Here is a 57671-nt window from a genome sequence, read left to right on the forward strand (position 1 = left end):
TGACTGCCCTCGAACGGCTTTGCATTAAAGGCCCCGGTTGGCCCATAGGTCTTTCGAAAGAACTCGGCGAGTTCGACATGTTCGGCGAGTTCCAACTCGCTTTCCCAGCGCAATTTCCACTGCACGTCAGCGCGCATGCAAGACCTCTTATTTGCTGTCGACTGGAGTTCGGAGATATCGACCTTCGTCAAAGTTTATCGCTCGAGTTTGCCGCAAGCAGCAATCCGAACGCGGCGTACCGGCCACCCAATCTTTTTGAAATTTCCCAGATCCGAGTGATCGGCATTGGTTCTCAATGTGGCTCTCAAGGGGGATATTCGGTAACCGAAGCGCCATATCATGAGGCCAATCAAATCTGAAATGGCATTATTTCATGAATCGATGAACAGAGCTCATAGTGCTCGGTTTCGGGTGGCTCCAGCAGATAAATGGGAACGAATATCTTGCGGATCTTTTTGAATTCCCCGCAAAGCCCGCTCGAACGTCAGCCGCAAACATCGATCATATGTCCATTTTCGGCCATTGGCCGCACTGCCGACCGGAGGATTTTCTTCGTCGGGGTTGAGCCTTCCCGAACCTCCGTCGTAAGCGACCGTTTTCCTCTCGTGAAGGAATGCTGATTTTAATCAGCCATCTCTAATGAATTGACCAGTTGGAGTAAGCAGACATGGCTCTGCAAATGGGAAACGGAATCGCCGCACATGCGCGGGTTTGGTGGCGATTGGCAGCGATCAAGAGGACAATATCGTCGAACGGCGGATCAGAGGCGAGGTCGATAGTGGCGAGGCGCGTCAGCTCTACTTCGGTCTGCAAAGGTGGTGCCCTCACGCTTCGACGGGTTGCTCGTCGGTCGGAACGCGAGAATTCCACTGAGCTGAAGAAGGCCCGCCGCAATTGCACCGAGCATTGGCGCAAATATATAGAGCCAGAGCTGAGCGCGCGCGATCTCTCCCGCGAAGAGTGCCGGCCCGAGTGATCTTGCAGGGTTTACAGAAGCACCCGAAACCGTAATGCCGGCCAGATGGATTGCAATTAAGGTTAAACCGATCGCAAATCCTGCGAGAGTGCCTCCGCTATCCTCTGCCGTGCTTTTGAGAAATACAGTCACGAACAGAAACGAGGAGATGAACTCGAACAGGAACGCAGATTTCATCCCGTAGGCTCCCCAGCCGTTCTGAGCGAAACCTTCTGTGGCGATATCGTAACCGCCGAGCTTGTCCGTAGCGATCAGGTAGAGCGTGCCTGCCGCCGCGATAGCCCCCGCGCTTTGCGCGAAGACATAAGCCACGAAATCCCATAGTCCAAATCGCCGCGAAACGAGAAAACCCAGGCTGACGGCCGGATTGAGATGAGCACCTGAAACTGGGCCAATCGTGTAAGCCATGGCCACCACGGTCAACCCGAAGGCAAGAGCGACACCGAGCATGCCGACCTCCAGACGCATAAAAAGAAGTGTGCCGCAGCCGAAGAAAATGAGCGCAAAAGTTCCGAGGAATTCGCAAAAATATCTATTCATCTTTAACTCCGTTGATTTCATCCCCACGGATACTTCGCTGCCAACTGCGTTTTCGACAGCTTCATCGAGCAGCGTTGGCCAGAACCTTTTGAGACCTACAAAACCAATCGTCTGTGTAATAGGTGCGGAACAACATCAGAGCCTTTGCGCTCGCAGGTTTGTCATAAACCACGCATATTTCGTGCCGAATGAAAAAAATCGTTGCGGAGCAAGGCGATCATTCAGATGGTCGCTCTATTCCATGTTTGAAAGTGTCGCGAATTCGACAATAAATGACATGGCAGACGCGAAAGTCTCCAGGCGTACCCCTTAAGCCGCGGAACGATAATCGAAAGGCACTTTTTTAGAGCGCCCACCCCGCTGGCATGAAGCTTGCTGATCCTCGCCACAAGGCAAACAGCAAGCGTCAAAATTCTCAAAGATCGTCGCTGCGCCTGCCGACATCAACAGGTCACAACCAATGTCAATGAGAAGGAAAATCGCAATGACGAAGATTTCAGAAAGGTCCTTTGAAACCATCGAAAACTCAGCGTCGTCGGCTCCCAAGGTGGTCGATCAGTTCGGCGCGTCCGTAGAAAAGGGAAACAAGCAGTTGACAGAAGCCTTTTTGAAGTTTGCGTCGAGCGCTGAAGAGACGCAGAAAATGCTTACCCCAATCTTGGAAACTACCAATCTGGTTGGCTACGAATTAACGCTGAAGACGGTCGCTGCACTGCAGGCCAATACCGAAGCCGGCTTCTCGCACTTGCAAGCGTTGCTCGGCGCGAATTCGCCGTCGCAATTCTTTGAACTGCAGTCGACCTACCTCCGTAAGCGCGTTGACGCAAGCATCGAGCAGGCCAAGGAATTCCGCGCATTGGCAAACAAGGCGGTGGCGGAGATCTCAAAGCCGATCAAGGGTGCCTTTGACAAAGCTTTGACGGACCTCAAGGCGACCTAAATCAACTCCAGACTAACACACCGCCGATAGGAGTTGTTGGTGCATGCCAATGCCTAATCAGAAACGTCGAGACGAATGGCAGGATTTCACCGATAGACGCATATGATCGAAGCTGCTTTTGACGGAGTTTGGGGATGATTCGAATTTGTCGAAGGGCAATGGGGAATGATTGCTCTATTGCCTTGGCGAGGAAATTGACCGCGGTCGCAGCGGCGGCCTACTCGCCTTTTTCTTCAAACGATCTTCTGGACGACGTGCGGCCGGCAACCTCTATTTGGCCGGAAACCTATACCATGCCGACATTAGCAGCTAACGACGGCGCGCCCATGCTACCGGTCGCGGTAGCAAAATCTCACAATCGCGTCGAATTGTGGCAGGCGGCCATTGCCGTCCGCTTCGCTTGAGGGTTGCTCCGCCAGCTCAATCAACGCGGCTCGGCATCGCGGCGATACTTGAACGTTCGGAAGTTATTCCAATATCTTTCGCAGGATCACAGGTGGCGTGGAAAGGAGGAATCAGATGCCGGTGAATGATGTTTCATGGACTCGTCCGATCACGATCCGACTGCAGAGCGGTCTCGAGCGGACATTTGCAGGCGTTTACGACGCCCTGGATTTTCTCGAAAACGAATGGCCATTGCGCTTTGGCGAACGCCATCAGCGCGCGGTCAAAACCTGTCGCGGTGCCCTCAACGGCACCGTAGCCGCCGTCATCGCGCGAGAGGCATTCATGGATGCTTGCCTCGAAGCCGGCATGACGGCAGGCATGGCCCCGTTGAAGGTTAAGCAGAACACTCACCCGGCGCGAACCGCTCGGCTGGCTCTCATCCGGATCTGACATTTATTGGTCCCGCTTCACTAGATGCGGGACTTGCGCTTTCAAGGCCAATCCAGATCGCCCCTTTTGTCGAGGACCCGATCGAAGGTTGATCCATTGTCCGTTTAGTCGACCTTAGGAATGACGTCGCGTTGATCCTATTGCGAACGAGCAAAGTGTGAATGAGCTCGCTGGTCGAGCAGCTTCACATAGCGCAGACGCATCTCCTTCATGTCGATCTCGCCTTCGATCCACAACTCAACGAGCGCGACGAATTCGGAGTCGTCGTCGATCGGCGTTCCACGAGCACGCGCGCGGGCAATTGCACGTTCCGCAATGGATCGTCGTGACTGGATGATACCATGCCCCCCGGATCGAACTAAGCGCCCCCGCGATAGCAATTCGATCGAGCAGCCGCCACTTGAAAACCGATACGCCAGACCATACTTGCCGATTATCGCCCGCATCGATGGCTTCCTGCTCGATGATCGTTCATTTGGCGTTCGAGGCTGTCCGGGTTGGAAAGAGAGGGCGCTCCCTGAGAAGGTCGAGCGCCCTCTCTTGTTTTGGCCCCACCGATAATTGAAACGACAATGGCTTAACCGTCAGGATCGGCCGCTCCGGCCCCAGCGATCGTATCATGCTAGATGACGAGCTTGAGGTGGCTGGACAAGACCAAGCCAGCTGCCCCTCGCAATGCGGTGTGACCTTCGCCAATACCATTCACCGTGATGGAAATTTCCTGGTTCGGCCGCTTCCTGACCAGGCGCTCGACATGCTGCCTGACGCGCTCGGCTGCGTCTACGCCGCCGCCTGCGATATCGCCGTGCAGGACATAGGAATTGAGCGACAGGGTCTGTTGCAAGTTAAGAATCCCGAACGCCACGTTTCGTGTATAGCGGTCCAGCAGACCGTCCGCAGCCTCCGACCCCTCGGCGGCCCCTTTAACGAGGCGAGCGCAGGTGACAGTCTCGGGATTTTCCATGCCTTGTCGAGCCGCTTCGCGCCGCAACCAGGGCAGAGCGGCGACGGTTTCCCAACATCCGTGCTTGCCGCAATTGCAGAGTTCTCCATCGATCTGGACCACCGTATGGCCAAGTTCGCCTCCGGAGCCAGCAAGCCCCCGATAGACGCGTCCGTCGATGTAGAACGCGCCGCCCAATACTTCGCCGGTATAAATGGCTGCGAATGTCTGCTGGCCTCGTCCCGGCCCGAACCACCGGTCGCCAACGAGCAGCGCGCGCGGATGGTGATCGATGACGACAGGGAGTGAAAAATGCTTCTGCAGGATGTCGACCAGAGGAAGGCCGGTCAGAACGGGCGCGAGATTGACAGCAAGGATCACGCCATTATCGCTGTCGATCATGCCTCCCGAGGCTATGCCAATCCCGAAGGGCGCCTGATGGGCTTGTGCGAGCGTCACGGATAAGGTGTCCTTTATGATGGTCAGGAACATATCCCTGTCCCCATGCGGATCGAATTCCGCCTTTGTCAGCGCTTTGATTTCGCCGCTGAGGGTCACGAGACATGTCTGGATCCGGCCTGGCAGGAGGAGCACGGCGCCGAGCATCGGGGCTTCCGGATTGAAATAGATCGGACGTGCCGGCTTGCCGCCCTTGAAGTCGGAGGGCACCGCATCGCCTTCGACAAGCAGGCCCTCTTCGATCATCGGCTGGACGATGCCGGTAATGGTCGTCCGGTTGACGCCGGCCAAACGGGCGAGCTCCGCACGGCTTTTGGGACCATTGTCGTACAACGCCTGCAGCACCCGGCCGCGATTGATCTCGCCGAGAGTGGACTGGGAAACGAGCGTTACATTGCCACCTTCGCCAGCCAGCGCTTCCTTGGTGGAAGCACTGCGTTGCCCCAGCGAATAGGATGGCTGATTTCCGAACTTCAATTTCTATCTCCGATTTGGCAGCCGTCTTTCTAGCCCCTGAGCGCTTGCTCGGCCAGATGGCGCTTGCCTGCGTCGCACAGAACAACCAGATCGATGGCTGGCCAGGCTAGCTCGAGGAATCCCTGTGACGACTTCTTGACAGTAACATAAGTTTGTGCGAAGTACAAACAAACTGATGATAGCGGCAGATCGAGGGGCAACAATCGAAATCGAGCTCGGCGCCAACAGGCTTCCCGGCATCGAGTGAGGTTGGATTACGAGCAACTGAGGAGGCATACATGACATTCGATATCGGAAATATGTCGCGCCGGAACATGCTGAAGTCAGCATCGGTCGCGGCTCTCTTGGCATCAAGTGCAGGCTCACTTGTCGCGCCGCGGCGTGCGTCTGCCCAAGACGCCAAGACCGTGCGCGTTCTGTCGGTCGAAGATCCGTTCTTCTTCTCGATGAAAGCGATGATCCCGGAATTCGAGAAGGAAACGGGCATCAAGGTTGAACTCGAAAGCCTTTCCTACGACGCGCTGCAGACGCGCCTGGTCTCCGCCTTCGTCGCAAAGACCTCGGATGCCGACGTGATTGCCGTCGACCAGATGTGGCTTGGCCAGTATCTCGACAACGGCTGGATCATTTCTCTCAACGACTACATCGCCAAGGACAGCGACATCGACCTCGCCGACTTCATCCCGGAGGTCCTCTATTCGTCGAACATGTGGCGCGGGCAGATCGCAACGCTGCCGGTGGCGGCTTACGCGCAAGGGGTGATGTACCGCAAGGATATCTTCGAGAGCTTCGGCATCGCCGCACCGCCGACCAAGGCCGCCGAAGACTGGACCTGGACGAAGTATATCGAGACGCTGAAGGCGCTCGAAGGCAAGTCGTTCGACGGCAAGCCGCTCTTCCCGACGGTGATTTGCGGATCGCAGCCGTCGCCGATTACGCACATGTTTACCCAGCTTTCGGCGAGCCACGGCGCGAGCTGGTTCAAGTCCTTCCCCGGCGCGCCCTGGGATTTCTCGCCGCAGCTCACCGGCCCGGCCTGGGCAAAGTCGGTCGATGTCTACCGGCAGCTCTATAAGCTCTCGCCGCCCGAAGCGATCAACTACGTCTGGTTCGATGCCGGCACCCGCTTCGCCAAGGGCGATATCGGCATGTTCTACTGGTGGACGCCGTATTTCTATCTGGTGAAGAATTCCGGCTACATGACGGGCAAGAAATCCGATGTCATCAACAAATACGCGACCGCCGCACTTCCGAAGGCCGAAGGAGTCTCTCAGAAGGTGAGCCTCGGTGGCTGGAGCCTCGGTGTTCCCTCCAGTTCCGACCGGCAGGACAACGGCTATGCCTTCATCAAATGGGCGACGTCGAAGGCGACGCAGAAGAAGATGGCCGAGTGGCCGGACCTCAATTTCCAGTTCTCGGATTTTGCCCGCAAGTCGCTCTACGAGGACGCCGACGTCAAGAAGATCTATCCCTACCTCGATGTCCAGTACGACATGATGAAGCAGGGCAACGGCAAGATCACGCGTCCGCCGGTTCCCGGCTACACCGCCGTCGAAAGTGTGCTCGGCCTCACGCTCAACCAGCTTCTGACCGGCAACGAAGATCCGAAGACGGCGCTCGAGCGCACGAACAGCCTGTTCGAAAGCATCCTCAAGGGCAATCTGATGATCCCGTATCAGAAGGAAAGCTATGCCGACACGCTCGATGGCGCCAAGGCCCTGATCGGCAAGCTCGGCAAGGCGTAATAGAATTCTCCTCGGGCCGGCGCGTGCAAAGGTTCGCGCCGGCTGAGAACCGAGTGAAGAAGAACTGGACTTCGACAATGCACGCTACCACCCTTCGCTCACTGCCAACGCTTGCGCCCGTCCGGCGCGGCTTCGTCCGGCGCCACCTCCCATACTTCCTGATCGCGCCTTCGGTGATCATGCTGCTCGCGCTGATCGCCTATCCGCTGCTCTTTGCGCTGAAGTCGAGCTTCTATTTCTGGAACCTGCAGGTCGGCCCACAGCCACTGGCCTTCGTCGGCTTCGACAATTACGTCCAGGCGCTGAACGCCTTCGATTTTCGCGCGGCCCTGACCAACACGCTGATCCTGTCGATTCTGGGCACGGCAATCGAGTTCGCGCTCGGACTGGCGATTGCGCTCGTCCTGCTCAAAGCGCTGCCCGGCATGAATGTCGTGCGGGCACTTCTGATCCTGCCGACAACGATCGCGCCGATTGTCGTCGGCTTCCTGTTCCGCTATCTCTACGATCCGGGCGGCGGCCTTGTGACCTGGGTGCTGCAGTCGCTCGCGCTGCCGGTGCCGGCAGAGGGTATTCTCGGCTCGCCGTCGACCGCCCTTGCCGCAATCCTCTTCGTTGATATCTGGCAGTGGACGCCCTTCTTTGCCATCGTGCTCTACGCAAGCCTGCTTGCCGTTCCCGACGAGATCATCGAAGCCGCCAGGCTCGATCGGGCGTCGGCCTGGACGATCCTGATGCGCATCAAGCTGCCGCTCATCCGGCGCACCGCGATCATCATCGTCATGCTGCGCTTCATGCAGATCTTCAACACATTCGACACGGTGCTGGTGCTGACCCGTGGCGGGCCGGGGACGTCGACGCGCACGCTCGGTTATTCGCTCTACGAGCAGGGGCTCGTCAATTTCAATGTCGGGCTCGTCAGCGCTCAGACCTGGATCGCGGTGCTGATCGTCAACATCATCGTCGCCCTCTACGTCTTCTTCGCCTTCCGCAATGAGGAGTGGTGACATGAAAAGCCGCACGACTTTTTACACGGCGCTCACCTATGCCGCGGGCCTGTTGTTCCTGGCCATCTTCATCGGCCCGATCCTGTGGTTCCTGGCGCTCGCCATCCGGCCGGCCGAAACGGCCTTTGCGATGCCGCCGCAGCTCACCTTCGAGCCGACGTTCGACGCCTTCCGGCATATCCTCGTCGATCCCGGCACCAATTCACCGCAATTGGTGAACTCGCTGATCGTCGCAATCGGCGCGGTGTTGCTCAATCTGCCCTTCTCGGTGCCGGCGGCCTACGCTCTCTCGCGCTTTAAGATGCGCGGCAAGAAGAACATCATGCTCTGGTATCTCGGGCTGTTGATGGCGCCGCCGATCGCCTTTCTGATCCCGTATTTCGTGCTGATCACGCGGATCGGCCTGCAGGGCTCCTATTTCTCGATGGTGCTGGTTCTCCAGACGCTGACGATCCCGTTCTCTGTCTGGCTGATGAAGAGCTTCATCGACGAGGTGCCGGCTGAACTCGAAGAGGCCGCCCGTGTCGACGGCGCGCGCTGGTATACGATCATGTGGCGCATCACGCTGCCGATCGTTCGCCCCGGCATCATCGTTACCTCGATGTTCGCCTTCGTCTTTGCCTGGAACAACGCAGCCTTCCCGCTGGTGCTGAGTTCGCGTTCCACCGCCACTCTCCCGATCGGGACCCTTGGATATTTCGCGACCAGCGGCGTGACCTGGAACTACATCGCCGCAGCCGCCGTGCTCGCGATGATCCCGCCGATGATCATCTTCCTGGTGTTCGACCGCTACGTCGTCCGGGGCCTGACCTTCGGGTCGGTCAAAGGCTGAGCTTTTCTAAAGTCTGAATGGAGTAAAAAAGAATGAGCAAACTTCGTATCGGCGTTATCGGCGCCGGCCTCTGGGGCAATAATCACGCCCATACTTTCAACGTCCTGCCGGAGACCGAGCTTGTCGGCGTCTGCGACCTGGACGAGGGCAGGGCGCTCAAAATGAAAGAAAGCTTTGGCGCAGCGGAAGCGTTCACCGACTACAATAAGCTGATCGCCAGCGACCGCATCGATGCCGTCTCCGTTGCGACGCCGGACTTTACCCACACGCCGATCATCCTTGCCGCACTCAAAGCCGACAAGCATGTCTTGAGCGAAAAGCCGCTGGCGACGACCGTCAAGGAAGCCGAAGAGATCGCCGAGGCTGCCGCAAAGTCGAAGGGCAAGCTGATGATCGACTTCCACAATCGGGTGAACCCGATCCTTGCGCAGGTCCGCGATATGATCCAGGACGGCCAGATCGGCTTGGCGAAACACGGCATGGCGCGGCTCTCGAACACGACCTTCGTTCCCTTCGAAATGTTGAGCTGGGCCGCGAAGTCCTCCGCGCTCTGGTTCCTGGGCAGCCATCTCGTCGACGTACTGCGCTTCATCCTCGAAGACGAGGTGACCCGCGTCTACGCCGTTGCGCGGTCCGGCACGCTTGCCGCGGGCGGCGTCGACACCAAGGATTTCCACGCGTCGATCCTCGAATTCTCCAAGGGCACGGTCGTGACCATGGAAAACAGCTGGATCCTGTCGCGCGACAACCCGTCGCTCGTCGATTTCAAAATCGAGTTCGTCGGCGAGAAGGGGCAGATCCAGGCGGATCCCACCCATAACGGCGGTCTGCGCCGCATCGTCGATGGTGGCATGCGGTTCAACGACTACATCGGCATGACGCCGACAGGCGCCACCCGCATCGGCGGCTTCGTGCAGGAATCCATTGCCCGCTTCGTCGACAGCGTGGTGCGCGACGTGCCCCTGCTTGCCGATGCAAACGACGGTCTTGCCAATACCAAGGTTCTGGCGGCGATCGAGGAGTCCGTTGCCAGCGGCAAACCTCAGACCATCGGCTGATGCCGTCACCAATCCCGCGAGGCATTCATCCGAATGGATAGGCTGCCTCGCCTCTTGATACTGGGAGAAGAATTATATGGCGTCCATGACCTTTGACGGGATTGGAAAAACCTATCCGGACGGAACCGTCGCCGTCGCCAATGTGAGCTTTACGGTCGCCAACGGCGAGTTCGTCGTGCTGGTCGGACCGTCCGGCTGCGGCAAATCCACCCTTCTCAGGATGGCGGCCGGACTGGAATTGCTCAACAGCGGCCGGCTGCTCATGGACGATCAGGATGTCACCAACACCGAGCCGCAGGACCGCGACATCGCGATGGTGTTCCAGAATTACGCGCTCTATCCGCATATGACCGTCTACGAAAACATGGCCTTCGGCCTGCAGCAGCGCAAGATGCCGAAGGACAAGATCGACAAGCTCGTTCGCGATGCAGCCGAGATGCTCGATCTCACCAAATACCTGCACCGCAAGCCCGGTGCGCTGTCCGGCGGGCAGCGCCAGCGTGTCGCGATGGGGCGCGCAATCGTCCGCCATCCAATGGCGTTCCTGATGGACGAGCCGCTTTCCAATCTCGATGCCAAGCTGCGTGTTCAGATGCGCGCCGAGCTCAAGCTGTTGAACCAGCGTCTCGGCGTCACCACACTCTATGTCACCCATGATCAGGTCGAGGCGATGACGATGGGCGACCGGGTTGCGGTGCTAAAGCCGGTCGCCGATGCCGGCGAAAGCAACCTGCAGCAGATCGACACGCCGCAGCGGCTCTACGATCGGCCGGTGAATCTATTCGTTGCCGGCTTTATCGGTTCGCCGGCGATGAATTTCGTGCGGGCTGAACTACAGGCGGATGGCCAAAGCCTGCGTGCCACGATCGTAGGCACCGGCATCACCTTTCCGGTTCCCGCGAGCGCTGCGTTGTCTGCCTATGCCGGGCGCCAGATCATCGCCGGAATACGCCCGGAAATGTTTCGGGTGTGTCCAGAGCAGGACGCGCTGTTTAATGAGCCGGTCCCGGTTGCCGAGGCGCTCGGCGCCGACACCTTCGTGTTCTTCGACATCGCCTCTCCGCCGGTCAATGTCAGCGATGCGGATGACCCCGACGATTTCAGCCGCAAGGTTACGAACCGGCTGGTTGCGCGCATCCCCCCGATGGCGACCCCCGCGCCGAAGCAGCGGCTGCCGCTGACGGTCGATCTGGACAAGCTGCACTGGTTCGATCCGCATACAGGGGTTTCGATACGCGACTGATCCAGGTGCTTGCATGCAAACGATCCGCTCGAATGGGCCCCGCGTAGTACGATTGCCTCCCAAGGCGCCTTGGCTGTCGTCGAGCAAAGCTCGGCGACAGCCTCTTTTCGAACGGCGAGAGTCGGCACATTCAAACCATGATCGAGAGATCTGTAACATCCAAAGGCTAGGAGTGGCGCGTGAAATACGGAAAACGGACGACGCGGCGGCTCAGATCCGGCATTTGGGCGAAATCGTTGCGGAGTTCCGCCTTGGTCCTGCAGACAATTCATCGGATGTCCGCCATCCAAACATGGCAAGTCTTGACAGTCTGCTGCGGTTGCCTGGCCGGTGTATGATGGCGAAACTTGCGGACGCCATTGGGGATGGTCAACAACGTTGCGGAGCGTTGAAGGCGATCTGAGAGCTCTGCAGGCGCGAAACGACGATCGCTGTCTTCGCTGTGTTGTGCGCCGGCTGTTCGGCGAGGAACGAAAATCCGTCGGACGTCGAATTTGATTGCGCAGTTCAAGCCGAGAATCGATCACGAGGTCATAGACCGAATTTTTACCGAGTGTTCATGAAGCGGAAACTCTCGCCCTTTGAAAGATCGTGCCTTTGGTGGATATCGGTCGGCAGGAATGTCTCCGAGATTGCCTTGCTTGAAGGCAAGCGTGAAGCCGAAATCTGTCTATGTCTGGACCGAGCAGTTGCCCGCCTTGGTGCGACCTCTGTAGAGGATGCGCTCAAGAAGGCGAACCTCTTTAGGTCGGATCGCCTGATAGTGCCGTTACCAGAGAGAAAAGCTTAAACGCTTCTGACACCTAACAGATCCTCAAAGGAACCTGCAGCTCAGGGAGCCGAACGCGTCGGCTACGATTGGGCGACAACAGGCGGTCAGGTTGGGTACACTGCTCCGCGGGCCACCATGTCTCCGTTTTGAGCTCGGGGAGGCCTGCCTGATCACAAACTACCGGACACGGAAAGCCGCTTGTTCGGCTGCGCAAAAAAAACTGAATGGCTGAGCTGCTCGACAATGATCAAAATTGCGTTTTTACAAACTTCTCACCAGCCGAAGAAAACTTGTCGATCGCTGATTGTTTACCTCTTGTACGACGCGCGGGAGAGCGCTTTGTTCGACATCAAGGTGGCTCATTAATGCGGCCTCCACCGCCCCCGTCGCCTTGCTCAACTGCGGCATCACGTCAATGAGCCTTGCTAGGCTTTTTTCATAGGAAGGGGCAAGCTCCGACGTTATTATTTCCATCCGGATAGGACGAGAGCAAAAACAGAATTTGTCGATAATTCTGCAAATCTCGCAATTTTCCGACAACTGGGCGATGTTGGCAAAGATGGTTTCCGCATGTATTGCGAGCTGGTCGCGCGGCGGCTTATCGCGTACGCCGCCATCGTCCGGGACATGCGACCGCATACGCCAGAGTGCGTAGGTGAGGGTTTGACGCGCGATAACATATAAGTCCAACAGTGCCCCTTCCACGAGCGGCCTAGTGAAATAGCCTCTTTGAGGAACGGAGAGAATCTTTCCCTCCGCGGCAAGTCGGATGAGCGCTTCGCGTATCGGTGTCCGACCAAGGCCAAGAGTGGTGGCAAGATCCTGGTCACTGAGATGTTGCGCAGGCACGCGGGCGTAGCTGTAAAGCAATTCAAGAACAGCATTGTAGGCAGCGTCAGCCTTTGCAGGCAGCGGTTCGCCTGTGGAAGTTGGAACGGCTATTCCACGACATTGGAGCGCTTTCTCACAGAGCCACATTTTTCAATTTCCTCTGTCGGTGCAATTTGAGAACCGTATGGCGTTTGGCGAATTCAAACGTCAACCCAACTCATTGCGATGCATAGGGATTTCGTGTGGGCGATGATTTATGAAGTCTAATATAGGCGACAGTCTGGCTGAGGTCACGTCTGCCCTAGTCCGACAGTCCGAAGTACGATCCGTTGCCGTCTTCGATACCTTCAGTGCGGGCAGGGCACTTGAGCCTCGGAGGAAAATTGACTGGGAAGCCAACACAGATATTCCAGTTGCTCTGACCTAGGCTTGAATGGCGTCCGGCAAGATCTTTGTCATTAACGTCGCGTCGCCATAAGGTGTCCGCACGTGGTCAATTTCCAACCAGCCGTGCTTTGTATAGAGGCCTTCTGCATCCTCCGTTGTAAGATAAAGCTTTTTATGGCCGAGGCGCAAAGCTTCGTGTTCCAGCTTCTTGATCAGCAATGTGGCCGTGCCTTTATTGCGGTGGAATGGATGGACATATAGCGACTTCAGCCACGGAGAAAGATCGGGTCTTCCCCTAAAATCATACTCGGCCAGGCTGATCATCCCTGTGGGCCTGCTGTCTTCGATGGCAATCAAGGTCAGTGGTATAGAACTCCGTGTGGAGGCTTCGAATTCACGCTCCACCTGCTCGAATGATCCATTGGCTTGACAGCCCCATTGCCCAAAGGACCAACTCGCACAAACGGAAATTAAATCGCGACAACTCTCCAGATACTCAATTGCTATCGGAGCCTGAATGTATGTGTGCTTCGCAGCCATCGTCTCTTCCTTTTTACCGTATGCCGCACGCTCTAAGATTGAGGCCCATAGTGGAGCAGGTCTTCGCACGGGATGATTCCGTCGCCAAAGGGGATCCATAACAACGAATGGGGCATCTGGGTCCTGACCTGCAGGTCATAAGGTGCAAGAGCGTCTTGGACAACGGCCCAACTGTCAACCTGCAAGGATTTCTGGTAGCGCCGTCATCTGGCTGAATGTTCTCATCGCGCCTGCTTCCAGCAATTTATTAGCGTGCTCGAAAGGACAATGAGAACCGCCGACGAAACCAATTACCCGCATTCGAGCCGCCACCGCCGCCTGAACCCCCGCGACGCTATCTTCGATGACCAAGCAGTCATCGGCCGACGTGTCCATTCTTTCAGACGCAAACAGAAAAAGATCTGGGGCGGGCTTGCCGCACGCGACCTGAGAAGCACTGAAGACATAAGGCGAAAAATAATCGTACAGGTCTGTTAGTTTAAGTGCAAAATGCAGCTTTTTCAGATCGCTGCTCGATGCCACGCATCTCTCCGCATTGATGGCCTCCAAAGCTTGATTGACGCCCGAGATTGCCTTGAGATCGCTAGCATACCGTTTGCCAATTTCTGCCATCACAGATTCATGATGACCCTCCGGCAAACGTAGTCCAGACTCAGCTTCGATGATTGAATAAGTTTGGCGATCGGTCATGCCTATGAAGCGACTATTATAAGTATCAGCGGTGATATTATATCCGTGCCCTGCCAATGCTTCGACATGCACCGCGGTAGCAATGATTTCGCTGTCGATTAGGACTCCATCGCAATCGAAAATCAAAAGTTTCGGGGTTTTGCAGGACGTCATAGGATTACTCCATTGTCGACACAAACAATCTTGCAAGAGGGCAGGCCTGCAGGTTAGCCTGAATTCATCCCTTCCATTGCTAGATGGTTGTCGTGATACCGGAAATCTTTGGGCCAAACTTGAAAAGAGCCTTCCAGACCCTGTGAAACGCTTCTGCGTAAAGTTCCATTACCTCGGCTTCATTGGGTGGCGCGATCTCTGATACGTAAAACATCGTATTCAAGAGTTTCACTGTGTTGGGAAAATCGGCGGCTTTCCAATCGTCGGCAATGTTCGGCAGATATTCGAAGACGGGCTTCCTAAGCCAAACTAAAACGGGCGCACCTTCGGCCTGTAGCATTTTGACCACGGTATCCCTTGCCGCCGGACCTGAACCAAAACCGAATGCTTCCGGTTCGATGCGAAGCGGGAAGTTGAGCATGGACTGATCGCAGTCAGATGGGTCGAAGAGCGGAAATAAACCTGGGAGATCTCGGATCATCTCCCATAGAATTTTTCCATTATCTCTTCGAACTTGAAGTTGTGTCTCCAGATTCCCTAATCGCATCTTTGCTATACTCGAGGAGAAGACGTTGGGGCGGTAGTTATAGCCTGCCGAACACGGGGAAAAAGCCCGATCTCCATTTCGAGATGAACTTGTCAGCGAAACGGCGTCCACATGTTCAATTAGGTCTTTGTCCTCCGTAATCACGAATCCCAGTTCGCCGGCTCCAAGGTGTTTGGCGCCATTGCCCGATAAAGCGAGTGCATCTGTATCGATGTATGCTCCGTTTACGATCGCTTTAATGGCGCCGATAGATTGGCAGACGTCATCGATCACCGCGGCACCTCGAGCGCGTGCGGCAGATCTTGCGTGAGGAACACGGATATTATTCCCAAAGAGGTGCGTGATGAGAACCGCTCCGACGCCTGGCCCGAATTTGTCGGCTGCCGCTTCTTGATCGATCCCGACCAAGTTCATGTCGACATCAACGAAGACCGGCTGGAGACCACTGATTGCAATTGGTCCCACCGCTCCAGGCCAATTCAGCGCGGCGGTGACCACGTGTTCGCCCCGGTCTTTAAAATAATCAAGCTCGATATGGATTGCCGCCGTACCACTGCCGACGGCGCGCACCCTCCATTTCCCAGCCCATGTTTCGAGATTTTGCTCCAAGTCGGCCACGATTGGGTGATTAACCCGATGATACCTTCCACTATCTACAACTTCGCGGAGCGCATCTAAATGCTCCGCCTGTGTGGCTGGCCAACGCGTGATCCGCTTCGGAGGAACGATAGGCTCCCCGCCGAGAAGGGCAAGATCCATTTCCTGCCTGTCCTCTCTGGAGTTATAAAATTCCAGATTATTGCTGGCGTGTCCGTTCATTACACTCCTCCGACAGCTAATTGTGATCGATCATCGGTCAATTTTCTGGGGATGTTCTATTGTTTTATCAAGGAAAATCAACAGATATCAAAATATATTTTAAAGTATATTTTATTATAGATGGAATATCCGACATTTGATGTGGATTTTACTAAAAATATATATCAGCATGATTTACATATACTGAGAGAGCGTGCCTTCTTTTTCCGAAGTGACTATTCGGATGATACGCTGGCGAAGAACTTCAGTTGTGTGATGATCGCCTATACCGCCACCAGTGGGAAGGAGTGTTAAAACCGGCAAGCCACATAGGTCCAAGTTACCACCCGCGATTCCGGGAAACGGCAATGGCCACAGGCAGTCGCGAGGAAGTCGCCGTAAGGGCAATCGAGTTTCGATAAAAAGGGAAAGTCGGATCCAATGGAGTCCATGATAAAAAGATTAGAAAAACGATCGACTGCAGGAAATGCGGACACGTCTAACGGATCTAACAAGCACTGTTTCATCGGGCCGGTCGACGGCAATCAAAACCCCGCCAGACGATTCAAGCCAGCTCATCCTCTAATCTCAGCGGGGACACTGGGGGTCGCAAATCGGGGACGCCTGATACAAGCATTATACGACATGGGCGCGTCGAGCAGGGTGGAGCTCGCGCGCGTCACCGGCGCAAACCGAGCAACTATCGGCGGCATCGTCCAACCATTGATCAACCAGGGTATTCTTGTCGAAGGCGACGTGGTTCCCGCTAATCGGACCGGCGGAAAACCGGCTACCAAGGTGTGGTTCTCGAGGCAGGCCAAGCCGATCTGCGCAGTCCTGCTGATGCCAGAACGTGTCCGCGCGTCCTTGGTCTCACTGGAGGGCGAGATCTATGCTCAACACGATGCCGATTTAACGACAGATCTAAAAGATGCTTCCGATGGATTTCAGATCGTCAGTACCTGTGTTGAAGAGGCAATCGCCTCTGCCCACCTGCCGGTTTTAGGCATCGGGCTGGCAGTTGCCGGAGGGCTCAATGCGGCAAAAGGTTCGATCTTGGCTATGGATCTTACGCCATGCCTCCATGGATTTCCGATAGAAGCAGAGTTAACAAAAAGGTTCGGGGTTCCGGTCTGCATCGATCCAAATACCAGAGCTTTGCTTGTTGGCGATCGTTGGTTCGGACAAGGACGTGGGCAGAGAAATTTTGCTGCGGTCTATGTCGGTGAGTCATTGGGCGCGGCGATCTATGTCGATGGACATCTTTACAGGGGTGCGGCGGGTGAGGCCGGCCAAATCGGCCATACCATCGTGCAACTCAATGGCCGGATCTGCCGATGCGGACGACGAGGATGTTGGGAAACGATTGCCAGTCTGCAATGGTTAAGAAACGAAGCACAAGCCAGGGGGTTGCCGCAGCCTGGCTCGTTGGATGCGGGCCGTTTGGTGTCGCTTGCCAAGAGTGGCACGGAAGGGGCAAAAGAGCTGCTTCAAGCCTACGCGTTCAATATTTCTGTTGGATTGGCGAACCTTCAGCAGCTGGCGGCGCCCAACTGCATTACTCTGCATGGTGATGTCGTGCGTGGAGGAAAATGGATGTTAGAGCTTATTGAAGAGAACTTCAGAGAACTGATATTCAATCCTGCGGATAAACAGATCACCCTCGCTCCCGGCGATAGTGAAGACGTCGCTAGCCTGCGCGGCGCGGCGGGTCTCGTTCTCGCAGAATTGCTAGATGTCATAATCTGAACAGAGAAGGGCCAGATTCGATTGGAATTGGGGTCTGCTTGCAAAAGGTGTTCGTCCCGATTTCCAGTGAAACCGCTGCCGTCCAAGTCGAAGACCGAATTGCTTGCCCGCCGCAATCTGTTTGTATTTCCGGTTCGCGCTGAGCCTAAGGCCGGTGGAGCAGACGATGTTGGAGCGCGAGATCTTGTGTTATATGTGCCGGTCCGGCAAAGGGACTGTGCGGCGGCGTGCAGGCGAGGCGAAACTAAGCTAATAACGAGACGAGAACGGACAACCAGATCAAGGCGACTCCCAGCAACAACGCTCGCCTGGCAGCCACGATTTTTTCCTGGCCTTCTTCTGCGACCGGGGTCGTTATAATCCAAGGGACCGAGCCAAGCGCTGCAAACCCGACGAGCGCCAAGATCACAACGATCAAATCGGAGCGGTGCCAGCCGCCGGGCTCATACACGCCCCAATAGCCAAGGAACGCCATTCCCACCGCGAACATGGTGGCGGAGGCAGAGCAAAGCCCGGGAACAGAACCTGATGGTGCACGCATCTCGCATCCTCTCTTGCCGTTCGCACCAAAGGCGATTTCCATGACGGTGCAAACCGCATTTGCACATGTGTGTCAAGGTTCGCGGCCACGTGAAGCATTGATCAATTGTGAGTGGTCGAGGAAAGCCGGACATACAGCGATGCGGTTGACAGCATACGGGCGAGTTCCTCTCTCATCTCGGAATGTGATCGCCGGCTCGTCGCGACATTGACCGGTCTGGCCTCGCAGGCACGGCTTCGTTGTTTTATTCCCTCGTTGACAGCCTCCATTCATCTCCCAGCCTGGGCTGAGAGCGGTGCTGTCCAAATCCGCCGGCCACCAAAGCACTGATGTTGACTCTGTCTTTCACTCAGCCGAAAAGAAGTCCTGCCGACAGAGGGAGATAACTCATGGCTGACGAGAATAATACTGGCTCAATCACCGAGATGGCAGACACCAATTCATTGGCAAAAACGCCGGCGCCTAAAATGCAGCGCGCACCGCGACGCCCGAAAGCAGCTGCCGAGGCAACGGTTGCCACGCAAGTTGGCAAGACCGGGAAGGCGCCGCGGGGTCGCAGGAAGCGTCGCGAACAAACCGCAGACACAAAGTCCGCATCTGTCGGAACGCAAGCTGCCGACATCGCGGTCCAGGACGTCACGAAGGACACGGTACGCGAGAGGATGTCACAGCAGCCTGAGCAAACCGTTTCGGCGCCCGCTTCGGCAAGAGACGAGATGGCGGATCTTATTCAGCTGGAAGAGGAAAATAAGAGGCTGCGTAAGCTCTTGGCAGAGAAATTGCGGGCGGAAAATGCCGAACTGCGCAAGCGGCTCGGGCTCGATTGATCGCCGATCAACAGCAGGATGGTGGCGAGATCGACCTTAGCCATCCTTCTCGGCAGGGGATACGTTCGCCGGGCTCACCTACGAGCCCGGTTTTTGGGCTGCGGCGATGTTATGGATACGGATTGGTCGAGGTTGAAGCATTATGAAATCACCGTGGAAATTCCTTGTTCGACTAACCTCGCGAAGACCACCGGCACGCGAGACTTCGATTGGGCATGGTGCCGACACCGACGCAAGCCAAATTGACCGGCAAGAGGCGTTGGAGCTTCCTCTAAACCGAACGGAGCGCACCCTTGGATCCGGGCTCGATGAAAACCGATCTGTTGAGCTCGTCGCGACTGATCCAACGGAATTCGAACCTGAGGTCGATGCCGCGGGCGCGGCCTCGGCGCCGGTCGATGTTGACGAGGTCCAAGAACCGGCGCTTCCTGAGCTCAGGTGGTCGAACGCCGAAGCCTCTGCATTACCGCTTGAAAGCGAGACGAGCAAACAGCCTCGACGAATACCGCAGACAAAAAAGCCGACACATGCGAAAAGAATCCACGCCGACATGGCGGTGCAGAACGCAGCTGTCGCAGGCGATAATCAAATTGCGCAATCCTCATCGAGACGGGAGGCCTTCTTCGACGAGATGGCAAGGCTGGACGAGGAAATCAAGCAACTGAGGAGCCAATTGGCTCAAAAGCTGCTTTTGCAGAATGATCAGCTTAAAAAAATGCTTGAGCGATTCGAAATACCGTAAATCTTCATTACGATTTCATAGATGGGACACATATGAAAACACAGCAGCGAAAATTCGTTGTCGAACTCAAATCGGCGCGCCGTCGGACAGCGATGCGGCCGGCTTCTATTTGGGGCGATACCGATCTCAAGGCGCTTGCGCTCGAGGCGGAAGTTGACGCACCGCATCTCTTCGAGCCCAATGTCGTCTCAAATGGTCCGAAACGAGAAGGCGAGCCCTGGGCGGATCCAAAACCGAAAACTCGTCTCAATAATAATTTTGAAACCGGCGACGACAAGCAGATTTCGGCGCCCTCTCTCGATGCGGGACAGATTTGTCCGCCTCAGCAGGACAACGGTCTGACTTTCACCTCTGTTTCACCATTGAAAGAGGGCTCTTCCAGGCGGCCTCGAAAGGATGCAAAGCATCGACGCGACGCGAATGTCAATTACCATGCGAACGACACCGCAAGCCTGCCCAGTGCGCAATCAAACGATAGCCATGGGGATATATCAGTCGATGAGTTAATCGCGCTTGACGAAGAGAATCGACGGCTCAAGGCGTTGCTGGTGAAACATCTTCTTCAACAAAACATGCAGATTCGAAAGATGCTTGCGCGATTTGGCGTCAACTGAGGCATCTTGTAAACCGATCCAGTTTGCGTCTCGGCGGTTAGATCCTTCAAGGCCGCCAATAGAGCTGCGCACCTGTTTGTCGGCAAAGGGCGCACGCTAGCTGCTCGCCAAGCTCGTTCTTGGTCCTGGGCCACGCTTTCTTGCGTGAAGCGATGCTCATCGCCGTGTTCAGCAGATTCGCGGCAGCTGTTCGCCCGACAGCCAATCGATGATGCGACCGCCACCAAACGACGTGGCCATCTGCACGAAGCAATGGTCACTAACCTCGGCATGGCCGATCAGTGCAGCCTCCGCGCCTAACGGATGCGTGCGCATGACGGCGAGCAACGCATCCGCAACCTCTGGCGCCACCAATACGACGAGCTTGCCCTCATTGGCGACGTTAAGCGGGTCGAGGCCGAGGAATTCGCAGGCCGCGGCCACTTCCGGCTTGATCGGAATGGCCGCTTCGTCGAGGCGCAAGCCGATCTTTGAGGCACTGGCGATTTCGTTGAGTATCGCAGCAAGTCCACCGCGTGTTGGATCTCGCATCAGTCTGATTGACGATCCCGCGACCTCGATCATCGCTGCTACCAGCCCGTGCAGCGCCGCTGAGTCCGAAACGATGTTCGTATCGAATTCTAGATTCTCGCGCTTCGACATCACCGCGACTCCGTGATCGCCTATCGAACCCGAGACGATCACAGCATCACCTGGCCGCGCGGCGTCGGAGCGCAGGTCGAGACCGGCTGGAACAATACCGACGCCGGAAGTGCAGATGAAGACGCCGTCGGCCTTGCCGCGCTCAACCACTTTCGTGTCGCCGGTGATGATTGGCACACCTGCCTCGCGGGAGGCCGCACCCATGGTCTCGGCAATACGATCAAGATCTGCGAGCGGAAAGCCCTCTTCAATGATGAAGCCCGCTGAAAGATAAAGCGGCCATGCTCCGGCCATGGCAATGTCGTTAATCGTGCCATGCACGGCGAGCGAGCCGATATTACCCCCCGGAAAAAACAGCGGCGACACAACATAGCCGTCCGTGGTCATCACCAGGCGCCCTGCCGGAACGGCAAAGGCAGACTGATCGTTGCCAGCCCTGAGCCAGTCATTGTCGAAAGCCTTATGGAAAATACCCTCGATCAACTGGCCCATGGCACGGCCGCCCGCCCCATGCGAAAGATCGACGCGGCCGTTCCTGAGGTCGAGCTTGCATATGCTCATCTGACGATCCTGCTGCTTTCGTCGGCCTTCACCTGTCCGCGGAAGCGGCCGTAGATCCAATGCGCGGCGCAGGCGCCTTCCGACGACACCATGCAGGAACCCATCGGCGTATCGGGTGTGCAGACCTTGCCAAACAGCTTGCAATCGGCCGGCTTCTTCATACCGCGCAGGATGGCTGCGCATTCGCAGGCCGGGTTGTCCTGCGCTGCCGGCGTCACCATTCCGAAACGCTTCTCGGCATCGTATTCGCCATATTGGGGTCTGAGGCGGAGTGCACCATAGGGCACTTCGCCCAGCCCGCGCCATTCGAAGCTTTCACGCAATTCGAAGAAATTTGCGATCTCGCTCTGCGCCTTTTCGTTGCCGAAAGTGGTCACGGCGCGAATATACTGGTTCCCCACCTGGTGCAAGCCGTCATTGACCTGACGCACCAGCAACAGGACTGCGTGCATGATATCGAGCGGCTCGAAACCTGCCACCACGACCGGCTTTTTAAATTTTTCGGCAATAAAGTCATACGGCTCCGTACCGATCACCGTGCTGACGTGTGCCGGGCCGATGAAGCCGTCGATCTTGACGGCGCCGGGCTTGCCGACATCTGGGCTTTCGACGATGTTCTGAATAGCGGCCGGTGTCCGCACGTGGTTTGAGAAGATCGAAAAGTTCCGGAGACGCTTCGCGATTGCGAACCGTAGCGCCAGCGCCGTTGGCGGCGTGGTGGTTTCGAACCCGATGGCGAAGAACACGACTTCCCGGTCCGGTTCGGTTTCGGCGATGCTCAGCGAATCGAGTGTCGAATAGATCATGCGGATATCGGCACCGGCCGCCTTGGCCTTCAGTAGGCTCGAGCCGTTCGAGCACGGCACGCGCATCAGGTCGCCATAGGTACAAAGCGTGATTTCTCGCCGCATGGCAAGCGCGATCGCCGCATCGATGCGGCCGATCGGCAGCACACAGACTGGACAACCCGGTCCATGAATCATCCACACATTGGACGGCAGCAAGTCTGCGAGACCGTAGCGCGAAATTGCATGCGTATGGCCTCCGCAAAATTCCATGAAATGATAGCTGCGCGCCGGATTCACTGCCGTTGCGATTTGACGAGCAATATCATTGGCGAGCCTGGCATCGCGATATTCGTCGACATATTTCATGCCGTGCCTCCCACCGTAGCTTCGCGGATCAAGGCAAGCGTTCTTGCCGCTTCTTCCGGATCGATCTTGGCAAGCGCGTAGCCGACGTGCAGGACGACATAGTCGCCAGGCCTGACATCGTCGACAAGTGCGATGGATATGACCTTCGACACGCCGTCGAGCGTCACCTTGGCCATATTGTCTGGCAGCAGTTCCTTCACCTTTACCGGTAGGGCTAGGCACATGTCCGGTGCTCCTGGATCTGTGCAAGATCGTGTTGGATGAGCTGCCGTGCATAAGCGGCTTGGCCGAGCGCGATGCCACCATCATTGGGCGGAATCCGATGCGGCAAGTAGGGTTGAAGGCCGCGGTCGCGCAAGGCGCGGGAGAGACCCTCGGCGAGCACGCGGTTCATGATGCAGCCGCCCCCGAGTACTATGGTTCGCGTCCCGGTCTGCGATGCACCAAGGGCGGCCCAATCGGCCAGGCCGCTGATCAGGGTGCCGTGGAATAGGCCTGCGGCTTCGCCCCCGCCAAGCCGCCGGTCCGCCAGATGGACGATGAGCGGTCGGAAATCGAGCATGCCATCGGCGAGGCTGTAGCCTTCGGCGTGACATTGCGGATCGTCGGCCAGGGCCTCGAGCTCCATTGCTGCCTGCCCCTCGTAACTCTGGACGAGGCGGATACCCGCGATCGCAGCCACCGCATCGAAAAGCCGTCCGAGGCTGGATGTCCCGGCTGATCGCAAGCCGCAGGCAAACATCGCGTCCAAACGCGCGACCCCGGGGTGCCCGGGCCAGAGCGTGGCCGCAAGGTCGCGGCGGCCGGCGGCCTGAAGCGCGGCAAGTCCCATGCGCCAGGGCTCGCGCGCCACGCGGTCGGCGCCCACCGCCGGCAACGGCAGAAGCGAAGCGATGCGCTGCCAGCGAGGGCCGTCAACGACCAGCATTTCGCCTCCCCAATTGCTGCCATCGACGCCGTAACCATGACCGTCGAGTGCAAGTCCGAGGATCGGCCTGCGGACGTGATGTTCCGCCGCCACGGCGGCGACATGAGCGAGGTGGTGTTGCACCGGCAGAAGCGGCAGATCCAAACGTTCCGCCATTCGCGCGGAGCGGAAATCCGGATGAAGATCGCAAGCGGCAAATTCCGGCCTGACATCCAGGATGGAGCAGAGATGCTCGAGGGCTTCGCGTTGGAAACGGATCGTCTTGACCGTGTCGAGACCGCCGATGTGCTGCGACAGAAACGCCTCCCGACCCCGCGTCACACAGATCGTGTTTTTGAGATCCGCGCCGGTGGCAATCACGCATGGGCCGTCCTCGCCGAGATCGACTGGCTCCGGTACAAAACCTCGCGCGCGCCTCAGGAAACTCGGCGCGCCGTCGATCACCTGCATGACGGAATCGTCGGCGCGAACGGCAATGTCGCGGTTATGTGTGACGATCAGGTCGGCAATGCCGGCGAGCCGTTGGATGGCATCATCATTGTCTGCTATCAGCGGTTCACCCTCCGGATTGCCGCTGGTTGCGACCAGCGCGGTGGGAAAGCCCGCCCCCTCGGCGGCAAGCGCAGCAAACAACAGGTGGTGCACTGGCGTATGGGCGAGCATCAGTCCGATCCGCCTAAGGCCCGGAGCAATGAGGTTGGAAAGATGATCGCGCCCATCGATCAGGACGATCGGGGCGGCGGTCGAGGCGAGCAATTGCTCCTCCGCCCGCGAGGGCTTGGCCAATTGCCGGGCTGTCTCGACGTTCGGGACCATGATCGCGAACGGTTTGTCGCCGCGCAACTTGCTCAGTCTGAGACGATCAATCGCCGCATCATTGCGCGCATCGCAGAAGAGCTGGAAGCCGCCGACCCCCTTGATCGCTATGATCTGGCCGTTCGCGAGCCGTGCGGATATCTCGGCGATCGAATGGCTGAGCTCTGGGCCGCAAGCCGGGCAGGCGACGGGCTCAGCATGGAAGCGCCGGCTCTCCGGATTGGCATAGTCTGCGCGGCAGGCGCTGCACATCGGGAACGCGGCCATCGAGGTCTGATGGCGATCGTAGGGGAGCGCGCGGGTGATGGTGAAGCGCGGCCCACAATGAGTGCAATTGACAAAGGGATAGCCGAAGAAGCGGCTCGTCGGGTCGTTCAGTTCCTGCTGGCATTCGACACAGGTCGCGGCGTCGGCCCCGATTCGTGTTGCGCCCCGGCCGCCGACGTTTTTAAGGATTTCGAACGCGTCCCCGCCGGCCGCCTCCAGTTCCAGAACATCGACGGCATCGACGCGGGCAAGCGGCGGCGCCTCTGACCATAGGCGTTGCGCGAAGCGGTCGGCAGCGGCGCCCTCGACCTCGATCAGCACACCAGCGCTGTCGTTGAGCACAAACCCGGTAAGCTGCATCATCCTGGCCAGCCTGTAGACAAACGGCCGGAATCCTACACCCTGCACGGCACCGCTCACCCGCAGTCGCAGCCGCCGGACACGATCTTCCCCCATCGATGCCAGGGCGCGCACCATAAGTCAGGCCACGTTCGAAGGCTTGGTGTTCCCGGCAGCCGCAGCCTCCAACCAGGAATAGAACGCTTCCATCCCTTCGCCGCTGCGGGCAGAAACCGTGAAAGTCTGCAGGCGCGGATTGACCCGCAGCGCATTAGCGATGCAGAGGCCAACATTGAAGTCGAGGTGCGGCAGGAGGTCGGACTTGTTGAGGATCATCAAATCAGCGGCTGCGAACATGTCTGGATATTTGAGCGGCTTGTCCTCGCCTTCCGTGACCGAGAGCACCACGACCTTGTGGGCCTCGCCGAGATCGAAAGCGGAAGGACAAACAAGATTACCGACATTTTCGATGAACAGGATCGAATCGGGCTCGGGCGCCAGCTTTTTCACCGCGTGGCCGACCATGTGGGCGTCGAGGTGACAGCCCTTGCCGGTGTTGATCTGGATCGCGGGGGCACCGGTCTCGCGGATGCGTGCGGCATCGTTGGAGGTCTGCTGGTCACCCTCGATCACGCTGATCGGCATCCGGCCCTTGAGGTGGCGGATGGCGCGCACCAGAAAGCTGGTTTTTCCCGAGCCGGGGCTCGAAACGAAATTCAGTGCAAAGGTGTCGTTCCGGCGCAACCAAGCCCGGTTTTCCGCAGCATAGGCATCGTTTTTGGAGAGGATATCTTTTTCAACCTGGACGATACGCTCCTGGCTCATATCTGGCACATGCACGCCGGCAATGCCGTTGCCGTAGTGGAGTCCACCGTCTTCCGCGCGGCGGTCATGATCATGCGCACGATGGCGGTCATGGTCATGGTGATGTCCGTGTCCAGGATCGCGATGGCGGCCGCCATGGTCGTGATGATGATCATGCTCGCCGCCGTGCGCGCCGGTCTCGCTCTTGTTAACTTCCATCATTTCCGTCCCGCAACCACATACGGTGCACATCAGATCACCTCCATGTCCTTGATCTTCAATTCGTCGCCCGCCGTCATCTGCACCCGATGGCCGCCGCAGTCCGGGCAGGCGCCAAACCGCTCACAAAGGGTCACCGTTTCCCCACAATCGAGGCACCAGCCCTCGCCGGCGATGCGGTTAATTTCGAGCGCGGCATATTCCGCTATCGTGCCACGCCGCACAGCTTCGTAGCAGAACAGCAGCGAATCCGGATTGACGTGGCTCAAAACACCGACATCAAGCCGGATAGCTTTAATTGCGCGCGCACCGTTTACCCGCGCCGTCTCGCAGACGATGGCGATGACGCTTTCCATCAATGACATTTCATGCATGCGCAACGTCGCGAATTCCAACCTTGAACCCCACGCAGGGATCGAACAGCACGGCCAGGCGTGAGACCGACCGGGTCGCGGATTCACCCGCACCGATCCGTGACGACCGAAGTGTTTCGACAAACGGGCCCGCCGGATGAAAATTCCATTCTGTCGGGGCGAGTATGCGGTATGCACAGAGCTTCCCATCCACACCGATTTCGGCCTGATGGTAAAGTCTGCCACGCGCGCATTCCACCGCGCCAAAGCCGCCAGTACCGGGCGTCGGGCCACCGGCCATGAGCTCGGAAGGGTCATTCTGGCCCTTGGCAAGATGGTGGAGTTGCATCAAGCAGAGGCGAACATCGCGCATGCGCGCCATGAAGCGTTGCGCAAGGTGAGGGCCGTCGGACCCGCTGGCACGGCAAAGCCGGGCATAAGCGCCGGTTTCGGTGACGCGACCGGCAAGATGCGGCAAGGTGCTATAGCCCGCGTCGCAGCAAAGATGAGCGATAACCTCGGTGTCATCGCCGGCGGTCAGCGGGTCGGTCGGCCGCCCCATAAAAGTTCGGTCGTCCTCAATATCCCGGAAAATCGCCGCGCAAGCCGTGCCGTCCCGCGACAAGCCATCGTCTTCAGGTATGCCGAGCCCCGCCGCGGCGGCTCCAAGCCGCCGCGTGTTTGCGGCTAGGGAAATATGGTCCGTCCTCATCGCTTTCGCGTCATCAATGATAGCCTGGGAAGCGGTCAGAGCCCGGCGCAGATATTGGCCAGCCTCAGCCACGGCACCAGCCAGTAACGAGGGCCAGTGCAAAATTAGCGCCCTCAATGCCTCGAATATCCGTTCCGCCAGCAATCCGGCCATTGCCGCAGACCGACCCTCGGCGGGCATTGGCAGGTCTGCCGCATTCAGTATTGCGAGCCGCGCTGCCACCGATTGCGAAAAGCCACAGAGTGAAAAAACCTGCCCGGCAAGCACGGGCGCTTCTTCGGGTCGGCGGCCGATGAAGATGCGCGTCAACTCTTGCGCGCGGTTAACCCTCACCTCCACCGACGAGGGGAGCGCTTGTGTCACTGTCACGTCGATCCGGATCGAGCCTGCGCCAAGGAGGAAGGTCATGCAGCACGCTCTCGCTGTCCGCGGAAATTCTTCCGAAGGAGATCGGGGCAACTGAAGCCGGCCGGCGGAGCCGGCGGCGTGCGCGCGACGGCCTCGAAGAAAGCGCACACCGCTTTCTCCCCGGTCTTCCGGCACGGCGAAAAAATCTCTAATGCCGGGACCTGCCAGAGAGGGTCGCCTTGCGCAGGGGCATGAACGTGCCAGCAGATGTCGCATTCCATCCTGTCCCTGTTCGAGACCGTCCGGTGCTTGCCGACATTCTGGAAGCTCGTCATCTGAAATATGCCTCCTCGATATGGCGCAGATGGGCGGCGGAATCGCGGAAATCCTCTTCAGCGGCAAGGGCAAAGGACGGGATGTCGACGATCTCCAGAGCGTCGAGAATGATTGCATCCATGCGATTGTAGAACTGCACGGACCAAACGTTGCGGGTCCCGGCCGCCACCACGCGACAGGTGCGATAGCCGCGCGAGGTCAGCTGCACGGGGCCCGGCCGTACCGCGACCTGCAGGAAATTCATGTCCTGGGGGTTCATCGGAAACAGCGACAAGGTGAAAACATGCGCTGGATCGCCGTGCCGATAGCGGTCGATGCGGTCGCCGATCTCGGTCAGCAAGGGCATAACATTCATTGTGCCCGACGGCGCAGGTCCATATGAGAGGGCAGCCGGCAGTACTGCGCAGGCCTGTCTCACCGCCATCGGAATCGACGCAACCTCGATATAATCCGCAAGCGGGATGCCGTTGGGGTCCTTGAAGCGGATACGCCATACGCCGGCCGTCACCGCTTCCTGGATATGCGCAAGGACACCGGAGGGCAGTAGCGCTGTTCCGGCGACCTCGCCTGTGCCGAGCGTCTGGGTGATCAGCTGCTTGTCATCGTCGGTGAATTCGGAGATGTCGAATAACCGGCCGGGCTGGTCGGCCTTCTGCACCGCGAGCGCCGCGGCAATGTCGGGCAGCAGCGTTGCAGTTTGGCGGCAGCGACGGATCTTCTCGGCGCTGCTGGTGACGAGGCCGTTGAGCTTGCAGGCGCCTTGCGGTGGATCGGCGCCGATCGGCACCACCGGCGCGGCATCTTCGCCTTCGGGCGCGATCCGGAAAGCTGCTGTCATAGAACGACTCCCTGCCGACATGGGGGAGTTCAACCCCCGGCCTAACGAATGCTAACTATGGCCAGCGCATCCCCGCACCGCCGGTTGCCGATCTTGTCCATATAGTCCGACCAGTGGCGGATCTTGCCAAACACGTGGAGCGGTTGATAGCGGTGTTGCCGAGCTTGGCATGACAATCATGCTGCAGCGCGGCTTCGGCTTGTCCCGGTGCAGCTGACGACGGGGCGCAGCAGCAGGCCCTGAAAGGCCTGCAAGATTTTTGGCAGGACAATGGCGCCATCGTCCGCTTCGGCTCGCTATGCCGGATCGCCGGTAAAGTACAGAATCGCCGTTTCAGCTTCGCCGCCAGCAGCTCCGAGAAAATGTCGATGCTTGTTTCATCGACGACGGGCGATCGCGTCCGCGCGTTCAGGACGCGGTTCAGATGGGACGGCATTGTCTCCTCCAGATATTGGCTTGCAAACATTCTTCAAATTCTTGTTTGCAAGCGGCGTACCATTTGCAGAGAAATTCGATCGCATTGATCTGAAAGGAAAATTTTCATCGAGATAAAACACCAGCTCTACAAAGACGGGCGGATTGCTTTCAATGATGGAATTTAAACTGTCAGTTTTCCCGCAGGTGGGACGGCAGTTCCGGCTCGCGGGAGATGAGATCGGCAAACAGACTTTCGAACGGCCGTCCTTCGACGGCCTGGCCAAGGCCGGCCAATGCATCGTCGATCATGCGTGCTTCGTCGGCATCGAGCAGCCGTATCGCAGATCCCAAATGAGTAAGAACGTGAGTGCCGACCGGTTGCGGGCCGACCAACAGCATCGATATGGGAAAAACCGATCCGTGGTGCTCACACTGCGCCGTCAATTTGCCGCTGCTTACCACTCGCATCGGAATCCCTATGCACATAATCAGCTCCTCGGTCCGCGAAAGTTCATGATGTCGGGAACCGCATGGATTGGCTGCGAACGGTTCCCGTAGTTTCTAGCCTTGGGAAAAGTTTGAGGGAGCCGGCGAACTGGAACGCACCGACGGTCGCGGGCGCGCCCGAATCCCTCCTCAGGCGGTCAATGCGGCAGGATCGGCGCGCCACTCGTAATGCTCAAAATCGATGCCGTTGCCCAGAAGCGTTGGCGCGCTGCCGCTACGCGGGCTCACGTCGACGCCCCATCGCTCCAGGATACCGGCGGCGGCCATTATCGCCTTCGGAATTACCGCTTTGACGGGCTCTGTCACCGGTCCGCCCCAGCTATCGAGATCCGCCGGCTGGCAGCCGATCAATACGAGTTTCGCGGGATAGCGATCGAGAAGATCGGCAGCGCTTAGGACATCCTGGAAGCCTGTCTGATGCAGGCTGATCTTTTTGGCGCCGGTGAATTTCGGCACTTCGTCATTCGCGACGATCTTCAGTGTCCCGGGCGCGAGCCCGAAATCGATGGCGTCGAAGATAATCAAATCATCGGCCTCGGTCACATGGTGCACGAGATAGAGGCCCTGGGTGCCGCCATCGAGCACGGTGACATTGTTCGGCACCGCATAGGCGCGGTGGAAGGCTTCGACAGCGCGAACGCCGAAACCTTCGTCGGCCCAGAGAATATTGCCGACGCCGAGCACTAAGACGCGGCGTTTGCGAAAGTTTGGTTCGCCCATCTAGTCCTCCTTGCGCTTGGACAGTCGCTCGCCCGAAATCATCGACGAGACGATGCTTTGGCGGCTGATGATGTCCTCGCGTACCGCGACATAGATATGGATCATTACGAAGATCAGAATTCCCCACATTCCGAGGCGATGAAAGGTGTGGACGTCCTGACTGTTCGGCCAGATCGAAAATACCCAGCCGAACAGCGCATATTCCCAGCTGTCGCGTCCGACACCTTCGCTATAGAGGGCAAATCCGGTGATTATCATGAATGCCAGCGGCAGCGTGAACATCAGGAACATGACGAACTGCGACAGCGGATTGTGGCCGGGATATTTCAGCGCCTTTCCAGCGAGGAACGTGTACCAGCGCACATCGTGCAGCCATTCGCTCCAGAACCGCCCGCTCCAGAAGGGAACGTAGAAGATTTGACGCGCATGCACATTGCCGACGAAGGCCCAGTAGATCCTAAGGAGCAGGACCGCGACCAGGCTCTGGCCGGCGACGAAATGAGTGAAACGGATATAGCCCATGAGGAAATGAGCGCTCGCCTCGCCGGCCATGGCAGGCAACGGGCTGCCGATGAAATAGCCGGTCAGCGCTAGCGTCACAATGGAGAAGGCGTTCACCCAGTGCCAGAGCCGCACGGGCGCCTCGTAGACATACACGCTTTGGTACTCGCTGGCGCGTTCGCCATCAGCGTCGGAAGTATCGGAAAGGCTCATGATCGTCCCTCATCTGACCTGGACTTTGGCCATTTCCTGTCCATTCGGGCTCATGACATGCGTGGAGCATGCAAGGCACGGATCGAAGGAATGGATAGTTCGGAGGATTTCGAGCGGCTGCGACGGATCCGACATCGGCGTGTCGATCAGGGAAGCCTCAAACGCGCCGATATTGCCCTTCGGATCGCGCGGACTGCCGTTCCAGGTCGTCGGCACCACGCATTGATAATTGTCGATCTTGCCGTCCCTGATCTTGATCCAGTGGGCGAGGGCGCCGCGCGGCGCCTCGGTGAAGCCGACGCCTTTGACCTCGGAAGGCCAGGTCTCCGGCTTCCATTTGTCGATGAAGGCGGTGGCGCTATCGCCGGCCTTGATGTTGGCGACCAGCTTGTCCTGGAAATAGCGCATCTGCCGGCCGGCCCAGACAGATTCGAGCGCGCGGGCGGCGGTGCGCCCGAGCGTCGAAAACAACGCCACGGTCGGGAGGCCGAGATCCTTCAGGACTTTGTCGACCGGATCCTTGAACTCTGGCCTGCCTTGCGCGTAGCCTAAGACCCAGCGGGCGAGCGGGCCGACTTCCATGGCGTGGCCACGCCAGCGCGGCGCCTTGATCCAGGAATATTTGCCGCCCTCGTCCAGCTCTTGAATGTTGGTCTTGGTGCCCTTCGTATTCGGACCAAGCTCATAATGCGGCACAGTGACACCGTCCCAGGGATGCAGGCCCTTGGCCCCCTCCGGATATTTGTACCAAGAGTGACTGACGAATTCCTGGATCTGCTCTGGATCGGAATGATCGACGGGTAGGACTTCCTCGAGATTGCCGTTAATGATCGCACCGCGCGGCAGCTTCAGGCTCGCGTCGGTATAGTCATTTGCGTGTTCCGGCACATCGCCATAGGCAAGGACGTTTCTGCCCGACAATCCGCCGCCGAAGAGCCAGTCCTTATAGAAGGAGCCGATCGCCATGATGTCGGGCAGGTATACCTTCTCGTTGAACTCGATCAGCTGGTCGATGATCGACGAAATGTGGTTCAACCGTTCGATTGTGATGGCGCCAACGGCGCCTGTGCCGTCGAGATTGATAGGACAAGGCACGCCGCCGACCAGCCAGTTCGGATGCGGGTTCTTGCCGCCGAAGATCGCGTGGATCTTGACGATCTCCTTCTGAAAATCGAGGGCTTCGAGATAGTGTGCCACGGCCATCAGGTTCGCTTCTGGCGGAAGCTTGTAGGATGCATTGCCCCAGTAGCCGTTTTTGAACGGGCCAAGCTGGCCAGATTCGACGAACTTCTTGAGCCGTGTCTGAATGTCTTTGAAGTAACCCGGCGAAGACAGTGCCCAATCGGACATCGATTGCGCAAGCGCCGATGTGGCCTTCGCATCCGCCTTGAGAGCAGAAATGACATCCACCCAGTCGAGCGCATGCAGGTGATAAAAATGCACGACATGGTCATGCACCTGCAGTGCCAGCTGCATCAGATTGCGAATCGAATTGGCGTTTTCCGGGATGGTTATGCCGAGCGCATTTTCTACCGCCCGCACGGATGTGAGCGCATGAGTTCCGGTGCAGACGCCGCAGATGCGTTCGGTGAAAGCCCAGGCGTCGCGTGGATCGCGATTTTTGAGGATGACTTCGATGCCGCGCCACATTGTGCCGGTAGAAACGGCATTGCGGATGACGTTGTCTTGGTCGACGTTGACCTCGATACGCATGTGACCTTCGATGCGAGTTACCGGGTCGACCACAATACGCTTGCCGGAATTGTCGAGCGTGAAGCCATCTGGCGTTCGAATGGTCATCGTGATCCTTCCTGTCCCTGCAGACGTTAAAGGTTGGGTTTCCCGCGCTTGGCAATGACCCGCTTGGCGGTCGTGATTGCAGCGTGGGCAGCGATCACGCCGCCGACAACACCGGCTGCGGTCATACCCACTTGGTCCGCAGTGGCTTCTATGCCGAATTGGTTGATGTGCGTCAGCCGGGAATAGAAGCTGTCCTTGTCCCAGATACCGTCTTCCGAGCAGCCAATGCAGCCATGGCCGGACTGGATCGGGAAGGAGACGCCGCCATTCCAACGAACGGTCGAGCAGGCATTGTAGGTGGTCGGTCCTTTGCAGCCCATCTTGTAAAGGCAGTAGCCCTTGCGCGCGCCTTCATCGTCCCATTCCTCGACGAACTGGCCAGCGTCGAAATGCGGGCGGCGATAGCACTTGTCGTGGATACGCTGCGAATAGAACATCTTCGGCCGGCCCTGGCGGTCGAGTTCGGGCAGCTTGCCGAACGTGGTGATGAATGTGATGACGCCGGTCATCACCTCTGCGATGGGCGGACAGCCCGGCACTTTGATAATCGGCTTGTCGCGGATCACTTTGTCGATCGGCGTCGCCCCAGTGGGGTTCGGTTTTGCCGCCTGAACGCAGCCCCAGGAGGCGCAGGTTCCCCAGGCGATGATAGCCAGGGCACCCTCGGCCATCCATTTGAGCTTCTCGACAAAGGGCCTGCCGCCATCGATGCAGAACATACCGTCTTCGTTGAGCGGCGGATTGCCTTCAACGGCAAGAATGTACTTGCCCTTGTACTTTTCCGTGGTCTCCTCAAGGATCGCCTCGGCCTGGTGGCCGGCTGCCGCCATGATCGTATCGTCGTAATCGAGCGAGATCATCGACAGGACGACGTCCTTGACCAGAGGATGAGCCGAGCGGATGAAGCTTTCCGAACAGCAGGTGCATTCGAGCCCATGCATCCAGATCACCGGCACGCGCTCGTTGGTTTCGAGCGCCTCTGCCATTGCGGTCGCAGTACCGGGGCCGAAGCCGAGGCTGACTGCCGTCAGGCTGCAGAATTTCAGGAAACTGCGGCGGGTTACACCCTGGCGGCGGATGATATCGTAAAACGTTTCTGGCGCGGCCATATTGCTCCTCGAACTTTGCATCCCTCAGGCTTTTCAAGCCAGCGACGTTGAGGCAGATGCCTGCAAAAAGCGCATCAGTTGTAGAACTGGCTCGCCGACTTTTTGTTTTCATTCGGACTGGAGGTTGGTGAGGATTAAGATTTTTGCCTGCTGACAGTCAGCGTCATGACACCGTCGGTGTTGCGCCTCTGGCCAAGGGCGTCGATTGCAATGCCATCGCCGCCTAGGTGTTCGATACCCAACTGGACCATCGAGGAGATGAACGAATGCAGCGTGTAGATCATCATTTTCCAGGGTCTCGCAACGCAAATGTCGCATCGACCGATGCGGAAATCTACTAGGGGGTGCAACCCGATAGACAACTGTCTGCAAACTCGTTCCACGTGATCGCTGTGCTATTCGACAAAGCGACGTCTTCGCAATGATCTGTGCCTGCGCCGCAGTCATAAATTCCCAACCTCAACGGCCCCCAATCATGAGCGGTTGGTGGGTTGCCATTTCAAACCGCTTCCGCCGCGGTCTCTGACTGGGAGCCGATGCGGCCCGTCGTGCGGTAGTCACCGAGATCTGCTTCCTTCGTCAGGTTCCAATAATCGATCAGGCGCCAAGGGCTGTTGGTCACGATTCGCCCCCGGTCGTTGCGGAAATAGGTAGACATGCCGGGATGGCTCCAGATCATATTCTGGTGCATTTCTTGGATCGTCCGGTTGTAGCGCTGATATACGTCTTGCCGGCATTCCACCTCGATCAGCTTCTTTTCTCCCATCTGGCGCAGAACGCTCAACACGTAATCGAGTTGGCTTTCGATCGTGAAAATGAAGTTGCCGCGATGACCGAGGGCTGTATTGGGACCGTAGAGCATGAAGAAGTTCGGAAAGCCCGCCACGACGGTACCCAGATAGGCCTGACAGTCGTCATCGTTCCAGACCTCACGTACTGTCACGCCATTGCGTCCGAATACCTGAACCGGAAGCAAGAAGCGTGTGATATCGTAGCCCGAGGCGACAATGAGAACGTCTGCCTCATGGGTGTCGCCATTTATCGCGCGGATCGACTTGCCTTCAACATGGGCAGCAGCGCTGTCTACTAGATTAACTTGCGGCTTCAACAGGGTTCGGTACCAGCCGTTGTCCAGGAGCATTCGCTTGCCGAATGGCGGGTAGGGCGGGATGACCTTGGCCAATAGCTCGGGATGCCCGGCCAGCTGCTCTTCGATGTATCGTGTGTAGGTCTCGCGATGGTCGTCGTTCATCGCATTCACAGAGCGATCAGGATGCGTCCACGCCGGGTCCTTCTGTAGGGACTGGTGCACTTGACTGTCAAAAATCCAACTCAGCCGGAGCCTATAAAGCCATTCGTAGTGTGGTACCTCGCGCAGCAAGAACCGCACCGGCTCGGCAACCGGCATACGAAATTTTGGAAAGGGCGCCGCCCATTGGCGCGACCGTTGGAAGATTGTCAGGGCACCCACCCGATCTGCGATTGCTGGGACAACCTGCATTGCCGAGGCTCCATTACCAATCACAGCCACGCGTTTGCCGTCGAGTCTAACCTCTGGATCCCAATTCGAGGTGTGTATCACCGGGCCGTCGAAGTCACGCAGGCCTGAAATATTCGGCCATTTCGGCGTGGTAAAGCCTCCGACGGCCGAAATGACCACATTGGTCACGAGGGTTTCTTCGGTACCGTCTGGCAAGCGTAACCGGGAATGCCAAGTCCGGCTCTCTTCGTCATAGCGAGTGTGGAGGCATTCCGTGCCGTAGCGGATCGAGCTCTCGATCCCGAATTCGCAGGCAACCCGGTTAAGATAGTCGTCGATTTCCCGCTGCAAAGGGAAGAACTTGCTCCAGTCGCCACTGGCAAAAGTGTAGGAGTAAAGATGTCCGGGCGTGTCCACTCCACAGCCAGGGTAGTGATGTGAATGCCAGACGCCGCCGGTGCGGTTTTGCTTTTCGATCTGGATGTAGGAAACGCCCAGTTGTCGTAGCCGAATTGCGGCTGCCATACCGGACATGCCGGCTCCGATGACAAGCACGCGGAAGTCCTCCGGCAAGCACACCGGATCGGGAACCGCGCCCGAATACCTCCGCAGCTTGTGGATCATCATGTCAGCATATTCCGGCGGAATAGGCTCAGCCTCCGACATGGATAGCATGCGGATCAACTCTTCTGCCGATAAGTCCGGCTTGGCGATGTGTTCTCCCTGGCGCCACGCCGTGATGGCGGTCAGTGCTGCATCGCGAACCTCCGCCTGCAGTTCGACTGTCAGACCGCCGGAATCGTTGTCGTCCCATCCGCTCTTCACGGGAATAAACGGCGGGTTTAGCCAATAGTCTCGTCCTGTGAACTGATAAAGAAGGAGCAACAGGGTTGGAATATTGGCCGAAGGGAGCGCTTCGGCGATACGCCGGCGGAACTGGTCGGGGTCGGTGGAGTGTCCCATGGTTTAGGTTCCTGCAATTGCAAGGGTCTGGACCGATACGCCAAGGCATCGCGCCAGCACGCGAATTTGCTGTCCAACTTCGCGCGGTTTTGACGACGGGCATGAGGGAGGTTCGGCAGTAATCCGCCGAATATCTAATCCAGAACGCGTTTGGGCGGTCGGCATCGATCGCCACGTGCGAAGAACCGCTTATGAGGCGCCCTCAGATCGGAAGTTGCGACGGCGATGAGGCTTTGCTCGGGGCATTCGTTTCGCTCGCCCGCGCACAACTGAAAACGTCTGCGCGGTCTCTTCCGTCTTCTGGATCTGGAACGTTCTGCTGTCGGATAACCGGACGTAGGTCCCGGCAGAAAGTATTGTGCTAACATATCGACATCTCCGTGCGATTATCGTCGGCCCGTGACGCGTCTGCAAATGCGTCGCAGCAATGGGCGTGCCAAAGTAGAAATCGATGCTAATTCAATACAATAGGCAAAAATTGTATATTTCTCATATCCAGCATTGTCGCCCATCGGACAAAGCCATGCGACACTGACCTATTAGACGCCTGATGAGCAAGCGGGACTCCTGACGCCTCTTCTCGCCAGGACATCGGGCTCGGCGACCAAGCGTTTCAACTGTGAAGGTTGTCCAGTCCTCCACGCCCGATACCCCATGTCGCTCTGACTGATAATGGACAGCAAAGTCTTGCCAGACATGGTCAAAACGGCTGGTTATTGGCCATCGCATGCTAGATTGACGTTCGCCGGCGACGGCGGAAAGACTTATTTTTAAGTCGCCTTTTCTAACACGTGAATGTCTGAGCCGGCATTATCTGAAAGCACGTCGATCGGCACAAGCCCTGCCAAGTTCGCACATTCCCTGAAAAACGCTTCGGAAAAAGAAAACGAGTTCTTTAAATGCAGACGATCACCGCTTTTCAATGCGATGCTTTCTTCATTAAGATTAAATGATAAATCTCTATTTACGATAGCCGTATGTATTACTTGCATGAACTTGTCGTTACCCTTCATATCTGCTTCATACTCAAAGGCACTGGGATCAAAATTATCGTCGACGGGTAACTCTGCCTTCATTCGATAGAATACATTCAGCTGAAATTCAGGATGCGCTTCGTAGTAGGCTCTTGCGACATCCCACCTCAGATCCGAGCCAATTGAGATTGCAAGCCAGCACCGCTTCGCGCTGTTCGATATTGTCTTCAGCGCCTGGACGACCGTCGTCACGGGAGGGGTTTCACTTATGCTGGCGGCGAGGTTTCCAAATGTCCGGCCAAACATGACGACAAATGCCGCTTCCTCATCGAAAAAAAAGCGCTGCCCAGAAAATATATCGTCGCGAATGAATTCGATTTTCAAGCCGCAAGGAGCAGGCAATTGCTCAATGTCCCGAAGGAACTCGTTCGAGCGATCGACCAGTACGCAGCGTGAGGCCTTACCGCGCAATTCCGTTGCAAGGGGAAGGGTCTTCTGTTGGAATGCCCGCACTGTTCCGGGACCATACTCCAGAATTGACACCCCTTTTTGAGACCGCTCGTCTTGATGATGCCATCGGACATAGTCTCTCACTTTCTGCTGAAGTTCTTGCGCCAACTTGATCTCGGCATCCACCATATTGGCTGTCCCGGTGTCGAGCGCATTATTGATCCTCTGGGCCTCAGCCTTTGCCCACAACAACGAGCCACTCATCGAATTGCCGTCCCGGTCAAGTCCAGTGTGGTGAGCGTATTGCTCGGGACCTAGGTCTGGCGCATATTTTTGCCGAAACAGCTCCAAACTCGTTTCGAGAAAGCTCACAATTGCTCTCCTCTCGCTGTGGTGATGGGATAATCGGCGGGCGAAATTTCGCGCAGGAAATTCATCTCACTGCTCAAGCATTGAGCGCCTAATTCGGGGCGACGGTCTCAAGCGCCTTCGCATTGTACGGTATTGGCGGCGGCTGCCCGCGTGTTTGTCAGGCAGGTCCTTAGATGTTCTTCCTCCTTGGCCCGGCGGTCGGCGGCCGGCTAGGCATTATTCGGGCCAAACGAGAACATCGTTTTAAAACAAGGAAGTGATACCAACGCAGCTTTTCCTGTGTCCGACATTGTCGGAACCGGGACACCGCAACGTCACTGCGCATGGTCGTCCACCTCGGCGCCGTCGCAAGCTGCTTTCCGCCAGTTTTGTTAGATCCCCGACACTGGCGTTATTCAGTCATTCGGTTGCCTGGCTCACATTAACCAGTTGAAAAGAAATCGGAAAATTGCTGTGCGGCAGCCAAGGAAACTGGCATGAATATTGAATTCTCCTATGCAAGGCGTTTAGCGCTGCTGGCACGTTGGGTGGCCTTCCATAGAAGGGAACGCCCGATCGCCGCCGGCCAGTACGCCGAAAACTATTTTGAATACCAGCAAGGAGCCGCCGATGAAATCTCAAGCCGTGTGAAATCATCCGGAAGCACGAACGATAGGCCGCGGACGGCTGAGAGCCGGAGGTGCCGTCGATCGATTATTTCGCGCTCTCGCGTTTCGATGGGTAGGTGAAGCGCGACAAGGTGGCTTGTGCCGGCGAAAACATTACGGGCGGCAGCCTCGCAAGCCGCCAGTCCAGGAGAAAGCAAGTCGTGAATGACCATATCCCAGATCATGTCCCGCGCGAAATGGTGGGGGACTTCAGCTTGTTCACGTCGCCTGGCATGCAACGCATCCCCAATGGAGATCCTCATGAAGCCGTCGCTCGCGTCCATGCCGGGCCTCCGATCTTTTATTCACCCGACAATACCCGGGATGGTCGTGGCACCTGGCTCATCACCAGGGCCAAGGACCAACGCCAAGTGCTGCAGGACCCCGAGACTTTTTCCAGCAACCGCAGTATTTTCGCCTCCGCGCTCGGTGACGACTGGCCGTTGATCCCACTGGAGCTCGATCCACCGGCCCACGGCGTCTTTCGCTCCCTGCTTAATCCCCTGTTCTCGCCGAAGCGAGTGATAGCGCTCGAACCGTCTATCCGTGCGCGAGCGATCACCCAAGTCGAAAAGATCTCCGCGTCGAGCAATAGCTGCGAGGTCATGAAGGATTTTGCCATCCCGTTCACAGTTGGCGTCTTTCTTCATTTCTTGGGACTATCGGACGAGCGGCTCGACATGTTTGTCGGCTGGGCAAACAGGTTGCTCCACGGAGACAAGGCGCAACGATCGGCGGCGGCTCGAGCAATTCTGGAATTTATCGACGAACTTGCGGCCTTGCGCCGCAAAGAGCCGGCCGACGACTTCATGACCTTCATCGTGGAGGCAGAGATTGATAACCGTTCGCTGGCCGACAAGGAAGTCCGTGGCATCGGCGTGCTTTTGTTCGTCGCAGGTCTCGACACGGTCGCAGCCGCGTTGGGTTTCGACTTGGCCCATCTCGCGCGCAATCCAAAAGACCAGGAATTGTTGCGGAGTGAACCGGAACGGATTGTACTGGCAACCGAAGAATTGCTGCGGGCCTATTCGACCGTGCAGATGATCCGCGTGGCAACAAAAGATGTCGACTTCGAAGGCGCGCCGATTCGCAAGGGGGACTATGTTTCCTGCGCCACGATGATTGCCAATCGTGATCCGGTGGAATTCGAAAATCCCAACACGATCGATCTGGCACGAGAGGACAACCGCCATACCGCCTTCGCCTGTGGCCCGCATCGTTGTCTTGGTTCACACCTTGCCCGGCGAGAAATCATCATCGCCCTGGAGGAATGGCTGTCGCGCATCCCTCATTTCCGTATCAAGGAAGGTACAGCCCCTATAACCTATGGCGGCCACGTGTTTGGAATCGAAAATCTAGTTTTGGACTGGTCCTAACGCAAGTACGGGGCGCAGATACGGGGGTGCCGCATGCACATCATCGTCCGCAATGCCAAATGCCAGGGGCACGCTCGATGTTGGTCGCAAGCACCGGACATCTTCAAGTTGGATGAGGATGGCTACATCCTGCCTGGTAATATCAATGTTGCTGAAAGAGACGAATTTCTCGCATTACGGGGTGCTCGATCCTGCCCCGAACGTGCGCTGGAAATCGATCGCTCATCCGATCACATTACCAATGATGGGGTGAGCTGATGCTGGCGACTTACAGGAAAAAAGCAGATGGATCGATCGACGATTCAACACGTGTCAAACTCCGTTATCCGCTAACACCATAGGTCGATGTCGCTCAGGCTTGTCTGATGTGTGACAATGGTAGACGGCCCTGTGAGCTGGTTCGACCGAGTTGCATTGTAAAATAAAGGGTTTTTCCCACGGCACGCATATTGCTGTCAGTCATTTGCAGACGCTTCATCATCAAAGACAATTGAGCGCAGATGTCGAAATGTCAGCACAGTGTTGTTTGGCGAGGTCTTCTCCTGCAGTCAGATTTCCGGATGCAATGAAAGGATTATACCCTTGTCTCAAAAGAATAGTGAGGCCGAGATTATCCCGTCTAGAAATATAAAATAGGCCCCGTGATTGATCAGTTATGGCAAAGAGTCGCTGGAATGCCATAACGATTTTCTTCCCGACGGCGATTTTAAGACACGCATCCTGGCGGCGCGTGAAGGATGCGCGTTGACTTAAAACATCGGAGTTTCAGTGAATATCAGATCCTTACTTCTAGGCTCGATCGCATCACTTTCGGTCGCGCCTTCCGTATCCGCTGTTAATGGAGTCGTCGCTCTCGAGCCGGAACCGGTTGAATATGTCCATATCTGCGATTCATATGGCAAGGGTTATTTCTATATCCCGGGAGCTGAAACCTGCATGCAGCTCGGCGGCATGGTCCGTACGCAGGCATCTTCGTACAACCCTTATGCCCCGGTCGAGCCGAGCGGCACCACCTGGCTGACGCGAAGCGAGCTCTATATCAACGCGACGACAGACACCGAATTTGGTCCGCTGAAGACGACGACGACTCTGCGGTTCGACTATACGGACGACAGCAATACGATGGGTGCTGACCTGCCCGTGGCGCATATCTCGCTCGGTGGTTTCCTCATCGGCCGCGCCGGCTCACAATATAATGATTGGATCGGCTACGCCGGCAATGTCATCAATCCGGATGTGATCGGCAACGGCCCCATTAAATTGAACCAGCTTTCATATTTTTATGACGGTGGCAACGGCATCTTCGGCGTCGTCTCGATTGAAGACAGTCTTTCGACGAACCTTAACCCCAACAGTGCAGATCATTATGCGCCGGACCCCGTGGTGGGTCTTGGCTACAAGGCCGGTCCTTGGTCGCTAAGAGTTGTCGGCGGTTATGATTCCGTTGTGGAGGAAGGAGCAATCAAGGCTCGTGTCGATGCTGATTTCGGCCTACTCGGTGCATTTCTCATGGGGGCTTGGAATACAGACGGCAGCAAGATCAACAAATTTGCGAACGGTGACGTGACCGGAAGCACCGGCGATTGGGCCCTCTGGACCGGCAGCACCGTCAAGATCAACGATAGGCTAAGCTGGAACACGCAGTTCGCCTACGCCGACAACAAGACGTTCCAAGCTGCGTCGAATGTCGAATGGTTTGTAACCAGAGATCTGAAGATCGAGCCGGAAGTATCCTACGTGAACTACGACAGGATCAATGTGGACAGTTGGGCCGGCGCGCTTCGCGTTCAGCGATCATTTTAAATTTGGTCAGAAAAAGCGGGCGGGGAAGACAGATAACGTCCTGGTGAGCAAAGCGAGAGGCACGCGCCGCACCAAAGCATTGGACCCAATCCGATGCAGCGGATGATGAGTGCCGCCAAATCGAATTGCGACGCGTCGTGGTAAGGACAGCCAAATCGCAATGACACAAACAGGCTGCGTGCGGCCAATCTATCCGCGTCGGATCCGCGTTGCCTGCACGCTTTGAGTTTGACCGCAACGCCGCGGCCGGATTGCTGAAAACGCTTTTCCGCTATTTGTCTTGCAAATCGATTTGCCGATCGCCTTCGCATCATAGCGCCGGAACTAAGAGCCATTCGCTTCAACGAGCCCTTATGATCGATTTTCGAACCTATTGCGCACCTGCTGCTTGGCCGGTCAGAGGGGGGAGCGGTCAAGATAAGAGTCGAATGCAGCGGCCACAGCGCGAAGCGCGAAGCGACCCTCTTGCCGTACACGGATGAAACCATTGTCGATGTCCAATATCCCGTTCTCGGCAAGCGTGTCCAACCGCTCACTCAGCAAATCGATCGGGTCAAATCCGTGATCGGTGCAGATCGCTGGCACGTCTGCCTCCAAGTTGCACATGAGGTGCTCGATGATTGCGCTCCGTACTCCATCTTCGCCGCTAAGACGATAGCCCCGTGACGTCGCTAAGCGGCCGGCCGCAATGTGTCGGTTATAAACGCTTTGGGTAGGTTCGTTTTGGACATAACCTTCGCCCAAACGACCGATGGCCGACGCGCCGAGGCCGATCACAGTTTGGCATGTATCGGCCGAGTAGCCCAAGGAATTGCGCCGCAGGCGGCCGGTTTTCTGCGCCAGCGCAAGCTCATCATCCGGCAAAGCGAAATGATCGAGCCCGATTTGGAGATAGCCGGCGGCAACCAAGATATCGGCTATCACCGAGGACTGCTCAGCGCGGGCAGCGATATCCGGTAGCGCTTCTTTCTCAATCAAGCGCTGATTTTTTCGATAAGATGGGACGTGCGCATAGCCGAAAACTGCGAGCCGGTCGGGGCGCATTGCAACTGCGAGCACGGCGCTCTGGACACAGGATTGCAGTGTTTGACGCGGCAGACCAAACATCAGGTCGAAATTGATGCGGCTTACTCCATGCAGGCGCAGGGTTTTGACGGCAGCCATCACTTGCGTCTCACTCTGGACCCGGTTGATGGCTTTTTGGACAATGGGATCGAAGCTCTGCACGCCGACGCTTGCGCGCTTCACACCGGCCACTTCCAGAGCGTCGGCCATCTCGCTCGTGAAGGTGCGTGGGTCGACCTCGATAGCGATGGTAGCCGCATTCTTGAACGCGAAGCGGCCGCGCAGGAGTTTCATCAGGGACAGGAACTCCGCTGGCGGCATAATGGTCGGGGATCCGCCACCGAAGTGCACGTCGCTCACAGGAAGTGTCTGCGGTACTTGCTCCGCGACCAAACGGATCTCCTCACGCAGCATTGCCAGATAATTGAGGATCAATGCATCTTGACGAGTGATGCTGGTCGGAAAGCCACAATACCAGCACATCGATCGGCAGAATGGAATGTGAAGATAGAGCGAAATGGCGTCATCAGGTGGCAGGTTCCTCAGCCATTCTTCACAAGTCTTGGCGCCGATTGCCGAAGAAAACTCCTGTATCGTTGGGTAGATCGTATACCAGGGCAAAGAGGCCTTGCCATACTTTTGCTGGATGAGAGTCGATGGCGCTAGCGGCAATTACTTTCACCTCCGGCCCAGCTTGCCATATCCAGATCTCATGCGTCGTCTTCCTTTCGATCAAATGGGATTCCGCGCCGATAGAAAGCGTTTTTCGCCACTAGGCATCATGATTTCGGTTTTCCGACCGCCAATCGACAATTCCCGCCGCCTTTAGCCCGCAAAGGTCATGCCAATTGCGTTGAAGCTCTGGGAGCTAGGGATCATCGAAGTCGCAAGAGGAGCTGTTCCACCCTGGATGCCAAAAGACGATTGCACGCAATGACAGTCATGGCGGCATTGCGACGGCGACGATAGATATGCCTTGACCCTATCGGCCGGTTTCAAGCTAACGTTCTAGGCCATGGTGACGAATTGGCGAATTTCGATTTCCAAGACGGAGCAAATCAGACAAGTGATGGTTGATGAAGGTTCTGGCCTGGAATGATGTGCTGGGTTCACCGAATGTGCGGCCGCGCTCGCTTTGCCAGCACGTGCTATCGCCACTCTTACCTCTCAGGCATCATCGAGGAGTGATGGGCTGTGATTAGCCATTTTCCGTCCATGAATTCATACGTATAGGTGTAACGCGCGGGAACTTTGGTGCCATCGGCGAATGTAAAGGTATACGTGCCACTGTCCGTTGCCGTGTTACAGCCGACCCTAATCACCCGGAGGTCGATCGATCCTTGCGGCTGCTTTTCGAGGAAATGGTCAAAGTAAGCGACTCTCTGCTCGTGCGTCAGGCGCGGCGTGTTCGACAGCGTCGGCAGGAGGATCGCATTCTCCGCATAGTTCGCGGCGACCTTTTCGGAATCTCGCGTTCTGAGCGACGCGTTCCAGCGGTCGAACAATTTGGCTACCTGCTGGTCGGTGATCGGTGCGCAGTTTACGCTGCCAGCGTCAGCTTGCTGCAATGAGAGAGTGGAAAGTACCGCCGCGGTGGCAAGTATAAGACGCATGTGTCATCTCCGGTTCTGTTACGGGATCGGTTGAGTGACCCTCAAGGCCACTTTCTCTGGGGCTGGAGGCCTCGTTGGTATCACCAAGATCGACATTCCAACCGATGAATTTGCTTCAGCGAGCTGCACGAAAAATCCTTCGAACATAACCAAGGACACCGCCCAATCCTCGGCTGGCCCTCCACGCTGGGGGACGCCGTATTTCCATTGCCGCAAGCAAGTGGCACTCGCCAGGATTGGTGAAAGACAGAGGCAGGCGGCGATCACCAGGTGATTTAATGTAGCCTAGTCGGACCCTTTCAGCACCACATTCCAGAGCGGGGCCTCTTGACCCATTTTGATCCTTTCCCGTAGCACCCGTGTGCCCTCGACGGCCTGATCTTCGTCAATTGATGGCTCGTCTAATGCAGCGCGACAATCAATTCGCAAAATCGATTGTTTGGATAACATGCATCCACGCGATCAATTTGGATTCAAGCCCCCATGGGCCACCGTTCAGGGTTTGCTAATCGGCCAAGCCGACGACCGCGGCCACATCTCAGCAAACTGAATTTTGGGGCTCGTTTCGCCCGATGGAGCTCTTCACGACAAGTGGCGGCAAATTCAAAAATTTTTGCTGCAGAACAAGGTGCGTGGGAATGCATCGGTGGCGTGGATGCCAATAAATCGAAACAATCAATTATGCCCAATGTCCGATGAGAAAAATGTAGACGTCACGCGGCGTTTGTAGTGCTGCATCACCAGGAGCATTTGCGATGGGAAAATTTTTCCGGGGGAGCGAGAACGCCGACAGCCTCTTTGGCAAAACCTGGCCTATGTCAACTCGGAAAACAGCGTGGACGATTTGGTTCACCTGACTGGTGCCCACACTGTGGCCGATCTTGCCCATATGCATCTGGCAGGGTGGGACTTCACGTTCGTCTGATTGCATTATTTACCGTGGCCTTACCACCTAGCAGATGCGCGATTTTAGCTTCTCTGCGAGTCCGCCGCTCCCAGCCCTGTTTGACTTTGCGGCCGGCGCGGTCGCCTCCCGAAGGTTCAGCCAGCCGGTGGCCACCCAATCAGCAACCAAAAGTGGCTTTTCGCGCAGGATATCCATAATATATCGAAATTCCCTCAACCGGATTTTGGGAACGGCGGAATCCACCGGACATGTCCCCAGAGCGCAAGACGGTGTACTTGCAAAATGGTGACGGTCGGAAACGAAGAGCAACGACAATTCAGCTCTTCTTCAAACAAACACTATCAATTTAGCCAGATCAGCGGCCCGGACAGGCCGCCGGCGGGTCGGAATTCTCCGAGTGCGAAACCAGGCGCGAGGAATAGTCGGCCGATATTGCCGCGGATGGGACACCGGCCGTTTCGAGCATGGCCGCCTTTTCGAACAGATGGCAGCAGCCTCACGAGGTCTGAGCCTTTGTCATACCAGTCGATTTTGGTGGCAGAGCGATCCCGCCGGCCAGGTCAGGCCAGGCACTCGGCGGCAGGTCATAATGCCCAAAAGGTCAGCTCCCCTACAGTCGAAACTAGTCAATTCAATCCAGAGATGTCCGAATTACGCACTTAATAGTCGTTGCGATGCTCCTTCGCCTTGCCCTGAAACTTCAGGGCCTCAGATCTGCCCTGCAACGTTTAAACTCGACTGTTCCTCTTCTTCTGCTCCAAACAGCTCCCAGGTTAATCCGCTTATGCGTTTCAAGGGTCTTGATCTTAATCTTCTCGTCGCATTGGACGCTTTGGTGACTGAACGCAACCTTACAGCGGCGGCGCGCAGCATCAATCTCAGTCAGCCGGCAATGAGTGCCGCTGTCCGCCGACTGCGCAACTATTTCCGCGATGATCTGTTTACGATGCAGAGCCGAGAACTTGTTCTCACGCCACGTGCGGAAGGCCTCGCCTCAGCAGTCCGCGAGGCATTACAACACATTCAACTCACCATTGTTTCTGGCGCCGGGTTCGCTCCAGACGAACCGGAGCGACACTTCAGGATTGCGCTTTGCGATTTCATGACGACTGTTTTCTTTCGAAATATCATAGAGCGTCTCGCGCGCGAAGCTCCCGCAGTTAGTTTTGAGTTGCTTCCGCTAACGGACAATCCGGATCTGCTTCTGCGGCGGGGAAGAGCCGATTTTCTAATTCTTCCGGAATTGTTCATGTCGAGTGCGCACCCCAGAGCGAAGCTGTTCGACGAAAAGTTCGTGTCCGTCGGCTGTGCCACGAACACAAAACTAACTGGTCATCTTACGGTCAGAGACTATATGTCGATGGGTCACGTTTCGGCTAGGTTTGGGCTTGGCCAGCAGCAGTCCATTGAGGACTTTTATTTGTTGGAACGTGGCATCAAAAGACGTATCGAAGTGGCCGTTCAAGGTTTTGGCTTGGTGCCGGCCGCGCTTCTGGGCACCGACAGGCTCGCAATTATGCCTCTGCGGTTGGTGAAGCACTTTGAAACATCAATGCCACTACGGATTGTGGAAAATCCTATACCTCTTCCGGCCTTCACTGAGGGTATCCAGTGGCCGACCTCCCATGAAAACGATCCGGCAAGTATCTGGATGCGAGAGATAATGCGGCAGGAGGCGTGCCGGCTAGCAAATTCTTCAATGTCACGCGAACACGGTATTTAGGAGACGGAACGAAGCTGAGCTTGCAGTGGTGTGCCAATACGAGATCGTTGACACGTTCGAGTAAGCCATTTCGGCCAACACCTGGTGGATGTCCCAAGCGCTCACGGCAGCTGAGCTGGACGACGAGCCGGACCCTTCATCGGCGGCGACAACCGCAAATCATAGCAAACAGAAGAAATGTAATATGCAAACAGTAACCGCAAGAGACCTGGGCCGGATGTCGCAAAGTAGCGACCCACATTTGACATTTAGACGCGATGGATCGACGTTTGATGGCATGATCGAAACACTCGGTGCCGCCTTTGGCGAATATAGGGCCGAGCTTGTCAGCCAGGTCGATGACTTCCAATGGAGTCTTGATTTTTCGACCTTTGATTGTGCAACGGTGATCAGGGGGTTTCACCGACACGAGTTTCAGTTTCAAGTTCAACCTACCGCCAGCGCCGTGCCGCATTTGTCGATCGTGCTGCCACGCAATGGTGGTATGGGGGTGGCCTCCGGCTCGCGCGAGGCCGTCGCCCGCGATGGAAAGTTGCTTCTCTATAACAATCTCGAGGCGGAAAGCGTCATGATGTACGGCCGATCGAACATCATCGACGAGCTTTTGCTCAACTGGAACGTCGTTCTCGAAACGCTTGATCGAACCTTCGAAACGCCATTCAGCGGCTCGTTGGATCTCCTGCCGGAATTAGAAATGTCGACACCGGCTGGCCAAATGATTGGCTCACTCGCAGAGACTATCATGCAGGGCCTGCGTGATCCCTCGGTGCGATCCCCAGTCGCGATGGCGCACGTCACGCAAGCTCTGGCCGACGTCATAGTGCGCCTGGTGCCGCATAAGCTTTCCCACCTGCTCGACAGGCAGCCTTGCATGATTGCACCCAAGCATGTCCGTCGCGCGATAGAGTTTATGGAAGCCAATATCAGTCAGCCGATCAGAATGCCGATGGTCGCTGAAGCCGCCGGAGTGTCGATACGCGCATTGCAACTTGGCTTCCGGGCTTTTCGGGAAACCACGCCGGCCGCATATCTGGCGAGGCTTCGGTTGCGTGCCGCGCGGGTGGATTTACTTGATCCCACCAACGCGAACTCTACCAGAGAAATCTGCTTGAAATGGGGATTCTTTCACTTCGGACGGTTCTCGGCAATGTATAAAGCGACCTACGGCGAAGGCCCTTCCGACACGAGGAGACGCATCAGGGGCATGCCGCCTCGTGCTTGCCGGCAACAAAAAACTGTGGTGGGCGGTTGGATCTCGCTGACATGAGCTCTCGCTTGATAGATGATCAGCGGAAGTACCGTAAGCGGTGATAAGATTGCGCTGCAGCCCGGCTCGAAAAGCCGCCATCGATGTTCGTCAAGCGGTGAACTGGAGATAAGGGTAGGGGGACACTTGAACTATTCCCGCGTCCGCGATCTCATCAGGTGTCATCGACTTTCGACCCGCCATCCTGAGCATGATTCGACGGTAAGGATTTTGCCAGATTGCGCACTTCTTGCGCGAGAAACGTCCGGTAGCCCTTTGCTCGCAAGTCGCAAGCTGGGCAAATTCCGCACCCATAACCCCATTCGTGCCGGTCACCCCGAACCCCCAAGTAGCAGGTGTGACTGTTCTCTATGATCGTATCGACGAGTTCCTTGCCTCCGAGGTCCTTGGCAAGCTGCCAAGTCCGTGCCTTGTCGATCCACATAAGCGGTGTGTCCAAGACCAGACGCTTTTCCATTCCGAGATTAAGCGCAGTCTGCAGGGCCTTCATCGTATCGTTGCGACAGTCTGGATACCCGGAAAAGTCGGTTTCGCACATTCCACCTACGATGTGTTCTAACTCTCTACGATAGGCGAGCGCTGCCGCAACCGTCAGGAAAATCAGATTGCGGCCCGGAACAAAGGTGTTCGGAAGTCCAGTATCAGCCATTTCGATTGCCATACTGCTTGTTAGCGCGCTGTTTGAGATATCCTCCAGGGCTGCAAGAGGAATCCTGTGATCATCACCGAGGCGTTCCGACCACATCGCATTGATCTTGCCAACTTTGGTACGAAGCGTTTCGCGGCACTTAAGTTCAATCCTATGCCGTTGGCCATAATCAAAACCCACCGTCTCGACGCGCTCGAATCGATCGAGTGCCCAAGCCAGGCAAGTTGTCGAATCCTGTCCGCCGGAAAATAAGACCAACGCAGACGACGCCGCCACCTCAGTGCTCCTTATCACTTGCCGTCATATTCCGCCCAACAAAAGGGAGTCTCGAACACCTTGATCGATCGCATTCGCCCGACGAGAGGCTTGATCTTCTCCCAAATCCAAACCGCGATGTTCTCTGCGGTCGGATTTTCCAATCCTGGGATCTCGTTAAGTGTATGATGATCGAGTTGCTCGATAACTGGTCCAAAGACCTTTTCTACATCAAAAAAATCAACGACGAACCCCGTATTCGGATCGACCTCGCCCTCCAATTGGAGCTCGATCCGATACGAATGGCCATGCATTCGATGGCACTTGTGCGCCGCCGGAACATGCGGCAGACGATGAGCGGCCTCGAAGGTAAACGCTTGAGTGATTTTCATGGCATTCCGATCATTTTGTGGGTCTGCAGACTGAGCCGCCAATGCGGGTTCTGCAGACAAAACTCCGTAACCGCTGCGGTATTCCTTACTCGATCCGGCCCGTCCATGGGCTGAAGGAAATATTGGTCGAAATGGACGTCAGGGAGATCGTCAGGAAAGAGATCGACCTGCGGGTAGACGAGCTTAAGTTCGCTCCCAGATCTAAGCTCCAGCGGCGCGCCAGCTTTTGGACTGACGCAAATCCAGTCGATACCTTTTGGCGGCTCCATTGTACCGTTTGTTTCAATTGCAATTTCAAAGCCGACTGCACGCACGGCGCCGATGAGAGCTGCGTCCAGCTGTAACAGCGGCTCGCCACCTGTGAAAACCACATATCGGTTGCGTTCTATCTTTCCCCAGGTGGCGGCGATTGCACCCGCTAGTGAGGCCGCATCCTGAAATTTGCCGCCTCCGTAGCCATCGGTACCGACGAAGTCGGTGTCGCAAAACTGGCAAAGTGCTTTGTGCCGATCCTCCTCTCGACCTGACCACAAATTGCACCCCGAAAATCGGCAAAATACAGCAGCACGTCCGGCTTGAGCGCCTTCGCCTTGAAGCGTCTTGAACAATTCTTTGACGATGTAGCTCATACTCCACCTATCTCCGTAACGGCATCGTCATCGCGATCTTTGCTGTCTCGGCCGTGAATGCCGCGCGTCGATCTCCACAGTGATCTAACTGCTTTCGCAACCGAGAAACTGCGGCGCAGTCGGATAACTGAAGTACGAACGCAGCTGCGCCTCGCTGCATTTTGTCAAGATGAGGTCTGCGGCATTGCCGTCTCCCAGCCCGATTCAGTATTTTCCTAACCGCTTCGCTCTCCTGTGTCGTTGAGCAATATCAACGTCCTGCAATTGATTTTGATTTCGGGATGACAGGTCGCTGAGTGCTCGAGGTCGATCGACGTTATCGGCGTTGTCGCCTGTGTCCATTCCTTGCGACGCAGCTCCGTGTTCAGATCGATTGAAGCTTTTTCCGATCATGGCATGCTTCCGCTATGACCACCGTTCTTTACGCAAACAGGGTTCCCCCTAGGGCAGATTGTCTGATATAGACCGTGCGCCTTGTCGCTGGCGCACCAATGCCATCCGCGTCAGCGCGCCCCGCCCTGTCATTGCCTGCCACGCGGTAATGACAGGGCGAATGCCCGATCAAGAGTGATGAGCCGGGATGCTGGGCGTCAGTTCCTTCGGCCGATTAAGCAGCGATCGGTCTCCAAGGTACAATCACGCCACAGGTGGCGATCGCCGGAGTGGGTCATAGTATCCGCCGTTAGCAGTAAGCTGATTTCGATTGTGATCCCATTGTCCGGCCTTGTTGCGCTGCCGACTGAAGCGCATCCGGGACAAAAGAAAGCACATGTCGACGAAATTCCCGATCGGCGTTACGCCAAGTGATCAATGCAAGACTGAATGTGTCTGCTGGGCGCAGCGCATCTGCGGAGGCGAGTCGCCAAACTGCCAATATTGTGCAGCCTATTCTGGCGCGCCTTCAAGGAGGCCGTCATAGACTTCCATGAGCGCACTGGTGATAGCCTGTCCAAGAGCATTGCCTGCTTCCCGGACAGCCTCTTCGGTTTCATCACGCGCGGCCTTGGCCAGGTCAAAACCTTGTTCGCCGACGATCCGCTTGGCGACTTCGATGGCCCAGATACCGAAGTCACCCCGATTATCGATGTTGATGTATTCTGCCATTATTCGTCCCGCCTGTTTATGACTGAGCGGTCTAGACGTTTATTCTCGCCATGGCCAGCACATTTGGCGGATAACCGTCCAGCGCAATTATAATCGAATTCTCTGGCCATGCTCTCAGTGCAAGCCACGCTCCAGTCGTTAGCGCATCGAACGCAACAAGGGCTTACGTCAAGGCATTCCGAAGCGATATCCATCCGTCATTTGAATGGGTTGCATCCAAATAATCGATTTTACGGATTGATCGGTATGATCCATTAGAAGAGGGTCGCTTGATTGACGTCAAGCCCACTGATGGCTTCGCCAAGCGGTTCAGGAAAGGACAGGTACTTGGTTACAGGGCCCAACAGATCGGAACCTGACGCCAAGGAGGACCCTGTTGGCATAGGGGCTGCATCGACTGCTGGCGAATGCGTTGTACGCGCCCTCGGTATCGCGACTTTCATCGGTTAGCCGTTTTAAGAAATAGTCGGAGATCTTTGCATGTGCTCGCAAGTGCGGTGGAAACTATGCTGGGAAAACGAGCTGGAGCTCGCCGACCACGTCGAACTTGCCGACTTCTTTCGAAGGATCTATTGGCCTACCGGCCTCTATAACGCAAAACCATTCGAGGGCAGTCGAAGCTGGGCGGGAGCGAGACCCGAGCTGCGGGCAATCGGCTATGACTCTGGTGGTGTCGCCGCTCACATGGGATTGCTGCGTCGATTCATCAAAGTTGGGGCCGTCGACCTACCCGTCGCCGAATTGGGATTGTACGGGGTGCGCACCGATCCTGAAAGACTGGGGATTAGCCATTCCATCCGCGCCGTGCTGCCAATACTGGAGGAGCTCGCCGTGCCATTTGCTTTCGGCACGGTCCGACCCGCGTTGCAAAAGCATATTGAGAGGCTCGGTCGGCACGGCCCGATGACGGTTTTGTCGGGCGTGCGCGGACGGTCTACGCTGCCAGAGCCGCGTCTCGACAAGCCGCCCACGCGCATCGATGACGCACTGGTTACGGTTTTGCCGATTGGACGATCGATGGCCGATTGGCCGACTGGTGCGATGATCGACCGGAACGGGCCGGAGCTATGACGCCGTTCGATTGCATCGACGTCCTCACCCTTATCGCAAACAGGAAATCCTTGACGTGTTGCGCGCATCAGACGCGGCCTCTTCGGGCAAGGGCCAGTCCGCAGCAGATCAATCGCTTCCTTGCTTAGGGCAGTTCTAGTTTATGGCAGCCTCCCGTCGAGCCCTCAGTTAATCCAATCGATTGAGAATTACATCAGGTCTACTCAATGCCGCGAAAATTTCGAACTGATATCCAAGCCTTGCGTGGCTTGGCTGTTTTGCTGGTCGTCCTCTATCACGCACGTATTGGGCCGTTTACAGCTGGCTATCTGGGCGTTGACGTTTTTTTTGTGATTTCCGGCTTTTTGATTACCAGACTGATCCGGACGCAGCTTGAGCAATCGCGGTTCAGCTTTTCGGAATTCTATTACCGACGTGCGAAGCGTCTGTTGCCGGCGGCCTACGTCGTCATTGCGCTTACGACGGTCGCCGCGCCATTTTTGCTGTCGGACGTCGGGCTGCGGGAGTTCCGTAATCAGGTCATAGGGGCGCTCACATTTTCCACTAACATCGTTCTTTGGTCCCAAGTGGACTATTTCGGCCCGGCCGCCGAAACGATGCCCCTCTTGCATTTTTGGTCGCTCTCCGTTGAAGAACAGTACTATCTGCTGCTGCCCCTCTTCTTGGCTTTGGCGCCGAGGAGATGGTGGCTCATCGGAATTGCGACGCTCCTTGTCGCTAGCCTAGCTCTATGTTTTTATCTGGTCGCCCAGAACCCATCTGCTGTGTTTTACCTTCTGCCGACCCGATCTTGGGAAATGGCCATTGGTTCACTTGGCGCATTGCTTCCCACCAGACCCTTGGTGTCTGCCGCGCTTATGAAGCTGCGTCTTCCCGCCCTCGCGGTTCTCCTCCTTGCCCCGACGGGCCTCGCACATCCCGTCGTGGATGCCGCTTTGATTTGCCTTGCAACTCTGGCCCTCCTGCTTGCGCCCACCCAGGACAATGTGATGGTGCGAGGCATGGCTAGGATCGGGGACGTCTCTTACTCACTCTATTTGATCCACTGGCCCGTACTTGTCTATGTGAGAGCTGTTTGGCTGGCGGAGCCTCCGGCGCTTGCGATCTATGCGGCCGTTGCTTTCTCATTTATTGGAAGCTTGGGGCTTTACTCGTTCGTGGAGGAGCCATTCCGGCGTGGATACGTGATGTCTCGCGTCCGGCTGGTCTCAGGATTGGCCGCCGCGTCGATTCTTCTCGCCTTCTCGCCCTCTGTTGCCATTGCCACAACCGAGAGAAAGTTTGATTTTGCCACAGTCCGGCGGATCAACTACGGTCTGGGAAGAGAATGTGATTTCAAACCGGGTCCGCCTCCTCAGGACGTCCCGAAGAGCTGCCAGACGACAAGCAAACCTGAATTACTGGTCTGGGGCGATTCATTTGCCATGGCACTGGTTCCCGGCTTAGCCAAAACAATCGGCGAAGCCGGACTAGCTCAGCTCACAATGAGCGGGTGCTTCCCGGCCATTGGCGTTGCTGCTGTTTCCAAAGAGTTAGCGTCGCCCTTTTCCCGTGCCTTCGGCGAGGACTGCATTGCATTCAATGATCGTGTTCTGGCCATTTTGAGAAATCGGCCGGAGATCAGCACGGTGGCCATCTCAAGCCCTTTCGATACCCCCGTATCGAATCAATTTATGGTGCTTAAGAGAAGCGGTGAGACCCTCACCGATGACGAGGCCTCTCTGTATATAACCGTTGAGGGAATCAAGGCTCTCGTCAAAGATGTTCGCGCTTTGGGCAAGCGAGTGGTTGTGGTTGCTCCTCCGCCAGTCGGAAACTTCGACATTGGCGATTGCCTTGAGCGGAAGGCGAGGGGAGCGATTATTCTTGGGCGCTACAGCGGCTGCGAAATATATGTCAGCGAATACCGCCGGAGACGCGCCCGTACGCTCGAGCTGTTGAACGAAGTGGGCTTGAAGGCTGATGTTGGGGTGGTTTCCTATCACAACTTTCTTTGCGACGGCACCACGTGCAAAACCGAGATCGACGGCAAATTCCTTTACCGGGACAGCGGTCACCTTTCCTATGAAGGATCAGAGATCATCGCTCGTCAGACAAAACTAGCTGAAAAGCTGATCAGGGCGGCCCGTTAGAGCATGTTCGACAAAAACTTCCAGTGACGAGGGAAGGTGACGCGCACCCTGGCGCCGCCCATGCGTCGAAACAAAAACGATAGGAGACAAGATGCCCGATCAAATCGCAGACAACGTCATCGTAATGATCAAGAAAAAAGCCGCAGCTAACGGCACTGAGTCCTCTCCAACTGAAAACAAAATTACGACTGCAACTGAACTTGCCTCGCTGGGTCTCGATTCGTTGGACCTGACGGAACTACTATGGGATCTAGAGGAGACCTATGGAATTGGCATCGAGCTCAATACGACCGAAGCCTGGGCAAATCTTCAAACTGTCGGCGATCTGGTGGAAGCCGTCCGCGCTCTGATCGCAAAGGAGGTTTGAATGGATAGGCGCGTCGTTATCACGGGAATTGGTGGGCTGTGCGGGCTCGGGACCAACGTCGCCGCCATCTGGAAAGCTATGCGCGAAGGACGTTCCGCGATTAGCCCCATCACCAATTCAGAACTTCATGAGTTGAACGGCACGATTGGGGCCGAGATCAAGGTGCTGCCGGAGCATGGCATTGACCCGAAGCAATCCGCCTCCATGGATCGCTTCAGCTTACTTGCCGTAATTGCCGCACGCGAAGCCGCTAAGCAGGCCGAACTCTCCGTTGACGAAGAAAACACTCATCGTATCGGCGCAGCTGTAGGTGTGGGCATTTGCGGCTGGGATGCGATTGAAACAAACTACCGTGCTCTCCTTTTAGAGGGCGTTCGCCGGGCTGCCATTCTCACTGCACCGAAGGTCATGCCGAGTGCGGCTGCCGCACAGGTCAGCATGAACCTCAGTTTGCGAGGGCCGGTCTTCGGTATTGCGTCCGCCTGTGCCTCGGCCAACCATGCCATCGCATCGGCTGTGGATCAGATTAGACTTGGCCGCGCCGACGCGATGGTCGCCGGCGGCAGCGATGCGCCGCTCATATGGGGTGTCCTGAAGTCGTGGGAAGCACTGCGCGTACTTTCATCAGATACATGCAGGCCCTTCTCGGCCGATCGAAAGGGTTTGGTATTGGGTGAGGGCGCGGGCATGGCCGTACTGGAAAGTTACGAGCATGCTGCACGGCGCGATGCCAAAATTCTTGCTGAGGTCGCCGGCGCTGGTCTTTCCGCCGATGCATTCGACATCGTTGCGCCCAGTGTCGAAGGGCCGATGGCCGCGATGCGCGCCTGCCTATCTGATGCACGGCTGAATGCAGAGGATGTGGACTATCTAAATGCTCATGGCACGGGCACCAAGGCCAATGATCCGATAGAAACTGCGGCGATCAATCGCGTCTTCCGTCATCATGCCCGCTCGTTGTCCGTCTCTTCAACCAAGTCCATGCATGCGCATTGCCTTGGCGCGTCGAGCGCGCTCGAAATGATCGCCTGTGTGATGGCTCTCCGGGAGGGCGTGGTGCCGCCGACAGCAAATTATCGTGTACCAGACCCCGATTGCAATCTTGACATTACCCCCAATGTGCCGCGCGAGCGAAAGGTGCGCGTAGCACTAAGCAACGCCTTCGCAATGGGCGGCACGAACGCAGTTTTGGCATTCAAGCATGCTTAGCGGGAGACACACGTCTCACCGTCTGTCGCTTCAGCAATGCCTTGCTCACACTGCCTCTCAGTAACCTTACCGACAGGGCGCTCAGGCCAGCTGTCTCTGGGTGACGTTGCCGCCGGCGCCCAGAGTATGTCGATCATCAACGACGAAAGGGTCTCGATGAATATCGCACCGCGGAACGCTGCAGATTCGCATCGAAAAGAGGATGCTCATCTTGCACGCCATCTTTCCAACCGGCACCTCCAGCTTATCGCTATCGGAGGCGCGGTCGGCACCGGTCTTTTTATGGGATCAGGAAAGACCATTTCGCTCGCCGGTCCTTCGATCTTGCTCGTCTATGCGGTCATCGGCTTCATGCTTTTCTTCGTCATGCGTGCGCTCGGGGAAATCCTGCTTTCCAACCTGGAATATCGCTCGTTTGCGGATTTCGCCGGGGATTATCTCGGCCCCTGGGCTCAGTTTTTCACCGGTTGGACCTATTGGCTGAGCTGGATCGTGACCGGCGTGGCCGATGTTGTTGCCGTTTCCAGCTATGTGGCGTTTTGGTTCCCTGAACTGGCGCTTTGGATACCGGCGCTTGGCTTGATATTCACGCTTCTCGCCCTCAACCTGCCTACCGTTCGCAATTTCGGCGAAATTGAATTCTGGTTCGCACTCATCAAGATCCTCGCGATCGTGTCGCTTATCATTACTGGCGCCTATATGCTTTCCACAGGCTTCAGGCTGCCCAACGGAAGCACGGCATCCGTCTCGCATCTTTGGCAACATGGCGGCTTCTTTCCGAACGGGTTCCACGGCTTCGTTGCCGGTTTCCAGATTGCGGTGTTTGCTTTCGCAGGTATCGAACTCGTTGGAATGACCGCGGCGGAGACCAAAGATTCCGTCCGCAACCTGCCAAAGGCGATCAACTCGATTCCGGTCCGCGTCGCTCTCTTCTATCTCGGTGCCCTATTCGTCATCCTTACAGTCATCCCATGGAATCAAGTCGATCCGAATTCGAGCCCGTTCGTTTCCATGTTCTCGCTCGCTGGCTTTGGCATTGCCGCGCATGTTGTGAATTTCGTCGTACTGACCTCGGCGACATCAAGTGCCAACTCAGGCATCTATTCGACATCGCGCATGGTCTACGGGCTTGCGACTTTCCGACTGGCGCCGAGCCTGTTCGGCAAGTTGAACCAGCGGAAAGTGCCGGTAAATGCGCTGTTCTTCTCGTGCATCTTCCTACTGGCGGGCGTCGTACTGCTTTATGTCGGAGATAGTATTATCGAGGCCTTCACCATCGTCACCACGGTTTCGGCGGTGCTTATCATCTTTATTTGGTCGATCATTCTGGCATCTTACCTGCAATATCGCCGCAAGCGGCCTGACTTGCACGAAAAGTCCACCTTCAAAAT

Annotated in this window: 53 protein-coding genes and 1 pseudogene (1 of these 54 running past the window's edge); 23 read left to right on the forward strand and 31 right to left on the reverse strand. The window is 56.8% G+C overall.

Annotation, left to right across the window (positions count from 1 at the left end; translation table 11 throughout):
* Positions 1-137 (reverse strand): annotated as a pseudogene (locus tag PY649_RS28780) (acyltransferase); the annotation flags it as partial.
* Between the two features lie 623 nt (positions 138-760).
* A complete protein-coding gene (locus PY649_RS28785; RefSeq protein WP_120709171.1) occupies positions 761-1516 on the reverse strand; it encodes an aquaporin in 756 nt (251 codons plus the stop codon).
* A 484-nt stretch (positions 1517-2000) separates the two neighbouring features.
* Between PY649_RS28785 and PY649_RS28790 the strand changes: the two genes are divergently transcribed.
* From PY649_RS28790 to PY649_RS28800, 3 genes are all read left to right on the forward strand, one after another.
* Positions 2001-2456, forward strand: coding sequence for a phasin (locus PY649_RS28790; RefSeq protein ID WP_285872325.1), 456 nt, complete (start codon positions 2001-2003; stop codon positions 2454-2456).
* A 194-nt stretch (positions 2457-2650) separates the two neighbouring features.
* The gene (locus PY649_RS28795) at positions 2651-2860 is read left to right on the forward strand and encodes a hypothetical protein (RefSeq protein ID WP_120708858.1); all 210 of its coding nucleotides are present in this window, start codon (positions 2651-2653) and stop codon (positions 2858-2860) included.
* A gap of 115 nt (positions 2861-2975) precedes the next feature.
* Positions 2976-3293 carry a DUF982 domain-containing protein gene (locus PY649_RS28800; protein WP_120708859.1) on the forward strand — a complete coding sequence of 106 codons (318 nt, stop codon included), beginning with the start codon at positions 2976-2978 and terminating at the stop codon, positions 3291-3293.
* A 137-nt stretch (positions 3294-3430) separates the two neighbouring features.
* Here PY649_RS28800 and PY649_RS28805 read toward each other — a convergent pair whose 3' ends face one another.
* On the reverse strand, positions 3431-3739 hold the full coding sequence (locus PY649_RS28805; RefSeq protein ID WP_285872327.1) for a hypothetical protein: 309 nt from the start codon (positions 3737-3739) through the stop codon (positions 3431-3433).
* Between the two features lie 176 nt (positions 3740-3915).
* Positions 3916-5172 carry an ROK family transcriptional regulator gene (locus PY649_RS28810; protein ID WP_120708860.1) on the reverse strand — a complete coding sequence of 419 codons (1257 nt, stop codon included), beginning with the start codon at positions 5170-5172 and terminating at the stop codon, positions 3916-3918.
* 278 nt (positions 5173-5450) lie between these two features.
* On the opposite strand from PY649_RS28810, the gene PY649_RS28815 reads away from it, so the two are divergent.
* From PY649_RS28815 to PY649_RS28835, 5 genes are all read left to right on the forward strand, one after another.
* Entirely contained in the window at positions 5451-6917 is a 1467-nt protein-coding gene (locus PY649_RS28815) for an ABC transporter substrate-binding protein (RefSeq protein WP_285872328.1), read from the forward strand.
* A 77-nt stretch (positions 6918-6994) separates the two neighbouring features.
* A complete protein-coding gene (locus tag PY649_RS28820; protein WP_285872329.1) occupies positions 6995-7924 on the forward strand; it encodes a carbohydrate ABC transporter permease in 930 nt (309 codons plus the stop codon).
* Between the two features lies 1 nt (position 7925).
* Positions 7926-8756 (forward strand): carbohydrate ABC transporter permease, encoded by an 831-nt coding sequence (locus tag PY649_RS28825; protein ID WP_285872330.1) that lies wholly within the window; start codon positions 7926-7928, stop codon positions 8754-8756.
* 32 nt (positions 8757-8788) lie between these two features.
* Complete coding sequence (locus tag PY649_RS28830; protein WP_285872331.1) at positions 8789-9814, forward strand: Gfo/Idh/MocA family protein; 1026 nt, start codon at positions 8789-8791, stop codon at positions 9812-9814.
* A gap of 76 nt (positions 9815-9890) precedes the next feature.
* Positions 9891-11057, forward strand: a complete 1167-nt coding sequence (locus PY649_RS28835; protein ID WP_285872332.1) for an ABC transporter ATP-binding protein — start codon at positions 9891-9893, stop codon at positions 11055-11057.
* A gap of 1033 nt (positions 11058-12090) precedes the next feature.
* Here PY649_RS28835 and PY649_RS28840 read toward each other — a convergent pair.
* From PY649_RS28840 to PY649_RS28855, 4 genes are all read right to left on the reverse strand, one after another.
* Positions 12091-12807: a GntR family transcriptional regulator gene (locus tag PY649_RS28840; protein ID WP_120708866.1), complete on the reverse strand. Its 717-nt coding sequence runs from the start codon at positions 12805-12807 to the stop codon at positions 12091-12093.
* Between the two features lie 276 nt (positions 12808-13083).
* Positions 13084-13587, reverse strand: a complete 504-nt coding sequence (locus tag PY649_RS28845; protein WP_285872333.1) for a GNAT family N-acetyltransferase — start codon at positions 13585-13587, stop codon at positions 13084-13086.
* A gap of 174 nt (positions 13588-13761) precedes the next feature.
* Positions 13762-14430 carry an HAD family hydrolase gene (locus PY649_RS28850; protein WP_120708868.1) on the reverse strand — a complete coding sequence of 223 codons (669 nt, stop codon included), beginning with the start codon at positions 14428-14430 and terminating at the stop codon, positions 13762-13764.
* A gap of 79 nt (positions 14431-14509) precedes the next feature.
* On the reverse strand, positions 14510-15736 hold the full coding sequence (locus tag PY649_RS28855) for a DegT/DnrJ/EryC1/StrS family aminotransferase (RefSeq protein ID WP_285872365.1): 1227 nt from the start codon (positions 15734-15736) through the stop codon (positions 14510-14512).
* 480 nt (positions 15737-16216) lie between these two features.
* On the opposite strand from PY649_RS28855, the gene PY649_RS28860 reads away from it, so the two are divergent.
* The gene (locus tag PY649_RS28860) at positions 16217-17524 is read left to right on the forward strand and encodes an ROK family protein (protein WP_285872334.1); all 1308 of its coding nucleotides are present in this window, start codon (positions 16217-16219) and stop codon (positions 17522-17524) included.
* A 244-nt stretch (positions 17525-17768) separates the two neighbouring features.
* Here PY649_RS28860 and PY649_RS28865 read toward each other — a convergent pair whose 3' ends face one another.
* Complete coding sequence (locus tag PY649_RS28865; protein ID WP_120709174.1) at positions 17769-18065, reverse strand: hypothetical protein; 297 nt, start codon at positions 18063-18065, stop codon at positions 17769-17771.
* Positions 18066-18454: 389 nt separating this feature from the next.
* Here PY649_RS28865 and PY649_RS28870 point away from each other — a divergent pair, with 389 nt between their 5' ends.
* The 3 genes from PY649_RS28870 (at position 18455) to PY649_RS28880 (ending at position 20248) form a co-directional block, all read left to right on the forward strand.
* Positions 18455-18892 carry a SyrB-like regulator gene (locus tag PY649_RS28870; RefSeq protein ID WP_120708870.1) on the forward strand — a complete coding sequence of 146 codons (438 nt, stop codon included), beginning with the start codon at positions 18455-18457 and terminating at the stop codon, positions 18890-18892.
* A gap of 142 nt (positions 18893-19034) precedes the next feature.
* Positions 19035-19634, forward strand: coding sequence for a hypothetical protein (locus PY649_RS28875; RefSeq protein ID WP_285872335.1), 600 nt, complete (start codon positions 19035-19037; stop codon positions 19632-19634).
* Between the two features lie 32 nt (positions 19635-19666).
* On the forward strand, positions 19667-20248 hold the full coding sequence (locus PY649_RS28880) for a hypothetical protein (RefSeq protein WP_120708871.1): 582 nt from the start codon (positions 19667-19669) through the stop codon (positions 20246-20248).
* Between the two features lie 168 nt (positions 20249-20416).
* Here PY649_RS28880 and hypE read toward each other — a convergent pair whose 3' ends face one another.
* The 16 genes from hypE to PY649_RS28960 form a co-directional block, all read right to left on the reverse strand.
* Positions 20417-21451 carry a hydrogenase expression/formation protein HypE gene (gene hypE, locus PY649_RS28885; protein WP_285872336.1) on the reverse strand — a complete coding sequence of 345 codons (1035 nt, stop codon included), beginning with the start codon at positions 21449-21451 and terminating at the stop codon, positions 20417-20419.
* The gene (hypD, locus tag PY649_RS28890) at positions 21448-22605 is read right to left on the reverse strand and encodes a hydrogenase formation protein HypD (RefSeq protein ID WP_285872337.1); all 1158 of its coding nucleotides are present in this window, start codon (positions 22603-22605) and stop codon (positions 21448-21450) included. The genes hypE and hypD overlap by 4 nt, the downstream gene beginning before the upstream one ends.
* Positions 22602-22829 (reverse strand): HypC/HybG/HupF family hydrogenase formation chaperone, encoded by a 228-nt coding sequence (locus PY649_RS28895; protein ID WP_120708873.1) that lies wholly within the window; start codon positions 22827-22829, stop codon positions 22602-22604. Before PY649_RS28895 ends, hypD begins: the two co-directional genes overlap by 4 nt.
* A complete protein-coding gene (hypF, locus tag PY649_RS28900) occupies positions 22820-25093 on the reverse strand; it encodes a carbamoyltransferase HypF (RefSeq protein WP_285872338.1) in 2274 nt (757 codons plus the stop codon). Before hypF ends, PY649_RS28895 begins: the two co-directional genes overlap by 10 nt.
* A gap of 3 nt (positions 25094-25096) precedes the next feature.
* Positions 25097-26011 carry a hydrogenase nickel incorporation protein HypB gene (gene hypB / locus PY649_RS28905; RefSeq protein WP_285872339.1) on the reverse strand — a complete coding sequence of 305 codons (915 nt, stop codon included), beginning with the start codon at positions 26009-26011 and terminating at the stop codon, positions 25097-25099.
* On the reverse strand, positions 26011-26352 hold the full coding sequence (hypA, locus tag PY649_RS28910; protein WP_285872341.1) for a hydrogenase maturation nickel metallochaperone HypA: 342 nt from the start codon (positions 26350-26352) through the stop codon (positions 26011-26013). Before hypA ends, hypB begins: the two co-directional genes overlap by 1 nt.
* The gene (locus PY649_RS28915) at positions 26345-27451 is read right to left on the reverse strand and encodes a hydrogenase assembly protein HupF (RefSeq protein WP_285872342.1); all 1107 of its coding nucleotides are present in this window, start codon (positions 27449-27451) and stop codon (positions 26345-26347) included. The genes hypA and PY649_RS28915 overlap by 8 nt, the downstream gene beginning before the upstream one ends.
* Positions 27452-27722: 271 nt before the next feature.
* Complete coding sequence (locus PY649_RS28920; RefSeq protein ID WP_285872343.1) at positions 27723-28565, reverse strand: hydrogenase expression/formation protein; 843 nt, start codon at positions 28563-28565, stop codon at positions 27723-27725.
* A gap of 606 nt (positions 28566-29171) precedes the next feature.
* Positions 29172-29468 (reverse strand): HypC/HybG/HupF family hydrogenase formation chaperone, encoded by a 297-nt coding sequence (gene hypC / locus PY649_RS28925; protein WP_120708875.1) that lies wholly within the window; start codon positions 29466-29468, stop codon positions 29172-29174.
* A 150-nt stretch (positions 29469-29618) separates the two neighbouring features.
* Entirely contained in the window at positions 29619-30209 is a 591-nt protein-coding gene (locus tag PY649_RS28930) for a HyaD/HybD family hydrogenase maturation endopeptidase (RefSeq protein WP_285872344.1), read from the reverse strand.
* Positions 30210-30923, reverse strand: coding sequence for a Ni/Fe-hydrogenase, b-type cytochrome subunit (cybH, locus tag PY649_RS28935; RefSeq protein WP_120708877.1), 714 nt, complete (start codon positions 30921-30923; stop codon positions 30210-30212). It abuts the gene before it with no gap.
* Between the two features lie 9 nt (positions 30924-30932).
* The gene (locus PY649_RS28940; RefSeq protein WP_285872345.1) at positions 30933-32723 is read right to left on the reverse strand and encodes a nickel-dependent hydrogenase large subunit; all 1791 of its coding nucleotides are present in this window, start codon (positions 32721-32723) and stop codon (positions 30933-30935) included.
* 26 nt (positions 32724-32749) lie between these two features.
* Positions 32750-33832, reverse strand: a complete 1083-nt coding sequence (locus tag PY649_RS28945; RefSeq protein ID WP_120708879.1) for a hydrogenase small subunit — start codon at positions 33830-33832, stop codon at positions 32750-32752.
* Positions 33833-33966: 134 nt separating this feature from the next.
* Positions 33967-34119 (reverse strand): hypothetical protein, encoded by a 153-nt coding sequence (locus PY649_RS28950; protein ID WP_162950417.1) that lies wholly within the window; start codon positions 34117-34119, stop codon positions 33967-33969.
* A gap of 212 nt (positions 34120-34331) precedes the next feature.
* Entirely contained in the window at positions 34332-36275 is a 1944-nt protein-coding gene (locus tag PY649_RS28955; protein ID WP_120708880.1) for a flavin-containing monooxygenase, read from the reverse strand.
* Between the two features lie 770 nt (positions 36276-37045).
* Positions 37046-38071 carry an L-histidine N(alpha)-methyltransferase gene (locus tag PY649_RS28960; protein ID WP_245472452.1) on the reverse strand — a complete coding sequence of 342 codons (1026 nt, stop codon included), beginning with the start codon at positions 38069-38071 and terminating at the stop codon, positions 37046-37048.
* A gap of 476 nt (positions 38072-38547) precedes the next feature.
* Here PY649_RS28960 and PY649_RS28965 point away from each other — a divergent pair, with 476 nt between their 5' ends.
* The 4 genes from PY649_RS28965 to PY649_RS28980 all read left to right on the forward strand — a co-directional run bounded on the left by PY649_RS28965 (position 38548) and on the right by PY649_RS28980 (position 41897).
* Positions 38548-38799: a hypothetical protein gene (locus tag PY649_RS28965; protein ID WP_285872348.1), complete on the forward strand. Its 252-nt coding sequence runs from the start codon at positions 38548-38550 to the stop codon at positions 38797-38799.
* 116 nt (positions 38800-38915) lie between these two features.
* Positions 38916-40094 carry a cytochrome P450 gene (locus PY649_RS28970; RefSeq protein WP_120709177.1) on the forward strand — a complete coding sequence of 393 codons (1179 nt, stop codon included), beginning with the start codon at positions 38916-38918 and terminating at the stop codon, positions 40092-40094.
* 33 nt (positions 40095-40127) lie between these two features.
* Positions 40128-40352: a ferredoxin gene (locus PY649_RS28975; protein WP_120708881.1), complete on the forward strand. Its 225-nt coding sequence runs from the start codon at positions 40128-40130 to the stop codon at positions 40350-40352.
* Between the two features lie 510 nt (positions 40353-40862).
* On the forward strand, positions 40863-41897 hold the full coding sequence (locus PY649_RS28980) for a porin (protein ID WP_285872349.1): 1035 nt from the start codon (positions 40863-40865) through the stop codon (positions 41895-41897).
* Between the two features lie 396 nt (positions 41898-42293).
* Here PY649_RS28980 and hemN read toward each other — a convergent pair whose 3' ends face one another.
* Both hemN and PY649_RS28990 read right to left on the reverse strand, forming a co-directional pair.
* Positions 42294-43634 carry an oxygen-independent coproporphyrinogen III oxidase gene (gene hemN / locus PY649_RS28985; RefSeq protein ID WP_285872350.1) on the reverse strand — a complete coding sequence of 447 codons (1341 nt, stop codon included), beginning with the start codon at positions 43632-43634 and terminating at the stop codon, positions 42294-42296.
* A 488-nt stretch (positions 43635-44122) separates the two neighbouring features.
* Complete coding sequence (locus PY649_RS28990) at positions 44123-44575, reverse strand: SgcJ/EcaC family oxidoreductase (RefSeq protein WP_120708884.1); 453 nt, start codon at positions 44573-44575, stop codon at positions 44123-44125.
* Positions 44576-46266: 1691 nt separating this feature from the next.
* On the opposite strand from PY649_RS28990, the gene PY649_RS28995 reads away from it, so the two are divergent.
* Both PY649_RS28995 and PY649_RS29000 read left to right on the forward strand, forming a co-directional pair.
* Complete coding sequence (locus PY649_RS28995) at positions 46267-47205, forward strand: LysR family transcriptional regulator (RefSeq protein WP_285872351.1); 939 nt, start codon at positions 46267-46269, stop codon at positions 47203-47205.
* Between the two features lie 217 nt (positions 47206-47422).
* A complete protein-coding gene (locus tag PY649_RS29000; RefSeq protein WP_285872369.1) occupies positions 47423-48472 on the forward strand; it encodes a helix-turn-helix domain-containing protein in 1050 nt (349 codons plus the stop codon).
* A 154-nt stretch (positions 48473-48626) separates the two neighbouring features.
* On the opposite strand, the gene queC is transcribed toward PY649_RS29000, so the two are convergent.
* From queC to PY649_RS29020, 4 genes are all read right to left on the reverse strand, one after another.
* A complete protein-coding gene (gene queC, locus PY649_RS29005; RefSeq protein WP_285872352.1) occupies positions 48627-49397 on the reverse strand; it encodes a 7-cyano-7-deazaguanine synthase QueC in 771 nt (256 codons plus the stop codon).
* A gap of 14 nt (positions 49398-49411) precedes the next feature.
* On the reverse strand, positions 49412-49768 hold the full coding sequence (queD, locus tag PY649_RS29010; RefSeq protein ID WP_285872353.1) for a 6-carboxytetrahydropterin synthase QueD: 357 nt from the start codon (positions 49766-49768) through the stop codon (positions 49412-49414).
* The gene (gene queE, locus PY649_RS29015) at positions 49765-50397 is read right to left on the reverse strand and encodes a 7-carboxy-7-deazaguanine synthase (RefSeq protein ID WP_285872354.1); all 633 of its coding nucleotides are present in this window, start codon (positions 50395-50397) and stop codon (positions 49765-49767) included. Before queE ends, queD begins: the two co-directional genes overlap by 4 nt.
* Before the next feature lie 885 nt (positions 50398-51282).
* Entirely contained in the window at positions 51283-51501 is a 219-nt protein-coding gene (locus tag PY649_RS29020; RefSeq protein ID WP_120708890.1) for a hypothetical protein, read from the reverse strand.
* A gap of 480 nt (positions 51502-51981) precedes the next feature.
* Between PY649_RS29020 and PY649_RS29025 the strand changes: the two genes are divergently transcribed.
* From PY649_RS29025 to PY649_RS29045, 5 genes are all read left to right on the forward strand, one after another.
* Positions 51982-52572 carry a NodA family N-acyltransferase gene (locus PY649_RS29025; RefSeq protein WP_285872356.1) on the forward strand — a complete coding sequence of 197 codons (591 nt, stop codon included), beginning with the start codon at positions 51982-51984 and terminating at the stop codon, positions 52570-52572.
* A 206-nt stretch (positions 52573-52778) separates the two neighbouring features.
* Positions 52779-54704, forward strand: coding sequence for an acyltransferase family protein (locus PY649_RS29030; RefSeq protein WP_120708892.1), 1926 nt, complete (start codon positions 52779-52781; stop codon positions 54702-54704).
* Positions 54705-54795: 91 nt separating this feature from the next.
* Positions 54796-55071 carry an acyl carrier protein gene (locus PY649_RS29035; RefSeq protein WP_120708893.1) on the forward strand — a complete coding sequence of 92 codons (276 nt, stop codon included), beginning with the start codon at positions 54796-54798 and terminating at the stop codon, positions 55069-55071.
* On the forward strand, positions 55072-56280 hold the full coding sequence (locus PY649_RS29040) for a beta-ketoacyl-[acyl-carrier-protein] synthase family protein (RefSeq protein WP_120708894.1): 1209 nt from the start codon (positions 55072-55074) through the stop codon (positions 56278-56280).
* A 156-nt stretch (positions 56281-56436) separates the two neighbouring features.
* Positions 56437-57671 carry the 5' portion of an amino acid permease gene (locus PY649_RS29045; RefSeq protein ID WP_120709179.1) on the forward strand. 181 nt of this gene lie beyond the right edge of the window, so the window shows 1235 of its 1416 coding nt (coding positions 1-1235); its start codon is at positions 56437-56439; its stop codon lies off the right edge, out of view.

The sequence above is a fragment of the Rhizobium mayense genome, assembly GCF_030272705.1.
GTDB lineage: Bacteria > Pseudomonadota > Alphaproteobacteria > Rhizobiales > Rhizobiaceae > Rhizobium > Rhizobium mayense.

Excerpts from the sequence above, each read along its gene's own strand:
- PY649_RS28830 (WP_285872331.1), top strand. The coding sequence starts at position 8,789 with ATGAGCAAACTTCGTATCGGCGTTATCGGCGCCGGCCTCTGGGGCAAT.
- PY649_RS28785 (WP_120709171.1), bottom strand. The coding sequence starts at position 1,516 with ATGAATAGATATTTTTGCGAATTCCTCGGAACTTTTGCGCTCATTTTC.
- PY649_RS28880 (WP_120708871.1), top strand. The coding sequence starts at position 19,667 with ATGAAAACACAGCAGCGAAAATTCGTTGTCGAACTCAAATCGGCGCGC.
- PY649_RS28915 (WP_285872342.1), bottom strand. The coding sequence starts at position 27,451 with ATGACCTTCCTCCTTGGCGCAGGCTCGATCCGGATCGACGTGACAGTG.
- PY649_RS29025 (WP_285872356.1), top strand. The coding sequence starts at position 51,982 with ATGTGCTCGCAAGTGCGGTGGAAACTATGCTGGGAAAACGAGCTGGAG.
- PY649_RS28995 (WP_285872351.1), top strand. The coding sequence starts at position 46,267 with ATGCGTTTCAAGGGTCTTGATCTTAATCTTCTCGTCGCATTGGACGCT.
- PY649_RS28895 (WP_120708873.1), bottom strand. The coding sequence starts at position 22,829 with ATGTGCCTAGCCCTACCGGTAAAGGTGAAGGAACTGCTGCCAGACAAT.
- PY649_RS28850 (WP_120708868.1), bottom strand. The coding sequence starts at position 14,430 with ATGACGTCCTGCAAAACCCCGAAACTTTTGATTTTCGATTGCGATGGA.
- PY649_RS28970 (WP_120709177.1), top strand. The coding sequence starts at position 38,916 with ATGGTGGGGGACTTCAGCTTGTTCACGTCGCCTGGCATGCAACGCATC.
- PY649_RS29035 (WP_120708893.1), top strand. The coding sequence starts at position 54,796 with ATGCCCGATCAAATCGCAGACAACGTCATCGTAATGATCAAGAAAAAA.
- hypF (WP_285872338.1), bottom strand. The coding sequence starts at position 25,093 with ATGGTGCGCGCCCTGGCATCGATGGGGGAAGATCGTGTCCGGCGGCTG.
- PY649_RS28945 (WP_120708879.1), bottom strand. The coding sequence starts at position 33,832 with ATGGCCGCGCCAGAAACGTTTTACGATATCATCCGCCGCCAGGGTGTA.
- PY649_RS29020 (WP_120708890.1), bottom strand. The coding sequence starts at position 51,501 with ATGGCAGAATACATCAACATCGATAATCGGGGTGACTTCGGTATCTGG.
- PY649_RS28825 (WP_285872330.1), top strand. The coding sequence starts at position 7,926 with ATGAAAAGCCGCACGACTTTTTACACGGCGCTCACCTATGCCGCGGGC.
- PY649_RS28835 (WP_285872332.1), top strand. The coding sequence starts at position 9,891 with ATGGCGTCCATGACCTTTGACGGGATTGGAAAAACCTATCCGGACGGA.
- PY649_RS28805 (WP_285872327.1), bottom strand. The coding sequence starts at position 3,739 with ATGCGGGCGATAATCGGCAAGTATGGTCTGGCGTATCGGTTTTCAAGT.
- PY649_RS28815 (WP_285872328.1), top strand. The coding sequence starts at position 5,451 with ATGACATTCGATATCGGAAATATGTCGCGCCGGAACATGCTGAAGTCA.
- PY649_RS29030 (WP_120708892.1), top strand. The coding sequence starts at position 52,779 with ATGCCGCGAAAATTTCGAACTGATATCCAAGCCTTGCGTGGCTTGGCT.
- PY649_RS28840 (WP_120708866.1), bottom strand. The coding sequence starts at position 12,807 with ATGTGGCTCTGTGAGAAAGCGCTCCAATGTCGTGGAATAGCCGTTCCA.
- PY649_RS28875 (WP_285872335.1), top strand. The coding sequence starts at position 19,035 with ATGAAATCACCGTGGAAATTCCTTGTTCGACTAACCTCGCGAAGACCA.
- PY649_RS28845 (WP_285872333.1), bottom strand. The coding sequence starts at position 13,587 with ATGGCTGCGAAGCACACATACATTCAGGCTCCGATAGCAATTGAGTAT.
- queE (WP_285872354.1), bottom strand. The coding sequence starts at position 50,397 with ATGAGCTACATCGTCAAAGAATTGTTCAAGACGCTTCAAGGCGAAGGC.
- PY649_RS28955 (WP_120708880.1), bottom strand. The coding sequence starts at position 36,275 with ATGGGACACTCCACCGACCCCGACCAGTTCCGCCGGCGTATCGCCGAA.
- hypD (WP_285872337.1), bottom strand. The coding sequence starts at position 22,605 with ATGAAATATGTCGACGAATATCGCGATGCCAGGCTCGCCAATGATATT.
- PY649_RS28920 (WP_285872343.1), bottom strand. The coding sequence starts at position 28,565 with ATGACAGCAGCTTTCCGGATCGCGCCCGAAGGCGAAGATGCCGCGCCG.
- PY649_RS28965 (WP_285872348.1), top strand. The coding sequence starts at position 38,548 with ATGAATATTGAATTCTCCTATGCAAGGCGTTTAGCGCTGCTGGCACGT.
- PY649_RS28820 (WP_285872329.1), top strand. The coding sequence starts at position 6,995 with ATGCACGCTACCACCCTTCGCTCACTGCCAACGCTTGCGCCCGTCCGG.
- PY649_RS28975 (WP_120708881.1), top strand. The coding sequence starts at position 40,128 with ATGCACATCATCGTCCGCAATGCCAAATGCCAGGGGCACGCTCGATGT.
- PY649_RS28870 (WP_120708870.1), top strand. The coding sequence starts at position 18,455 with ATGGCTGACGAGAATAATACTGGCTCAATCACCGAGATGGCAGACACC.
- hypC (WP_120708875.1), bottom strand. The coding sequence starts at position 29,468 with ATGTGCATAGGGATTCCGATGCGAGTGGTAAGCAGCGGCAAATTGACG.
- PY649_RS28940 (WP_285872345.1), bottom strand. The coding sequence starts at position 32,723 with ATGACCATTCGAACGCCAGATGGCTTCACGCTCGACAATTCCGGCAAG.
- PY649_RS28930 (WP_285872344.1), bottom strand. The coding sequence starts at position 30,209 with ATGGGCGAACCAAACTTTCGCAAACGCCGCGTCTTAGTGCTCGGCGTC.
- PY649_RS28950 (WP_162950417.1), bottom strand. The coding sequence starts at position 34,119 with ATGATGATCTACACGCTGCATTCGTTCATCTCCTCGATGGTCCAGTTG.
- hypE (WP_285872336.1), bottom strand. The coding sequence starts at position 21,451 with ATGAGCATATGCAAGCTCGACCTCAGGAACGGCCGCGTCGATCTTTCG.
- PY649_RS28865 (WP_120709174.1), bottom strand. The coding sequence starts at position 18,065 with ATGCGTGCACCATCAGGTTCTGTTCCCGGGCTTTGCTCTGCCTCCGCC.
- PY649_RS28800 (WP_120708859.1), top strand. The coding sequence starts at position 2,976 with ATGCCGGTGAATGATGTTTCATGGACTCGTCCGATCACGATCCGACTG.
- PY649_RS28855 (WP_285872365.1), bottom strand. The coding sequence starts at position 15,736 with ATGGATCTTGCCCTTCTCGGCGGGGAGCCTATCGTTCCTCCGAAGCGG.
- hypB (WP_285872339.1), bottom strand. The coding sequence starts at position 26,011 with ATGTGCACCGTATGTGGTTGCGGGACGGAAATGATGGAAGTTAACAAG.
- PY649_RS29040 (WP_120708894.1), top strand. The coding sequence starts at position 55,072 with ATGGATAGGCGCGTCGTTATCACGGGAATTGGTGGGCTGTGCGGGCTC.
- PY649_RS29000 (WP_285872369.1), top strand. The coding sequence starts at position 47,423 with ATGTCGCAAAGTAGCGACCCACATTTGACATTTAGACGCGATGGATCG.
- hypA (WP_285872341.1), bottom strand. The coding sequence starts at position 26,352 with ATGCATGAAATGTCATTGATGGAAAGCGTCATCGCCATCGTCTGCGAG.
- queD (WP_285872353.1), bottom strand. The coding sequence starts at position 49,768 with ATGAAAATCACTCAAGCGTTTACCTTCGAGGCCGCTCATCGTCTGCCG.
- PY649_RS28790 (WP_285872325.1), top strand. The coding sequence starts at position 2,001 with ATGACGAAGATTTCAGAAAGGTCCTTTGAAACCATCGAAAACTCAGCG.
- PY649_RS28990 (WP_120708884.1), bottom strand. The coding sequence starts at position 44,575 with ATGCGTCTTATACTTGCCACCGCGGCGGTACTTTCCACTCTCTCATTG.
- cybH (WP_120708877.1), bottom strand. The coding sequence starts at position 30,923 with ATGAGCCTTTCCGATACTTCCGACGCTGATGGCGAACGCGCCAGCGAG.
- PY649_RS28860 (WP_285872334.1), top strand. The coding sequence starts at position 16,217 with ATGGAGTCCATGATAAAAAGATTAGAAAAACGATCGACTGCAGGAAAT.